This window comes from Mucilaginibacter gossypii (assembly GCF_017569325.2).
Lineage (GTDB): Bacteria > Bacteroidota > Bacteroidia > Sphingobacteriales > Sphingobacteriaceae > Mucilaginibacter > Mucilaginibacter gossypii.
In genome coordinates, this window is the sequence record NZ_CP071878.2 from 288,358 (window position 1) to 346,028 (window position 57,671).

At 42.7% G+C, this 57,671-nt stretch carries 47 protein-coding genes and 1 tRNA gene (1 of these 48 running past the window's edge); 23 read left to right on the forward strand and 25 right to left on the reverse strand.

All coding sequences use genetic code 11. From position 1 onward, the window contains the following. Window positions 1–53, reverse strand: partial view of a DUF1569 domain-containing protein gene (locus tag J3L18_RS01375; RefSeq protein ID WP_129571362.1) — the 5' end (the start) only. The gene continues 394 nt to the left of window position 1, outside the view; 53 of the gene's 447 nt are visible here — the first part of the coding sequence; the start codon lies at window positions 51–53; its stop codon lies beyond the left edge, outside the window. 161 nt (window positions 54–214) lie between these two features. After that, the gene (locus J3L18_RS01380; protein ID WP_189549441.1) at window positions 215–2,290 is read right to left on the reverse strand and encodes a M13 family metallopeptidase; all 2,076 of its coding nucleotides are present in this window, start codon (window positions 2,288–2,290) and stop codon (window positions 215–217) included. A 453-nt stretch (window positions 2,291–2,743) separates the two neighbouring features. On the opposite strand from J3L18_RS01380, the gene J3L18_RS01385 reads away from it, so the two are divergent. Continuing rightward, the gene (locus J3L18_RS01385) at window positions 2,744–5,398 is read left to right on the forward strand and encodes a valine--tRNA ligase (RefSeq protein WP_129571385.1); all 2,655 of its coding nucleotides are present in this window, start codon (window positions 2,744–2,746) and stop codon (window positions 5,396–5,398) included. A 99-nt stretch (window positions 5,399–5,497) separates the two neighbouring features. Then, entirely contained in the window at window positions 5,498–7,309 is a 1,812-nt protein-coding gene (locus J3L18_RS01390; RefSeq protein ID WP_129571361.1) for an ATP-binding protein, read from the forward strand. A gap of 201 nt (window positions 7,310–7,510) precedes the next feature. On the opposite strand, the gene J3L18_RS01395 is transcribed toward J3L18_RS01390, so the two are convergent. Both J3L18_RS01395 and J3L18_RS01400 read right to left on the reverse strand, forming a co-directional pair. Beyond that, window positions 7,511–9,322, reverse strand: a complete 1,812-nt coding sequence (locus tag J3L18_RS01395) for a glycoside hydrolase family 2 protein (protein ID WP_129571360.1) — start codon at window positions 9,320–9,322, stop codon at window positions 7,511–7,513. Between the two features lie 186 nt (window positions 9,323–9,508). Beyond that, window positions 9,509–9,961: a type I restriction enzyme HsdR N-terminal domain-containing protein gene (locus J3L18_RS01400; RefSeq protein ID WP_129571359.1), complete on the reverse strand. Its 453-nt coding sequence runs from the start codon at window positions 9,959–9,961 to the stop codon at window positions 9,509–9,511. A gap of 428 nt (window positions 9,962–10,389) precedes the next feature. Here J3L18_RS01400 and holA point away from each other — a divergent pair, with 428 nt between their 5' ends. Together holA and J3L18_RS01410 are read left to right on the forward strand one after the other, a co-directional pair. Further along, window positions 10,390–11,412 carry a DNA polymerase III subunit delta gene (gene holA, locus J3L18_RS01405; protein ID WP_129571358.1) on the forward strand — a complete coding sequence of 341 codons (1,023 nt, stop codon included), beginning with the start codon at window positions 10,390–10,392 and terminating at the stop codon, window positions 11,410–11,412. 22 nt (window positions 11,413–11,434) lie between these two features. Continuing rightward, window positions 11,435–11,812 (forward strand): hypothetical protein, encoded by a 378-nt coding sequence (locus J3L18_RS01410; protein WP_129571357.1) that lies wholly within the window; start codon window positions 11,435–11,437, stop codon window positions 11,810–11,812. 7 nt (window positions 11,813–11,819) lie between these two features. Here the strand turns inward: J3L18_RS01410 and J3L18_RS01415 are convergent, their stop codons facing one another. After that, window positions 11,820–12,464 carry a hypothetical protein gene (locus J3L18_RS01415; protein WP_129571356.1) on the reverse strand — a complete coding sequence of 215 codons (645 nt, stop codon included), beginning with the start codon at window positions 12,462–12,464 and terminating at the stop codon, window positions 11,820–11,822. 340 nt (window positions 12,465–12,804) lie between these two features. Between J3L18_RS01415 and cysC the strand changes: the two genes are divergently transcribed. From cysC to J3L18_RS01430, 3 genes are all read left to right on the forward strand, one after another. Beyond that, a complete protein-coding gene (gene cysC, locus J3L18_RS01420) occupies window positions 12,805–13,365 on the forward strand; it encodes an adenylyl-sulfate kinase (RefSeq protein WP_129571355.1) in 561 nt (186 codons plus the stop codon). A gap of 24 nt (window positions 13,366–13,389) precedes the next feature. Further along, entirely contained in the window at window positions 13,390–14,220 is an 831-nt protein-coding gene (locus J3L18_RS01425; protein WP_129571354.1) for a sulfotransferase, read from the forward strand. Between the two features lie 212 nt (window positions 14,221–14,432). Further along, window positions 14,433–15,020 carry a hypothetical protein gene (locus J3L18_RS01430; RefSeq protein ID WP_129571353.1) on the forward strand — a complete coding sequence of 196 codons (588 nt, stop codon included), beginning with the start codon at window positions 14,433–14,435 and terminating at the stop codon, window positions 15,018–15,020. A 106-nt stretch (window positions 15,021–15,126) separates the two neighbouring features. On the opposite strand, the gene J3L18_RS01435 is transcribed toward J3L18_RS01430, so the two are convergent. Continuing rightward, window positions 15,127–15,378, reverse strand: a complete 252-nt coding sequence (locus tag J3L18_RS01435) for a hypothetical protein (protein WP_129571352.1) — start codon at window positions 15,376–15,378, stop codon at window positions 15,127–15,129. Window positions 15,379–15,470: 92 nt separating this feature from the next. Then, window positions 15,471–15,788 (reverse strand): hypothetical protein, encoded by a 318-nt coding sequence (locus J3L18_RS01440; protein WP_129571351.1) that lies wholly within the window; start codon window positions 15,786–15,788, stop codon window positions 15,471–15,473. Between the two features lie 663 nt (window positions 15,789–16,451). On the opposite strand from J3L18_RS01440, the gene J3L18_RS01445 reads away from it, so the two are divergent. From J3L18_RS01445 to J3L18_RS01455, 3 genes are read left to right on the forward strand one after another with little or no spacing between them, the layout of a single operon-like run. Beyond that, window positions 16,452–16,859 carry an EVE domain-containing protein gene (locus tag J3L18_RS01445; RefSeq protein ID WP_090528071.1) on the forward strand — a complete coding sequence of 136 codons (408 nt, stop codon included), beginning with the start codon at window positions 16,452–16,454 and terminating at the stop codon, window positions 16,857–16,859. Further along, window positions 16,856–17,974, forward strand: a complete 1,119-nt coding sequence (locus J3L18_RS01450; protein ID WP_091175221.1) for a carbohydrate-binding family 9-like protein — start codon at window positions 16,856–16,858, stop codon at window positions 17,972–17,974. Before J3L18_RS01445 ends, J3L18_RS01450 begins: the two co-directional genes overlap by 4 nt. 13 nt (window positions 17,975–17,987) lie before the next feature. Beyond that, the gene (locus J3L18_RS01455; protein ID WP_091175218.1) at window positions 17,988–19,076 is read left to right on the forward strand and encodes a family 10 glycosylhydrolase; all 1,089 of its coding nucleotides are present in this window, start codon (window positions 17,988–17,990) and stop codon (window positions 19,074–19,076) included. 178 nt (window positions 19,077–19,254) lie between these two features. Here the strand turns inward: J3L18_RS01455 and J3L18_RS01460 are convergent, their stop codons facing one another. The 10 genes from J3L18_RS01460 to J3L18_RS01505 all read right to left on the reverse strand — a co-directional run bounded on the left by J3L18_RS01460 (window position 19,255) and on the right by J3L18_RS01505 (window position 27,426). Beyond that, window positions 19,255–19,704: a MarR family winged helix-turn-helix transcriptional regulator gene (locus J3L18_RS01460; RefSeq protein ID WP_091175216.1), complete on the reverse strand. Its 450-nt coding sequence runs from the start codon at window positions 19,702–19,704 to the stop codon at window positions 19,255–19,257. A 57-nt stretch (window positions 19,705–19,761) separates the two neighbouring features. Beyond that, complete coding sequence (locus tag J3L18_RS01465; RefSeq protein WP_175489998.1) at window positions 19,762–19,938, reverse strand: C1orf53 family protein; 177 nt, start codon at window positions 19,936–19,938, stop codon at window positions 19,762–19,764. Next, complete coding sequence (locus J3L18_RS01470; protein WP_129571350.1) at window positions 19,938–20,876, reverse strand: MBL fold metallo-hydrolase; 939 nt, start codon at window positions 20,874–20,876, stop codon at window positions 19,938–19,940. Before J3L18_RS01470 ends, J3L18_RS01465 begins: the two co-directional genes overlap by 1 nt. Next, window positions 20,876–21,472 carry a dephospho-CoA kinase gene (gene coaE / locus J3L18_RS01475; protein WP_129571349.1) on the reverse strand — a complete coding sequence of 199 codons (597 nt, stop codon included), beginning with the start codon at window positions 21,470–21,472 and terminating at the stop codon, window positions 20,876–20,878. Before coaE ends, J3L18_RS01470 begins: the two co-directional genes overlap by 1 nt. Continuing rightward, on the reverse strand, window positions 21,472–22,422 hold the full coding sequence (locus J3L18_RS01480) for a CdaR family protein (RefSeq protein WP_129571348.1): 951 nt from the start codon (window positions 22,420–22,422) through the stop codon (window positions 21,472–21,474). Before J3L18_RS01480 ends, coaE begins: the two co-directional genes overlap by 1 nt. Before the next feature lie 167 nt (window positions 22,423–22,589). Next, window positions 22,590–22,919, reverse strand: a complete 330-nt coding sequence (yajC, locus tag J3L18_RS01485; protein WP_112657676.1) for a preprotein translocase subunit YajC — start codon at window positions 22,917–22,919, stop codon at window positions 22,590–22,592. A 16-nt stretch (window positions 22,920–22,935) separates the two neighbouring features. Beyond that, window positions 22,936–23,376, reverse strand: coding sequence for a DUF1573 domain-containing protein (locus J3L18_RS01490; RefSeq protein WP_091175205.1), 441 nt, complete (start codon window positions 23,374–23,376; stop codon window positions 22,936–22,938). Between the two features lie 9 nt (window positions 23,377–23,385). Continuing rightward, window positions 23,386–24,333 (reverse strand): transcription antitermination factor NusB, encoded by a 948-nt coding sequence (nusB, locus tag J3L18_RS01495; protein WP_129571347.1) that lies wholly within the window; start codon window positions 24,331–24,333, stop codon window positions 23,386–23,388. Between the two features lie 57 nt (window positions 24,334–24,390). Further along, entirely contained in the window at window positions 24,391–25,476 is a 1,086-nt protein-coding gene (locus J3L18_RS01500) for a Glu/Leu/Phe/Val family dehydrogenase (protein ID WP_091175201.1), read from the reverse strand. Between the two features lie 270 nt (window positions 25,477–25,746). After that, window positions 25,747–27,426, reverse strand: coding sequence for a S8 family serine peptidase (locus tag J3L18_RS01505; RefSeq protein ID WP_129571346.1), 1,680 nt, complete (start codon window positions 27,424–27,426; stop codon window positions 25,747–25,749). A 619-nt stretch (window positions 27,427–28,045) separates the two neighbouring features. Between J3L18_RS01505 and J3L18_RS01510 the strand changes: the two genes are divergently transcribed. Beyond that, entirely contained in the window at window positions 28,046–29,833 is a 1,788-nt protein-coding gene (locus J3L18_RS01510) for an ABC transporter ATP-binding protein (protein ID WP_129571345.1), read from the forward strand. A gap of 224 nt (window positions 29,834–30,057) precedes the next feature. Next, complete coding sequence (locus tag J3L18_RS01515; protein WP_090528014.1) at window positions 30,058–30,390, forward strand: DUF3276 family protein; 333 nt, start codon at window positions 30,058–30,060, stop codon at window positions 30,388–30,390. A 93-nt stretch (window positions 30,391–30,483) separates the two neighbouring features. Here J3L18_RS01515 and mgtE read toward each other — a convergent pair whose 3' ends face one another. Next, on the reverse strand, window positions 30,484–31,854 hold the full coding sequence (gene mgtE / locus J3L18_RS01520; protein WP_090528011.1) for a magnesium transporter: 1,371 nt from the start codon (window positions 31,852–31,854) through the stop codon (window positions 30,484–30,486). Window positions 31,855–32,072: 218 nt separating this feature from the next. Here mgtE and ychF point away from each other — a divergent pair, with 218 nt between their 5' ends. Next, a complete protein-coding gene (ychF, locus tag J3L18_RS01525) occupies window positions 32,073–33,176 on the forward strand; it encodes a redox-regulated ATPase YchF (protein ID WP_129571344.1) in 1,104 nt (367 codons plus the stop codon). 235 nt (window positions 33,177–33,411) lie between these two features. Here ychF and J3L18_RS01530 read toward each other — a convergent pair whose 3' ends face one another. Next, window positions 33,412–34,218: a helix-turn-helix domain-containing protein gene (locus tag J3L18_RS01530; protein ID WP_129571343.1), complete on the reverse strand. Its 807-nt coding sequence runs from the start codon at window positions 34,216–34,218 to the stop codon at window positions 33,412–33,414. A gap of 97 nt (window positions 34,219–34,315) precedes the next feature. Next, window positions 34,316–35,200, reverse strand: a complete 885-nt coding sequence (locus J3L18_RS01535; protein WP_129571342.1) for an oxidoreductase — start codon at window positions 35,198–35,200, stop codon at window positions 34,316–34,318. Window positions 35,201–35,508: 308 nt separating this feature from the next. Here J3L18_RS01535 and J3L18_RS01540 point away from each other — a divergent pair, with 308 nt between their 5' ends. After that, window positions 35,509–36,897: a sulfatase family protein gene (locus J3L18_RS01540; RefSeq protein ID WP_129571341.1), complete on the forward strand. Its 1,389-nt coding sequence runs from the start codon at window positions 35,509–35,511 to the stop codon at window positions 36,895–36,897. A 299-nt stretch (window positions 36,898–37,196) separates the two neighbouring features. Here the strand turns inward: J3L18_RS01540 and J3L18_RS01545 are convergent, their stop codons facing one another. Together J3L18_RS01545 and J3L18_RS01550 are read right to left on the reverse strand one after the other, a co-directional pair. After that, window positions 37,197–38,144 (reverse strand): polysaccharide deacetylase family protein, encoded by a 948-nt coding sequence (locus J3L18_RS01545; protein ID WP_129571340.1) that lies wholly within the window; start codon window positions 38,142–38,144, stop codon window positions 37,197–37,199. A 4-nt stretch (window positions 38,145–38,148) separates the two neighbouring features. Next, complete coding sequence (locus J3L18_RS01550) at window positions 38,149–38,544, reverse strand: DoxX family protein (protein ID WP_129571339.1); 396 nt, start codon at window positions 38,542–38,544, stop codon at window positions 38,149–38,151. Window positions 38,545–38,630: 86 nt separating this feature from the next. Between J3L18_RS01550 and J3L18_RS01555 the strand changes: the two genes are divergently transcribed. Beyond that, entirely contained in the window at window positions 38,631–39,473 is an 843-nt protein-coding gene (locus tag J3L18_RS01555) for a helix-turn-helix domain-containing protein (protein ID WP_129571338.1), read from the forward strand. 36 nt (window positions 39,474–39,509) lie between these two features. On the opposite strand, the gene J3L18_RS01560 is transcribed toward J3L18_RS01555, so the two are convergent. Beyond that, window positions 39,510–39,581: transfer RNA gene (locus tag J3L18_RS01560), tRNA-Arg, on the reverse strand. Window positions 39,582–39,848: 267 nt separating this feature from the next. On the opposite strand from J3L18_RS01560, the gene J3L18_RS01565 reads away from it, so the two are divergent. The 6 genes from J3L18_RS01565 to J3L18_RS01590 all read left to right on the forward strand — a co-directional run bounded on the left by J3L18_RS01565 (window position 39,849) and on the right by J3L18_RS01590 (window position 50,192). Continuing rightward, complete coding sequence (locus tag J3L18_RS01565; RefSeq protein ID WP_129571337.1) at window positions 39,849–41,378, forward strand: glycoside hydrolase family 28 protein; 1,530 nt, start codon at window positions 39,849–39,851, stop codon at window positions 41,376–41,378. A gap of 291 nt (window positions 41,379–41,669) precedes the next feature. Then, on the forward strand, window positions 41,670–42,539 hold the full coding sequence (locus J3L18_RS01570; RefSeq protein ID WP_129571336.1) for an inositol oxygenase family protein: 870 nt from the start codon (window positions 41,670–41,672) through the stop codon (window positions 42,537–42,539). 250 nt (window positions 42,540–42,789) lie between these two features. After that, entirely contained in the window at window positions 42,790–43,386 is a 597-nt protein-coding gene (locus J3L18_RS01575; RefSeq protein ID WP_129571335.1) for an RNA polymerase sigma factor, read from the forward strand. Between the two features lie 648 nt (window positions 43,387–44,034). Further along, window positions 44,035–45,039: a FecR family protein gene (locus tag J3L18_RS01580; protein WP_129571334.1), complete on the forward strand. Its 1,005-nt coding sequence runs from the start codon at window positions 44,035–44,037 to the stop codon at window positions 45,037–45,039. Window positions 45,040–45,309: 270 nt separating this feature from the next. Then, window positions 45,310–48,579, forward strand: coding sequence for a SusC/RagA family TonB-linked outer membrane protein (locus J3L18_RS01585; protein ID WP_189549437.1), 3,270 nt, complete (start codon window positions 45,310–45,312; stop codon window positions 48,577–48,579). Window positions 48,580–48,599: 20 nt separating this feature from the next. Continuing rightward, on the forward strand, window positions 48,600–50,192 hold the full coding sequence (locus J3L18_RS01590; RefSeq protein ID WP_129571332.1) for a RagB/SusD family nutrient uptake outer membrane protein: 1,593 nt from the start codon (window positions 48,600–48,602) through the stop codon (window positions 50,190–50,192). Window positions 50,193–50,269: 77 nt separating this feature from the next. On the opposite strand, the gene J3L18_RS01595 is transcribed toward J3L18_RS01590, so the two are convergent. Then, the gene (locus tag J3L18_RS01595; protein WP_129571331.1) at window positions 50,270–51,157 is read right to left on the reverse strand and encodes an AraC family transcriptional regulator; all 888 of its coding nucleotides are present in this window, start codon (window positions 51,155–51,157) and stop codon (window positions 50,270–50,272) included. A 128-nt stretch (window positions 51,158–51,285) separates the two neighbouring features. Between J3L18_RS01595 and ppsA the strand changes: the two genes are divergently transcribed. Together ppsA and fbp are read left to right on the forward strand one after the other, a co-directional pair. Continuing rightward, the gene (gene ppsA, locus J3L18_RS01600; protein ID WP_129571330.1) at window positions 51,286–53,739 is read left to right on the forward strand and encodes a phosphoenolpyruvate synthase; all 2,454 of its coding nucleotides are present in this window, start codon (window positions 51,286–51,288) and stop codon (window positions 53,737–53,739) included. A 74-nt stretch (window positions 53,740–53,813) separates the two neighbouring features. Next, window positions 53,814–54,860: a class 1 fructose-bisphosphatase gene (gene fbp / locus J3L18_RS01605; protein ID WP_091174985.1), complete on the forward strand. Its 1,047-nt coding sequence runs from the start codon at window positions 53,814–53,816 to the stop codon at window positions 54,858–54,860. 298 nt (window positions 54,861–55,158) lie between these two features. Here fbp and katG read toward each other — a convergent pair whose 3' ends face one another. Then, complete coding sequence (gene katG / locus J3L18_RS01610) at window positions 55,159–57,435, reverse strand: catalase/peroxidase HPI (protein WP_129571329.1); 2,277 nt, start codon at window positions 57,433–57,435, stop codon at window positions 55,159–55,161. Between the last annotated feature and the right edge of the window lie 236 nt (window positions 57,436–57,671).

Genomic DNA, 57,671 nt, shown 5'->3' on the forward strand with positions numbered 1-57,671 from the left:
TTGATGCGGGTTATGAGGCCATCGCGGGTTTCTTTATCAAATATTGTTTTCATTGTTTTAAAAGGTTTACAAGATAAAGCTACTGCGAAATTACAAAACAAGCACAGGGGTTTTTGAGCCATAAACAGGGAGGATTTACGCCAGTAAAGTAACTTATAAACCAAACAGGCCCGGTTTCATAACCGGGCCTGTTATAAAAAAACAAAACTCTTGCTTACCAGATCTTTGTCCTGTCTTCAGGTTTTTTATACATTTTATCGCCGGGTTTCACATCAAATGCTTTGTACCAGGCGTTGATATTGGTTACAGGCGCATTGGTACGGAACTGCTCGGGCGAGTGCGGGTCGGTCAGTATCCTTTGCGCTGCCGACTCCGGAGTTTGTGATGAACGCCATACCTGTGCCCACGACAAAAAGAACCGCTGATCGGGTGTAAAGCCATCAATAGTATTAGCCGACTGGCCTTGTTTGGTTTTGCTGAATGCCTCATAAGCAATGTTCAAACCACCAAGGTCGGCAAGGTTTTCGCCAAGGGTAAGTTTGCCATTTACGTGCAGGGTATCAAGAACGGTAAAGGCATTGTATTGTTTCACCACCTGGTCGGCGCGCGATTTAAATTTATCGGCATCTTCTTTAGTCCACCAATCGCGCAGGGTGCCGTCGGCGTCATACTGGCGGCCCTGGTCGTCAAAGCCGTGGGTCATTTCATGGCCAATTACCGCTCCAATACCTCCGTAGTTAACGGCGTCATCAGCCTTAAAATCAAAGAACGGGAATTGAAGGATCCCGGCAGGGAACACAATTTCGTTATTAGTTGGGTTATAATAAGCGTTAACGGTTGGCGGTGTCATTCCCCATCGGGTTTTATCAACAGGTTTGCCTAAACGGCTAACGTTAAAATTATAGCGCCATTTTCCGAGAGCGCGCAAATTGCCGAAATAATCATCGCGATTAATCACTATGCCAGCGTACTTTTCCCAGTTATCAGGGTAGCCGATCTTTACCGTAAAGGCATTAAGTTTTTTAAGCGCGCGTTCTTTTGTTGCCGGGCTCATCCAGTCAAGACGTTTAATCCGATCTGCGAGGGTTTCCTTAAGATTATTCACCAAATCAACCATGTATTGTTTAGCGGCAGGTGTGAAGTATTTTTCAACAAAAAGTTGCCCAAGTAATTCGCCGAGGGTAGCATCAACAAGGGTACTCAAACGCTCGGTACGTGGTGTTTGCACTTTTTGACCACTCAGTGCACTGTTGAAAGCAAAACTGGCATTAACAAAGTCCGAGCTTAATGCATAGGCAGATCCCCTGAGCATATTCCAGCGCAAGTATACTTTCAACTTGGCAATCGGAGTAACCGCAAATAAGGAGTCGGTAGCTCTGAAAAACGACGGCTGACCAACAATGATACTGTCCTGGCCACCAGCATTAAGGGCCGGTAATATTTTCGACCATTTTAGGTGTGGAGTCTGTTTTTCAAAATCAGTGATCAGAAATTTGTTGTAAGTAACGTGCGGATCGCGCATAGCTACGCGGCTTAATTGTGCTTTTGCCCATGTATATTCCAGGTCGTAAACTATAGCGGCGTTTTTGGCTGCTTCATCGGCATTGCTGCCGCTAAGCATAAACAGCGTTGCAGCCAGTTTTTTCAAAGCCTCCTGTGCCTTTTTTGAACGCGGATCGTTTTTGAGGTAGTAATCCCTGTCGGGGAGGTTAGTGCCGCCCTGGCCAAGGGTTATTACATATTTGTTTACATTCTTTTCGTCCTGCTCAACCCCAAACCTGAAAATCAGCGCTCCAACTGCGTTAACGCGTTCATAAATGAGTTCATTAATAAAATCATCTAAGTTTTTTATCTGATCTATGCGTTGAAGCCCAGGTTTAATGGGATCATAGCCACGTTTTTCGATAGTGAGGCTATCCATACCACTGGCGTACAAATCTCCCACGAGTTGTTTCAGGCTGCCTTTGGGTTGCGACGCGGATGTCTGGCTTACTTCATTCAGCAGGCCAATGAGCCTATCTGTATTTTCCTGGCGCAAAATATGGAAACTACCCCAGCGGGTTTCTTTAGCAGGGATGCCGTTTTGTTTTAGCCAGCCGCCATTGGCATATTCAAAAAAATCATCGCCGGGCTTTACGCTCAGGTCCATGTTGGCGGGATCGATAAATTTTTTAGGAGGGGCGGAGGTTTTGTGCCTGGATTTTGAGGGTTTTGGGCCATCTGCAGCAAACACATTTACCGACATGCCAAGGCAGGCAGCCAGTAATAAACAGTTAAACTTTAATTTCATGTCAATACTTAAAAATTAAAGTTAATAAATAGCGGGTATTAAACACAAGTAGCCGGGGGCAGGCCTTTAGTGATTGAACCAGTTAATGATGGCCTCGAGTTTTGTTTTTTTCAAAATATCAAGCCAGAAACGGTGTAAGGGTATTGTTTTCATGACAATTTGAATGTTACATGTATAATAACTTGTTAATTGTAAAAATATTGTGGGAGTGGGGTTGTTCATGGTTGGTAGTGTTGGTTCATGGTTTATAGATGATTGATCATGATTGCATGTTGTAGTGATAATCATTTTACAAATGTACCGGTATCCGCTACCATCCCTAATGCTGCCTGCGCTCTTGACCGATCAAAAACTATCAGTTTAAAACCATCATCTATGAACCATGAACTATATTCCCAAAAAAATCCCTCAACCTTTGGCTATGAACCGTTAACTATCGTATTTTTGCGCGTTATGAGTATTGCTAAAACATATATCCCAAAGGAAACCGAAGAAAAATGGTACAGTTACTGGTTGCAGCACGGCTTTTTTAAGTCGGTGCCTGATGAGCGCGAGCCTTATACCATAGTGATTCCGCCGCCAAACGTTACCGGGGTTTTGCACATGGGCCACATGCTTAATAATACCATACAGGATGTGCTGATTCGCCGTGCCCGTATGAAAGGCAAAAATGCCTGCTGGGTTCCCGGTACCGACCACGCCAGTATTGCTACCGAGGCCAAAGTTGTTGCCATGCTTAAAGAGCGCGGTATCAGCAAAAAAGACCTTACCCGCGAAGAGTTTTTAACCTACGCCTGGGAGTGGAAGGAAAAATACGGCGGCATTATCCTGGAGCAGCTTAAAAAATTAGGTGCCTCCTGCGATTGGGACCGTACCAAATTTACCATGGACGAGAACCTTTCGGAAGCAGTTATTGATACGTTTATCCACCTGTATAAAAAAGGTTTGATCTATCGCGGTATCCGCATGATCAACTGGGACCCGCAAGGCAAAACCGCGGTAAGTGATGAGGAAGTAATCCGTAAAGAGGTTAATCAGAAGCTCTTTTATATTAAGTACAAAGTCGTAAATCCGAAGTCGGAAGTTGAAAATCAAGAGGCGACTTCAGACTTCCTAACCATTGCTACCACCCGGCCGGAAACCATTATGGCTGATGCAGCTATCTGTATCAATCCTAACGACGAGCGTTACCTGCACCTGCACGGTAAAAAGGTTTACATCCCGCTGATCAACCGTGAAATACCGGTGATTCTGGATGATTATGTGACTATGGATTTTGGTACCGGCTGTTTGAAGGTTACCCCTGCACACGATTTAAATGACTACGAACTGGGCCAGCGTCATAACCTGCCGGTTATTGATATCCTGAATGACGACGGCACTCTGAACGAAAAGGCGCAGATACTGGTTGGGGAAGACCGCTTTGCCGCCCGTAAAAAAATAGCTTTGCTGCTGGAAGAAGCTGGCGTGCTTGAAAAAGTTGAAGAATACAAATCGCAGGTTGGTTTCAGTGAACGTACCAACGCGGTGATTGAGCCAAAACTATCCATGCAATGGTTTTGCAAGATGGGCGAAATGGCCAAACCAGCTTTGGATTATGTATTGAACGGCGAGATAAAACTGATCCCCGAAAAATTTGTGAACACTTACCGCCATTGGATGGAGAATGTACGCGACTGGAACATCAGCCGCCAGCTGTGGTGGGGACAGCAAATCCCGGCTTGGTATTTACCTACAGGCGAATTTGTAATTGCCAAAAACGCTGAAGAAGCATTGAAGGAGGCGCAACTTAAAAATCCCGCACTTACCGCAGCCGATCTTACCCAGGACGAAGACGTAGTTGATACCTGGTTTTCATCATGGTTATGGCCCATCTCGGTATTTGACGGTTTTAAGGATCCGAACAATGCTGATATCAATTATTACTATCCAACCAATGATTTGGTTACCGCGCCGGAGATCCTGTTTTTCTGGGTTGCCAGGATGATCATGGCCGGCCATGAGTTTAGGGGCGAAGTACCATTCAGGAACGTATACCTTACCGGTATAGTAAGGGATAAGCAGGGGCGTAAAATGTCGAAATCATTAGGCAATTCACCCGATCCGCTCGACCTGATTGAAACATACGGCGCGGACGGGGTTCGGGTAGGCATGCTGCTATGCTCGCCTGCAGGTAACGATTTGATGTTTGACGAAAGCTACTGTAAACAAGGTAGCGGCTTTGCCAACAAAATATGGAACGCCTTTAAACTGGTAAAAGGCTGGGAAGTTGATGAAAGCCTTGCCAACCCTAACGGCGTAGCCATTGAATGGTTTGCCAACAGGTTTAACCAGGCGCTAACCGAAATTGAAGCTAACTTTGCCCAATACCGTTTATCAGAGGCCTTAATGGATACCTATAAATTGGTATGGGATGATTTTTGCGCGTGGTACCTGGAGATGATCAAGCCGGCTTATCAGCATCCTATTGATAAGGCTACTTATGCAGCTACTATTCAATTCTTCGAAAATATTTTGAAGGTATTGCACCCTTTTATGCCGTTCCTTACCGAAGAATTATGGCATGATGAGCTGTTTGGCGAACGCACCGAAACTGACTGCTGTATTGTAGCGCAATTGCCCGCTATTGGGGAAATTAATTCACGTCTATTAAATGAAACAGAGCTTGTTAAAGATGTGGTAACCAACATCAGAAACACCCGCAAAACAAAACAAATTTCTGACAAAGAGCCGCTTGAGTTATTTGTTAAATCAAATTCAGGGATCAATTACGGCCAGTACGAAGCTATCATTGCAAGGCTTGCCAACATCAGCAAGTTTGAATCGGTAGCTGATAAAGTTGAAGGGGCTATTAATTTCTTAGCCTCAACAGATGAGTTTTATATTCCGTTCAGCGAAGACATTGACCCGGTTGCCGAGTGTGCGAAACTGAAAAAAGAGCAGGAATACCTGTTAGGTTTCCTGAAATCGGTTAATGCAAAATTGGGTAACGAACGGTTTATGGCCAATGCAAAACCGGAGATTATTGAGGTGGAGCAAAAGAAAAAGGCCGATGCCGAAGCCAAATTAACCATCATTGAAGAAAACTTAGCAGCTTTGGCTTGCTAATTGCAGAACTTACCGGCTTTGCGTAACAAGCTACCGTACAGTATTTTGATTGCTGTACGGTGGCCTGCCCAATTGCAAGGCCAATGTTAAGTTCTGAATATGAGTAATAAAGTAAGTTTTTTTAACTTATCAATTTATAAGATTTTGTCGAAGGAGCAATCGTTCCTTGACCAGGCCCGGATTCGTTTATTGTATTATGGGTTCTTCCTTATTTTTGTTGCCCTTGGGGCACTTTACCTGAACGTTTATTTCCAAAACCAAAAAATGCTTGCTGATACCGCCCTGTTTTTGATGGGAGCGGTAGTGGTGTTATTTAAGTATTTAACCTGGCGGCCCGACTGGCGCAGCGCAGCACATGCCCTGCTTATTGTGGGTACACTTGTTAATACCAGCCTGGTTTATGCCTCTATGCAAACGGTAAATATCATTACCGTGCAGGTAATTATAATCGTGATCGTATTCAGCTATTATATGCTCGGCCAGCAATGGGGGCTCATGTACTCGTTGCTCAATACAGTACCGGTTTTGGTATTTATGATCATTGAATATAACAGCGGTTACATTATTAGTATAAAGCCTAACAAAGTTGATCAGTCTACCATTATCATCAGCCTGTTTGCCAATTTTATATTGCTTATTTTTATCCATAGCCATTTTTACACTGCTTTCTTAAAAAACATTAGGCACCTTAAAAATAGTAGCAGGGAGCAGGCCCGGCTTTACAGTAAGATGGAAACGGCCATTGAAAAGGCAGAGAAATCGGCCCAGGTCAAATCAGAGTTCCTGTCAACCATGTCGCATGAAATCCGTACGCCGTTAAATGCGGTGATCGGGATGAGTAATTTGCTGATGATGAGCAATCCGCGGCCCGACCAGCGGGAGAACATCGAAATTCTTAAGTTTTCGGCCAATAACCTGTTAGCCATTGTTAATGACGTGCTTGATTTCAGCAAGATTGAATCGGGGAAGGTAGTATTTGAAAATATCCGCTTCAACCTTGTTGAGCTGATGAACAATATCTGCGGCGGGCAAATACTGAAGGCCGAAGAGAAAGGCCTGCTTTTTAAGCTTGATGTTGATAGCTCATTGAGGGATAAGGTGCTTTTTGGCGATCCTACCCGCATAACCCAGATCATTTTTAACCTGGTTAGCAACGCTATAAAATTTACGCCGCAGGGAAACATATGGGTAAGGGTTACTTGTGTGGAAGACCGGCATAACACCGTTACCGTTAACTTTTCGGTAAGGGACACCGGCATCGGTATCGAAAAAGAAAACCTTGAAACTATATTTGAACCGTTTACGCAGGAATCATTAGCTACTACCCGCGAGTATGGCGGCACAGGGCTTGGCCTGGCCATAGTTAAGCGTTTGCTTGAGCTGCAGGAACTGCAAATGACCGTTAACAGTACAATGGGGCGCGGATCAGAGTTTTCTTTTCATATGGAATTTCCTGTATCTACAGAGGTATTGCCGGTTGCAGTGGCCACCGCCCCTGAAGCTAAACAATTTTCAGAAAACCCACTGGCCTGTTTACGCGTGCTTATTGCCGAAGATAATATGGTTAATGTGATGCTGATGAAGAAACTGCTGAGCAAGTGGAGCATCAACCCAACCATTGCCGAAAACGGCGAACGGGCAGTTGAGTTTATGCAGTACGGCAATTTTGATATTATATTAATGGACCTCCAGATGCCGGTGATGAACGGTTTTGATGCAGCTAAAGAGATCCGTAAAATGGCCGATCCTAAAAAATCAAGCATACCGATCATCGCGCTTACTGCTTCTGCACTTTTTGATATCAAAGAACAGGTATACGAAGCCGGCATGAATGATTATGTATCCAAGCCATTTAAACCGGATGAACTGCTGGAAAAACTTAATAATTATACATTGAACAAGGTGGGTTGAGCCCCACCCAAACCCTCCCCGGAAGGGAGGGCTTTAAAAACTATGCCATTGTTGGTGTTGTCACCAACAATTCCTAATGCTCTTTTAATCACGTTATTTCATATTGCCAGTTAAGCTCCCGGTTGCTTATTTAATGCTATAACTGCGTGGAGTAGAGTTGTTGGTGACAACACCAACAACGGCCAGCGCTCACCTAATGGCCTATCTATTCAACTTATCCCCCTCCTTAATCACCGCCTGGTTCACTTCCCTTACTCTTTCAATATCCATTTTTTCAACGGCCCTGTCGTAGGTTAAAACGCCGTTTACTTCGTGTTCAACGTCGGTGGTTTGGGTATATATGGCAACGCTCAATCCTTTATATTTCATTAATTGCTCTACCTCATCAAGCAAAAAAACATAACGGTCGGTAAGCCTGGCTTTGGTTGGTTCATAATCATAGGCATCGTTATGCACCGGCCACATATGACCGCGAACAAACAGGCCAACGCCGCCAAATTCGCCCAGCGAGGCCGCCCGGCGGCTATCAGGAACAGAAGCACCGTAAGGGCCAACATAAATATGTGTGTCCACGTAATCGCCATTACCCGGATCGCCGTAAGGTTTTTGATAGCTGGGATTATTGTTAAAGCCCGAATTGCCATTAACTAATCGCGACGGATCATATTGTTTAACCCAATTGGTTATGTTTTTTACATCAAAAGCACCCCAGTTTTCATTGAAAGGCACCCATGTAATAATGGAGGGCGAGTTATAATGATCGTCGATGATGGCTTTTAATTCTTTCCGGTAAACCGTCCTGTTTTTGGTGGTGTCTTCATTCTGATACCATATAGCGGGCATGTCCTGCCAAACCAATAAGCCCATTTTATCGGCCCAATAATAAAAACGCTGCGGCTCGGTCTTCATGTGCTTACGGATCAGGTTATAGCCCGCTTTTTTGGTGTATTCTATATCAAATTTAAGGGCTTCTTCCGTAGGTGCGGTTAAAACACCGTCGGGCCAGTACCCCTGGTCAAGCAAGCCAAGCTGCATGATGAATTTACCGTTAATAAGCGGACGGATCACGCCGTTAAGCTTACCCAATTTAATATCACGCATGCCAAAATAGCTTTTAACCTCGTCGGCTTCGCTGCCATCAGTATTGTATAGGGTAAGCTTCAGATCATACAAAAACGGAAAATTTGGTGTCCATAAAACCGGGTTATCTATCGGCAGGTAAAAATATGCTCCTCCGGTTGCATCAACCTGTGAAACCTCTTTGCCATTGTTTAAGGCAACTGCTTTGAGTTTACCTGCACCTATAGTATTAACAAACACTTTTAAACGTTTACCTTCCACATCTGGCAGCAGGCGGATGTTTTTAATATATGATTCATTTACAGGCTCCAGCCAAACGGTTTGCCAGATGCCCGAGGAAAAAGTATAATCGCCGCGCGGGCCGTTTTTACCCGATGGTGTTTTGCCATCATTGGGATCATGGGCGGCAACAACAATGGTATTGCTGCCTTTGGCGAGATATGGAGTAATATTAAAACTAAATGAATCGTACCCACCCGAATGTGAGCCTGCTTTCTTTCCGTTTATAAAAACAGTAGCGTCATGATCAACAGCGCCAAAGTGAACAATAACCTGTTTGTTTTGCCATTTTGACGGGACCTCAAAACTTCGGCGGTACCACATATTAATCTCCTGTTTACGCTGCACACCAGAGATCACCGATTCAGGGCAATAAGGCACCAGTATTTTATCCGGCTTGTCATTAAATGAAGCTGGCGTTTGAGGGTTCAGGGTATTAGGCGCGTTTTTACCACCCTGGTAATCCCATTTACCATTTAAGCACAGCCAGTCATTACGCTGTAGCTGGGGACGGGGATATTCTGATAATGGCACTTTGGCCTGCATGGCGGCATTGGTCCACTGAGTAGAGAGTTTGGCTTCCTGTGCAAAGGCGGCGCATCCGTATAATACAGCGGCCAAAAGCAGGGCTTTTGCTTTGAGATAGGCGTTCATAAGGTAATGTTATAATTGATGAGGTTATGAATGCCAAAATAGGGAATTGATAACTGTTATCATAACATTTTATTGGGAAATAGGATGTTGTCTGAACCCGAATTTATTGAATTTAGGGAACGAGCAGAAAATGCTATACACATTCCATAAATTCTTCAAATTCGTTTAATTCGAGTTCAGACAGCTTCAGCCCTTCACATACCCCGGCAACTCTTCAATAAACTGGTAAGTACAGTTTTCATGATTAATAGTACAATAATAGTGTTGCAGGCCATTGCTTACTGCAAGTAATGACACCTTATGCACCATGTTGTACCGGGCAATCTGATCGAAGGTCTTTTGGTCGATAGTTACTGATGGTGCTTTGCATTCAACCATTAAAATTCGCTGTCCGGACGGGTTAAATACCACGATGTCGGTACGCTTTTGAAGCGTGTTGAGCTTAAGGCCGCCTTCCAGCTTAATTAATGAGCGGGGGTAGTTTTTTTGTTTGATAAGGTATTGTACAAAATGCTGGCGTACCCATTCTTCAGGTGTAATAATGATGGTTTTCTTGCGGATCTCGTCAAAAAGCGTTAATGTTCCGTTATCGTCGCTTATTTTAAAAGGGTAGGGTGGCAGATTAAGCGGTTGGAGCATTTTTGAAATCGGTAGTAAACAATAAGTAGTTTGTAAGCAAAGAACACTGGCCCGCTCAATTGCCGCGGGGGCTGTTACTTTTGTCTTGATACAAAAGTAACCAAAAACCGAGTGAAACGAACTCATGAGTACCTATTAAAACATAATACTTAACGAATAAATCAAGTCAGCACAGAGGTTTCTTTGCCGCACAAAGCCTATGCTGCAAAACATGCAGAACCACGGCTGCTGAATTTTGCCCACCCACGCAATCCTTTGTAGCAAAATTCGCTAATGCCCTTGCCTCACACATGGCTATCATTGTTCTGCAAGTTTTCGCCCGAAACTTTTCTGCTGACGGAAATTTAAGATGCATCTATGTCTTATCGCCCTAAATAAAAATACATTCCACTTTTTGCCTTTTGACTTAGTACTTTTGAATCTGAAATATGACTGCTGCCGAGATATTAAAGGACCTTAAGAACCGTAAGTTTAAACCGCTGTACCTGCTGCATGGGGAGGAACCTTATTTTATCGATCTGGTAAGCAATTACGTTGAGCACAATCTGCTGCCAGAACACGAACGCGGCTTTAACCAAACCGTAGTGTATGGCAAGGATACTGATATCATGACTGTGCTCAATGCCGCCAAGCGTTACCCCATGATGGCCGATTACCAGGTGGTACTGGTAAAAGAAGCCCAGGACATGAAATGGGGCAAGGACGATGACAATAAAAAAAGCATCGACCCGGTATTGAGCTATCTCGAAAACCCGCTGCCCAGTACTATTCTTGTTTTTTGCTATAAATACGGCAAATTTGATAAGCGTAAAAAAACCTACAAGGCCATTGAAAAGAATGGGCTTATTTTTGAATCGGCTACTTTATATGATAATAAGGTGCCGGCCTGGGTTGAAGGGTATGTAAGCGAGAAGGGCTACAAAATGAACCAGCAGGGATCGGCCATGATTGCCGAGTACCTGGGTAACGACCTGGCTAAAATTGCCAACGAACTCGAAAAACTGATGCTGAATGTTAGTGCCGGGCAGGAGATTACCCTGAAGCATATCCAGGATAATATTGGTATTAGTAAGGAGTACAATGTATTTGAGCTGCAAACGGCCCTCACCAAAAAAGATGCTTACAAGGTAAACCAGATCATCAATTACTTTGAAGCTAATCCCAAATCAAACCCTATTGTGCTGGTGCTGGGTAACCTGAATAACTTTTTCAGCAAGGTGCTGGTGTACCATTACGTAAAAGATAAAACCCCGCAAAACCTTGCCCGCGAAATGGGCGTTAACCCATACTTTATTAAAGATTATGAGCAGGCCGCCCGTAACTACCCACTTGGTAAAATTTTCCAGGTGATCAGCTACCTGCGCGAATATGATTTGAAAAGCAAAGGCGTTGAATCAAACGCGCCGCACGGTGAGTTGATGAAGGAACTGATGTTTAAGATCCTGCATTGATGCCGATTTCGATTTAACAGTTATGACCCTATCCTCGCAATCAAAAGTTAATATGGCATCCGGCATGATCCGCGTATCGGCGGTTTTGTACCTGGTTTATTATTATTTGAACGGCGGAAGGTCGGCTTCTTTTCAAATCGCTTTAGCAACGTGCATAGCGCTGGGTATTTTACTTTTACTGGCTTTCTTTATCAGGCGGGGTTATAAATGGGCAAAATGGCTGCTATTAGGCTTATTAATCTTAACTATAACGCCTGACGCTATAAATCTGCCCGCAACTTTTAAGGCAAACTTTTATGCAGGCTGCATCGCTGTTGTAATTGACCTGTTACAAATAGGGGCGCTTGTTTTACTTTTTATGCCGGATAAAGAAGAGCCTTTTGCAGACGATGTTGAATAACTTATGATTATTTAATAATAGCCTTACTACTTATGACGGTAACCATAATGCCGCTTATCAGGGTCAAAAGCAGTATAAAATATAAGGATCTTTTCATATCATTTATTTGCCTGTCCTCTTTCAGCACTAATGTTTGAAAAGGGGCAGAAAAGAGTGTTAGTGCAGCCATCAGGAAAAGAAACAAGATTGAGAAGCGTGAATAACTGAAGGTACGGCTAACATCCCGCTGCACTAAGCCTGCAATAAATGGAATATTCCAGCCTGCTAAAAACGCAGCTATCGCAGCTGTTTTAAATGGTAATTTGCCTTGTTCCTGCATTTTCTTAACCTGGTAATATTGTATCTGGTTATTGGCGGTTTTATTAAAGAATCCCGTTGCTTTTATGTTTTCAATGATATCATTGTAAGGCATGTTTGCTGTAAACATAACTTTTTTAGGGTATGACGATACGTTGTGTATTATCTTGATGCCGCTGCCGGCAATTGAGGATGCATATTCGATTTGAACAATATCATCGGCGTTAAAAAATAACTGACCTAACAAACCAAGGTTAATCTTGAGTACAGAAGTATCAGCTTTCAAAGCTGCAAAAGGTTTGGAGACTTTGGTATTGCCAACATAGGCACCCCCGTTAAGTAAAAATTCGTTCATGTTTATTGTGATAGGTTCTTCAGCCCGGCAGTAAAGGTATCATAAAAACGGTTCCTCAAATAATCTCCAAAATCATTTCTGATAAATTAAATAACGTAACATTTTTGTTAAGTGTAGCGTTGGTTAGTGTTTGACCGTATACATCCATTTATTCATTAAATCTTCATTTTTAGCCGGTATTGGTTACTTTTTTCTCCTGACTTTCCGTTGTTCAGTGTTGCATGTAATTGATTATTTACAATGTAACAAAATTCATCAGCCAATTAATTTCCTAAGTTCACTTATCCTAAGCAATATGTTAAGCTGATCAATAAGGCATATTAAATAAAAAAATTAAGGCATGATACTTTTATTTTGCGGATTATCAGGTGCGGGAAAAACTACTTTGGCAAAAAGTGTGGCCGCCGAATTAACAAGCCTGGGTATTAAAATTGAAATTATTGACGGTGATGAATACCGCGCGGCACTTTGTCGTGATCTGGGCTTTAGTAAGGAAGACCGGAACGAGAACATCCGCCGCCTGGGCTTTGTAGCCAGTCGTTTCAGCGCTCAGGGTATTGTTACCATCGTGAGCGCTATAAATCCATATGATGATATCAGGCAGGAGCTTGCCGAAAAATATGATCATGTAAGCGTTATCCACGTGGATTGCCCGGTGAACAAGTTGATAAGCCGCGATACCAAAGGCCTGTACAAAAGGGCGCTGCTGCCGGATGGGCATCCTGATAAACTACCCAACCTGACAGGTATTAACGATTGGTTTGATGTACCTGTTAAGCCCGACCTGTATATTGATACCTGCAATTATACCATACAACAAAGTACCTCTTCACTGCTCTATTATATTATAAATAACCTGCATCCTGTTAAGCAGACCAATAAGATACCAAGCTACTCCTGATAAAAGGACGCTCATAACAGATTTATGCAAAAAAGAGTACTGATCATTACCGGGATGCACCGTTCCGGAACCTCGCTTATTACCCAATGGTTGAGCAAATGCGGCCTGCAAACAGGCGAAAAACTGGTACCCGGCGGCCATGGCAATGTGGAAGGGCATTTTGAAGATATTGAATTTTTAAAAATGCACGAAGAAATCCTGGCCGGCCATAACCTGCCCAAAACCGGGCTTACGGTTGAGCATGTGGCCCAGTTTACCTTGTACGAAAGGGAAAAGCTTAAAAGCATTATTAAAGTTAAACAACAGTTATACGACCAATGGGGCTGGAAAGACCCGCGGACCTGCCTGTTTCTGGATGTATATAAAGAACTGCTGCCCGATGCCTGTTACCTGGTTATTATGCGTGATTATCAGTCGGTAGTTAGTTCACTTTTGCGGCGTGAATTTAAGTGGTTGGAAAACAGGTACATGGGTCGTAAATATTTTTCAAGACTGGTATGGACAAAATTTCGCCGCGGCCGCCGCATGGTGCAGTTTTATAATGATCATGCTACCGAATACCTGAAAGTTTGGATAGCCTACAACCAGGATATTTTAAAATGTATTGAAACACTGCCCCGGGATGCTTTTGTAGTTGTTAATTATTCGATGCTGAAAGACGCGGATGAACAGGTTTTTGAGTATCTGAAAGACAAGTGGAACCTGGCATTAAAGTACTCCAGATTTAAGGACATTTTTAAGGAAAACCTGATCGGCCCCGATATTGCTTTTGAGCAATACATCAACGATAAAACCCTCATTACGCAGGCCATAAAACTACAGGCCGAGCTTAAAGAATATATGCTGACTGATTAGTATCAAAAGTTTTTTGCGGTTTATTATACATTGTTGCGAAAGAAGTAAACAAGTATCTGTGCAATAAAGTGTAAAGGTAGCTCAATTTGTGATACAATCGTTATTACGTTTTGATAATCAGTTGATTATTTCTCCAAATTCGTTTTACTCAATGGCTTAAGTACCCCTTGTTACGGTGCTGATTTAGCCGTTGTAAAACGAAGGAGGAGGATATGAAAGCTAAGCTTTTTTGCTACTTGCCCTACAGAGTAGTTATGGGGCTTTTGATCATCATGTGTTTACATTCGCCGGGTTTTTCACAGGCAGGGAAAATTGGGTCGCTGGCATATTTAAGGGCACGCAACGGAATTGGCGGGTTTAACCTGGGCGGCTTATTAACCGGCGAGCAGGAGCAGGCTTTAACTTACATTGATGGTGAAGGCAGCAAGCCTGATGCTGATAGCTGTGTTACCTATGAATATCATCCGGATAAGCAGCTGGAACTGGAAGACGGGCTAACCGCAACTCATATTTGTGTACGTACATGGCAAAATAAAATAGTAAATATTTATGTTTTCTTTAACCGTAACCAGGGCTATAAAATGCTCAGTAAATTTTTGCACTGGTACGGTACCTTCACCGCAAAGCCAAATGATTACCAGGACGTTTATCTGTGGGATTCGCGCACGGTAAAACTATTGTTGAGCTATCACCCCGATGATGACCAGGGCATTGCTGTTTATACTTCTGTTCCTTTAACAAACACTATCAATGCGCAAAATGCTAAAAGGCTAACCCAGTTGTTAACGAGTAATGAATAATGATGAGGGGTATAATTAAACTTGAAAACTATCGCAGATTCATTTAGCTACTTGTTCTTGTCGCATATATACATATATCCATATGCGGGTAATTTAAAGATCCGTTTTATTGGTATTGGCGTAATATGAAATGTTCTATCTCCTTTTTAATTGGTCGTTTCCATTCATTAAATCGTACCCAATGACTTTCAGGATATAAGCTATTGGCAAGTTTCAAACTAATTAAATCTTTGTCATTAGGGATATTATTTGCTTGAAAGGTGCCTTTTGCAATGACTGAAAATTCGTCGTTAAAGATTTGAAAGGTGCCAAATAATTCGTCTGCGTTTGACTTAAAGCTTATTTTTATTGTATTCATAACTTTTATAATTGTGGGACTTTATATATTCCCTTCAATAAATAATAGTCATAATTTGTTAAGGGTAAAAATTTTAGTTGTTTTTGTTAGGATTATATAGCTATAAGGTTTTTCAAAACATTCATTATACAGCCGCCTGGATTTAAGTTGAAATTGTCTTGATACCATTGATAAGTAACATCAGCCGGGGATAGCATAGATGCTTGATAAATTGCCTCGATGCTAATAGCTTTGGTATTTGTTTTAAAAGTGAAGTAGAGGTTTTTCGTTGTGATCTTTTTTAATGTTCTATTTACTCCTTTAGGAGTAGTGTAAAGAATATCGCCCTTTGAAAGCGATTTTAATTGTTTGTTGATTTGATCTTTTGACATATTCGGAATATAAGTACCAACCATTTTGGTTTTGGTCATCTTGATGTCAAACCACTAATCAGAATCTTATTTTACTTTTTCTGTAGAGGGGCAGTTATATCAACAACTCCATTCTGTAGGAAATAAAGAGCCTCATTTAAGGATTTCGAAATTCCAGCTCTGAAATTGCCATCTCCAAAATTGATTAAAATATTGTCGACATTTAAGTATCGTTTATTTTCTTGGATGGTTATCCGAAACGGAAAGTAGGCCAGTTTCCCATTGGCAATATATGTTATTTCAATTGTCCTTTGCTTTCATCTTCAAACAAAAACTCAAATTCAAAATGTTCGTTTTCTGACATAAATGGTTTATCCAATAATTCCTGTATTTCTTCTAAACTCAGAATTTATTTTTTCCTCGAAAATAACGAAACGCTTTCAATCAAAAAAGTCCAGTAAACCAATCAATCACACTCCTTTTTCTCTTACATATAGCTATTACCTGAATAGAAATATAAAGGGAGAAAACCATCAACGCGCAAAATGCTAAGAGGCTAACCCTGTTGTTAACGAGTAATGAATAAGTAAATAGTTTATTAGCCACTACATCACCACTCCACCCCGTAATTTCATTGTAACAATACCCTGTATTGCCTGTAGCGCATTTTAGTTTACGCTCCCTTTTTTACATTTTTACGTTACAAAAAATTATACCGTACAAATGCAACATTGGTTAGTAAAAAGTGAGCCCTTTAAATATAGCTGGGAAAAATTCAATAAGGATGGTCGTACCTTTTGGGATGGTGTGCGCAATTACCAGGCACGCAATAACCTGAGGGAAATGAAGGAGGGCGACCTGGTGTTATTTTACCACAGCAACGAAGGAAAAGAGATTGTAGGCATAGCCAAAGTTGTTAAGGAAGCTTACCAGGACCCCACAACCGATGATACCAATTGGGTAGTGGTTGACCTTGCCCCAGTTGAAGCCCTGAAAACCCCGGTAACCCTTGAGCAGATCAAAGCCGACCCTAAATTACAGGACATTGGCCTGGTAAGACAGGGGCGTTTATCGGTAATGGGGGTAAAGCGCGAAGAGTTTGATTACATCTTAGCGCTGGGCAGTAAATGAAACTGAGCAACATCTTTGACAATTGTTTTATTAAGCCGGGCCTTACAGCCGCTTTATTTATACTCCCGGGATTTGTAAAAGCACAGGACGCTTTTAAAGAATTCCCTGATCTGTTTACCACCCCTTACGGCTATGTTGCGAAACACGTAAAGCAAGCGCCGGTAATTGACGGCGATGTGGAAGATGCTGTATGGCAGCAGGCCAAATGGACCCGGGACTTCCAGGATATTGAGGGTCGCCTTAAACCGCAGCCTCCGCTGCAAACCAACGTTAAAATGCTTTGGGACGATAGCTGCCTGTATGTAGCAGCCCGGATCAGAGATTCCCATGTTTGGGCTACGCTTAGCCATCATGATGATATTGTTTACAAGGATAATGATTTTGAGCTGTTTATCGATCCCACAAACAGCACACATAAATATTTTGAAATTGAGGTGAATGCCCTCAATACCATTTTCGATTTGTTTTTGACCAGGCCTTACCGAAATGACGGCGCCGCGGTAACCGGTTGGGATACGCATGGCCTGCGCTCGGCGGTAAAAGTTGAGGGTACGCTGAATGATCCTACGGATACTGATAAAGGCTGGACGGTTGAAATGGCTATCCCATTTAAAGCCATAGCCGGTGGCTTTAACCGCGCTGTGATAAAGGATGGTACTTTATGGCGCATCAATTTTTCGCGGGTGCAGTACGATATTAAAGTGCAGAATGGCAAATATGTAAAGCTGCAGGATAATGCCGGGCATAATTTGCCCGAGCATAACTGGGTTTGGAGCAACCAGGGACTTATCAATATGCATTACCCCGAACGCTGGGGCTACCTCCTTTTCAGCGATCATGAGGCTGATGACGCGACGTTTAAAATGCCTTGCGCCGAAGAGCAAAAGAAATACCTGTGGCTGGTTTATTACAAGCAAAAGCAGTGGTTTAAAGATCATCACGAATACTGCACCTCATTAAACAACCTGGGTGTTGAAAATAAGGTAACCGTAACGGGCCATGCTAACGAACTTAAGCTGGAAGCAACTGCCCATCAGTTTATAGCTTATATTATCGATAGCAAAAACCAAACAACCTATACCATTGACCAGGATGGCCTGGTACAGCACAGATAATCCCTAAAACTCCATGAATAAGCGCGAATTTTTAAAGGCCGGTTTATTGGCCGGCGTGGCTGCCCAGTTGCCCTTAGCAAGCAATGCCGCTGTTGAAGCTGCCAAAAGCAGCAAGAAAAAAGCCATGAAAAACTGGGTATGGATCAACCCTAACCCCAAAGATACAGATGATGAGCTGGCCACCCGCTACGCTTCCTACAAAGCATCGGGGATAACGGGTATATTTTTCGAGAACGACAGTGAGCGCCATTTCCGTGCCGCTAAAGCTAAAGGCCTGGAGGCCCACCGCTGGATCTGGACTTTTAACCGTGCCGAACTGGTAACCGAAAAGCCCGAATGGTACAGCAAAAACCGCAAAGGCGAATCATGTGCAGATCATCCGCCTTATGTGCAGTATTATCGCTGGCTGTGCCCGTCGCGCCCCGAAGTGCAGGAGTATTTAACCAAAACTGTCGATGATATTTTGGCTAAAGATTATATCGATGGTATCCACCTGGATTATGTGCGTTATTGCGATGTGATATTGCCTGTAAACCTTTGGGACCATTACAAGATCGATCAAACCAAAGAGCTGCCCGAATATGATTTTTGCTACTGCGATGTTTGCAAAGCCAAATTCAAGGAAGAATACAACCAAGATCTCGATCAGATCCAATATCCTGAAGCAAGCCTTTCATGGCGCTTGTTCAGGTATAATAACATAACCCGCGTAGTAAACGGTATTTCGACTGTAGCCCACCAGCATAAAAAACAGATAACAGCGGCCGTATTCCCAACACCCGAAGTTGCCCGCCGCAACGTAAGGCAGGACTGGACAAACTGGAACATGGATGGCATTTGCCCCATGATTTACCACGGTTTTTACAAAGAAGGCGTGAGCTGGATAGGTAACGCAGTAGCGGAAGGTGTGCATTTTTTGGCCGGAAGGTTTCCGCTATATGCAGGTCTGTATCTTTCAGATTTTAAGAGTGATGATGAGATCCGCACCGGTATTAAGGTGGCGCTTAAAAACGGCGCAATGGGCGTTTCTTTCTTTGGTAACGTAGGGCCGGAAGTGCTTGCTATACTGAAGGATGAAGTGGCTGTATTTAAGGCTTCGTAACCAATTAAAGTTTATACATGATATGTCATTGCGAGGAGGAACGACGAAGCAATCTCGTAGCCGATGCAGATCGTACATGCGTTGGCTACGAGATTGCCGCGCTACGCTCGCAATGACATGTTTTTATTTTGAATTTAAAGGCAATAAACCTTTCGCCTTTTCCCTTTCACCTAAAAAATCATCCCCGCATTTTGTCCAATAGATCGCTTAGGGTCGCGGCTTCATCTTCGGTGAGGTTATTGCTTAGGATTTCTTTGGTTTTAAACTCGGCGTCCATTTTTGAAAGAGTTGCAAGGCCTTCTTCGCTGATGCGGATATCTACAGCGCGCCTGTCTTTATTATTGGTGCAGCGTGATACCAGTCCTTTTTGAACAAGGCGGTCAACAATCCGCGATGCATCCGACATTTTATCGATCATCCTTTCCTTCAATAAATTTATGGTAGCCGGTTTGGGGTATTGGCCGCGCAGGATTCGCAGTATATTGAACTGCTGCTGGGTAATATTATGTTTTTCAAAATGACAACGAAAATAGTTAGCCAGCCAACCTTGCGTGTATGCCACGTTAATGGCCACTTTGTGGTAGTTGTCTTCAAAATTGGTACTTTGTATTTCGTCTTCTATTCGCATAGTAATAGTAATGAATTGGATGCAAATATGTTTAATTATTTTTAATTTAACATTGATTTATTTATCGCTACCGTCTGATTCAGTGTCATTTCCAAATAATTTTACCTTGCCATAACCCCAGGGGCAGTGCAGGCACTTGTTTTTACAGCAATAGCCCCGCTTTAAATGGTAGGCTTCGGTAAAAACAAAATTGCCATCTTCGTTGATATAATAATCAATGCCTTCCTGCAACATCAGTTCAGAATTTTTACAAAGATATCATCTTTAAAATAAGCTTTCAGGTGCTCGCCTTTACCGTGAAGTGTCCACACCTGTTTGGGTTTGGTGTTGGCGATGGTTTGCAGGATATCGTTCCAGTCCACATGGTCGGATATAAAGAGGGTATCCTGGTTATTAACCTGCAGGTTTTTCCATCCCGATGCAAAAAGGCGTTTTACTCCCGTGGCCCTGATGTAACTGTCGAAAGTAAAGGGCGGTACAATGTAAACAAACTCATCCTGCACCTTCATCAGTTTGCGGCCGTAAATTTGGTACTTACCGGGATGGAAGCCCATCTTTTCATAAATGGCATTGATGGGCATTATTTTATGATGTACCAGGATCTTTTTTTGCGGGGAATGTTCGGTAATGAGGTTGATCAACCGCTGGCTTTTACCCAGCGCATACGCACCAAGTAAAATATTGCTTTTAATATCGTTGATCTTACGGATCTCAGTCACCGGATTGGGATGGATAACAGCCGGATTGGCAAAAGTACTTTCGGTGATCAGCACGTCGGTGGTAACCCATTCAATAGGTTCGCAGGTAGCATCGGGCTGTAGCTTATAGTCGCCGGTGTATAAATATCTTGCGCCATCATACTCCATCAGTATTTGTGCCGAACCAAGCATATGCCCCGCCGGGATCAGTGTTACCGTAACCCTGCCTACTTCAAACGACTGGTTAAATGCAGCTATGTTAAAAACTTTGGCGGCGGTACGGTCATACCTAAGCTGCATAATGCTTGCTGTGGCACGTGTGCAGTAAACGTTGTTGTTACCACTTATGGCATGATCGGCATGGGCATGGGATATTACAGCCGTTTTTACCGGCAGTTGCGGATCGATATAAAAGTCGCCGTATTTGCAGTACAGCCCTTTTTCGTCAAAAGAAACAAAATCGTCAAGTATCATTAATGCTGAGCGAGCGATAAATAAAGTTCATGCAGGGCTATTACCTGCGGTATAACCAATTGTTTACCATCGTTAATAATTACATCATTGGCCAGTTTCAGCTTTTCCTCCTGCGATAGCTGGCGGGCCTCGCGGCTTTCAACATCGGCCCGGCTAATGCCGTCGCGTTCCATAACACGGGCAATGCGGGTTTCAAGCGGAGCGGTGATCATGATGGCCCTGTCGCACATCTTGTATGAGCCGCTTTCAAACAAAATGGCCGCTTCCCGGATCACGTAGGGAGCATCCTTGTGCAGTTGGTCAAAACTATCAAAAGCCCTGAACACGGCAGGATGTACCAGGGCGTTAAGCTTTTCAAGTTCGGCTTTATTGTTAAAAACTATCCCCGATATATATTTGCGGTTAAGGCTGCCATCATCAAAATAAGCCTGCGGACCAAAAGTTTGTTTAATACCTTCAATAAGAAGCCGGTCGGCAACCATTACTTTTTTGGCTTCGTCATCGGCATAAAAAACAGGGATGCCAAGCAATTCAAATACCTGGGCTACGGTAGTTTTGCCGCTGCCTATGTTACCGGTTAAACCTATTTTAAGCATTATTTTTTTATGTAGAAGTCAATATTGGCAGGGGCAATCTTTACTATTTTACAAAAGGGAGGCATATGGATAAGCTTTACAGGCAGGGCCGTATAACCCTTATCGCGCCAAAGATTAAGATCGGCAACAGCCTCAAACAGGTCTTCATCAATATCGGCATATCGGTTTAAAGACGTAGTAAAAGTTACTTTAATTTTTTGCGGAAATACTTTTACGGTGTAATAGTTATTGTTATTGATCAACTTCACGGGGATCTCCAGTGTTTTTTCGGTAAATTCATCAACCGGGACGATGGCCTGTACCGAGCGCGGATAAACATTCAGGTTGCCTTCATCGCTGGGCTTTAAGTTAACCCGGGTATTAATGGTTTCATTAACATTACTGAATTTAAGCGAGTCTGTTTTCCACGACGTGATTTGCTTCAGGCGTTCAATAGGGCCGCTCACGGTAACATAAGCAGGCCTCACCGTTATGTTACCTGATACGGCAAATTGCTTTTGATAGCTAACGCCCATGGTAAGCTGAACGGGGACCTTTTTGATAAGGCGGTTACTGAAATCAAAATAAAGCGTATCCGGGTCAATAGATGAAACGCGGTTGGCCGGATCTTTCCCCATATTCATCTGCTTAAGCTGCGTGCTGTCGATAACCACATAATTGCGGGTTTCGAGCGAGCGGAGGTCAACAGTTAGTGGCTTATTATCGCTGTTGAGCCTGGAGAACAGCATTTGCCAGCCGGTACCCTGTATGGTAGCATCAACAGTATCGGGCTGCAGCGAATGAAAAGCCCGCCTTTGCGGCGCGTTTTTAAAAGTTAAAACCTTTTTTACCTTATACGGAAGCGGATCGGAAAGGGTAGTAAAAATCCAGGCAATGATAGCCAGCGACAAACAGGTAAAAAATACCGAGAGCCGCCTGCGTTCTGTTGCCGATAATTTTACTATTGCCATATCTAAGGTTAAAGGCGAAAGGTTAAAGGTGAAAGGTCATGCACTTTCGTGGATTCCTTTTCCTTTAACCTTTCATCTTGTTTATTTTATTGGAGTGAAGTTTTCTGGTTTTAAAGCGATTTGCTTCTGCCTTTCGCCTTTAACCTTTTTCCTTTCGCCTTAAAAAACTAAGCTTTCTTCTCAACCGCCGGTGTATTCAATGCTTTTGATGCATCAAGCGATATGGCCGATTTATCAAAACGGATCTTGCCGTTTTCAACCTCAACCAAAAATGTGGTTTCGTTTAAATCAACGATACGGCCGTGGATGCCGGCTGTAGTTATAACCCTGTCGCCTTTTTTAAGTTCTTCAACGTATTTTTTTTGATCTTTTTGCTTTTTAACCTGCGGGCGGATCATAAAGAAGTAAAACACCACGATAATCAGTACCATTGGTACTAATGAACCGTAGCTGCCTAAGCCGCCGCTTGAAGCCTGTAATAAAATAGTAGCTATCATTTGTTTAAATTAATTGTTATTTTTTTAAAACCTCGCCAATTAAATGTACCATGGTTTCGGCGGGCTGGGTGTTTGCTGTAACGGTTATTTGTTTATCCTGTAAACCGCTTTTACCGGCACTGTTAAAAGTAACGCTGATCACGCCGCTTTCGCCGGGTTTAACTGGCGCTTTTGGCCAGGTAGGGGTAGTACAGCCGCAGGTAGCACGCGCGTTGGTAATAATTAACGGCGATTTACCGGTATTGGTGAACTTGAAATCGTACGATACTTTGTCGCCTTCTTTGATCTTGCCGAAATCGTGGCTTTCCTTTTCAAATTTAGCTACCGGCGCGTTAGCCGCGGTTGCGGCGCTATCGGCATTAGCTTTTGAAGCGTTATCGGCTGTGTTGCCGTTGCTGCTGTTGCAGGCCGATAATAACATGCCTGCTGCTACTAAGCTTAAAAATAGTTTTTTCATTTTTTAATATTATTCTATTAAGCCACGGCCTATCTTTTTGATTTTGTTTTCGGCTTTAAGCTCTATTAAAATCTTGTCCAAGATACCGTTTATAAATGAATTACTCTTAGGCGTGCTAAACTCTTTTGATATTTCAAGATACTCGTTTATAGTAACCTTAACAGGGATAGAATTAAAGTTAATAAACTCAGTTATAGCCATTTTCATTAACAGGGTATCCATCATAGCAATACGCTCGGGCTCCCAGTTTTGGGTTTTAGCGGCTATTAGCTCGTGATAGGCATCATTGTACCTGATGCTTTGCTGAAATAGGTTTACCACAAACTCACGGTCCTCAACCCAGTTGCCGGTAATTTCGGCAAGCTGGTTAAGCTTGTAATCATCATGCGAAAAGTTTTTGAACGTTTTGGCAATCAGCGCCTGGAGCACGTCTTTATCAACAGGCCAAAAAATAAACCTGTCTTCAAAAACCTGCTCGGCTAATGATGATTTAAGGATAACCTTTTTGAAAATGAATTTGATGATATCCTTGTCTGTTTGCAGTGTATCGTCTGTTTTGGCAAGATACTCGGCATACTCGGGCGAGTTTTTAAGGATAATGAAAAGTGATTTTGCAAGTTCGGGCTCAAAGGTCCAGTCAACTTTGTACTTTTTCCAGGCTGTAATGTATTCCTTATTATCGTTCAGGCTCAGGATAAACCTGTTGGTGAGGATCTTTAGGTTTGCATTTAAGTCATCGGCGGTAGGGAGGTGTTTGTTGGCGCGTTCCTGTGCGTCATTCGCGGCAAAACTTACTACTTCATTAATTAATGATAGCATCCAGATATACATTTCGTAAACCTGGTCAATGCTGCTCAGCAAGTTTTTCTCGAATAGCTTAACATCTTTCGTGTCTGATTGATGATACGCGTACAGTGCCTGTAATACCTTTACCCGGAGGTGCCTTCTGTTTAACATTTTTGTAAGAACGATTTGGTTTGCTTATGCAAACGGTTTATATAAAAATTAATTGTTTTAATAGGATGATTTTACTTTTCTGATGTCTTCAATGCGTTTTTCGGCTATTTTATTGGCCGCGCTAATGGTTGGAATGTTTTCGGCCTTTGACAGCTTTAACACATTGCGCGTAGCTTCATAAATATTTTCTGTAAGCTGTAAGGTACGCTTTTTATTGAAATTCATCAACTCCGAGTAACCGGTAATAATACCGCCCGCGTTGATCACATAATCGGGCGCAAACAGCACACCTTTATCAAGCAGCATTTGTCCGTGTACGCTCTCGTCAAGCAGTTGGTTATTGGCCGAACCTGCTATAATGCCGCATTTTAATTTAGCAATGGTTTGATCATTTACTGTACCGCCCATAGCGCAGGGGGCGTAAATATCGGCATCTATATCAAAAATATTATTATTTGATACCGGCTGCGCGCCATATTTTTTAGAGATCTGGCTTACGCGTTCCTCGTTGATATCACTGGCGTAAACTTTTACATTTTCGTCCCTTAGCAGGCGTACCAGGTTTTCGCCCACATGGCCAATGCCCTGTACAATAACCGATTTGCCTGTTAAGCTGTCGCTGCCGTACATTTCCCTTACACAAGCCTTAATACCCATCAAAACGCCCAGCGCTGTTATTGGCGAAGGGTCACCGCTGCCGCCGATGTTTTCAGGAGCGCCGGTAACATGGTTGGTTTCCATTTTAATGTACTCCATATCGCGCGGACTGGTGCCTACGTCTTCGGCAGCGATAAATTCGCCGTTAAGGTTTTTAATGAACCGGCCAAATTTACGCAGTAAAGCTTCGTTCTTGTCCTGGCGCGAATCGCCGATGATCACCGAATAACCGCCGCCAAGGTTAAGGCCGGCTATCGCTGCTTTATAGGTCATGCTTTTTGCTAATCGCAATACATCATTAAGGGCATCACCTTCGGTTTTATAGGCCCACATACGTACGCCGCCAAATGCAGGGCCAAGCGTTGTATTGTGGATTGCAATAATAGCTTTCAGATGGGTATCAGGATCGGTGCAAAAAACAACTTTCTTATGCCCGAAAGCGTCAAGCTGGTTAAATATGGATTCCGGTGGATGTTGTTCAGGCATTAGTACTATAAGTAAATGTCTTTAAGCGCACAAAAGTAGAGGTTTTTTTTAATACTGGCAAAGATATTAAGTTGCAGTATGTATGAAAACGCCATTAAATATGTATCAACAACCTTTAGTTCGATATTAAAGGCTTGATGATTATAATTGGATTATGAAAACAAATTTGATTTTGAGGTAATTTTCGGGTTTAAATTTGTGGCTTATTATAAATGAGCGCATTTACCGCAAAGTATGGCCTTGCAGTAACGGACATATATCATATTCATATTATTTAGCATCAGATATAGTTTTAGCAAAATCCATAGCTTTTTGCATATCGGCAAGGCCATAACCGTAAGGCATAACCGGGTTATTATATTTGTTAGCTGATTTTCTGAGCACCACAAGCAGATCTCTATTAGTTAGTTTGGGATAAGCCTGCCATAAGCAGGCAGCCAGGCCGCACATAATAGGGCTGGAATAGGATGTGCCCATTCGTTCTTCCGAAACCCCCATCGGGTTAATCACACCGGCTCCTATGCCCACCGCTACAATATCGGGTTTAACACGGCCATCAACTGTTATTCCAAACGACGAGATAGGGACAATAATACCTGTATAATTAACTGCACCTACCGTTAGCGCATCAGGCGAATCGGCAGGAGTACCTACCCATTGCTGTTCGTTACCTGCACAGCATACAATAAAAATGCCTTTGTTAAACGCAACATTGGCTGCCCTCGTGGCCATTGCCGTTTTTCCGTCCATATCCTCAAATTTATACCGGGCCTCGGTCAGGTAATAACCATTTGTATAAGTAAGCGACGAATTAACGATATCTACCCCAACGCTATCGGCGTACTCAATGGCGTTAACCCAGTAATCTTCTTCAATAGGGTACTCTGTTAATGCATCCTCAGTATGGAGTAACCAGTAATTTGCTTCGGGGGCTGTGCCTACATAGGTTCCGGGTTTATTCACCGCCATGCATGATGTAACCCATACGCCGTGGTTATCAATAGCATATGGATCGGGACTTTCATAAACAAATGATTTTGCGCCCTTGATGCTGACGTTGTTAAAAGCCGGGTTAGTTTTCAGGTTGATAAAGCCCTCGTCAATAACGGCAATATCAATCCCGGCGCCTTTAAAGCCCTTGTTGTGCAGGGCCTGCCCATTGGATGTGCTGATATTTGCTGTCGCCGCGCCGTAATCAAGTGGCGTATTGGCGGTTTGGTTTGAACCTGGCTGCGGTATGTCAGTGTATTTAGCTGGTGTTGTGCTAAGTCTTGGTCCTTCCCATACCAATACCACATCTTTTACAAACGGTAATGCTTTGTATTTATCTACCAAAAACTGATCAGATGTGTTTACGCTAACCGTATTAAGCCATTTGCTTTGTGCTACTATCACACCGCCTACCTGTTTTATCGCTTTAATATAATCGGGAGAGATCGGGAGGTCTGTTCCATCAATTGGGATATTACGTTTCCGGCGGCGCTTAATTGCTCGCGCCGATAAAAATTCGGATGGTTTATTTATCGAATAAGCAGATGTGCCCTTGTCTTTAAGTATGAGCCTATATTTGTAATCGTTTTCGTCGGTAATGGTCACTTTACATTTAGCAAAGGTTTTTCCATCTGTAAGGGTAGCAACAATATTGGTTTGCCCTGCCGCTAAGCACGAAACCAAGCCATTGGCAGTAACTGTTGCTATCCTGGTGTTTTCGGAGCTCCAGGTTATTTGCTCAGATCCCGAGCCATTGCTAACCGTTGCTTCTAACCGGTAAGAATAGATCGGGTTTTTAACTACATTTAACGATGAAGGATTAATAGCTATTGTTGTAGTTGGCTTTGGTGGACTGTCGGTCTTTTTACATCCGGTTGCAAAGAAACATATCAATAATAAGTATAAAGGGAGTGTACGTAATTTGGCAGTCATCAGGAGCGGGAGAGATATTTTGGTCAAAGGTTAAGTTTAATTATAAATTATAGAAGCAGATCAATATTACCCGCTTCCGTTTTGTAAACGCGGCGAAGGTACTGTTATTGCAGGAAACACCGGCCATTGTGTTTGATTTTACGGAGCCTGGTATTTAAAACAGTAATATTAAAAGCCTGTTAGCTTAAAATTTATTGACAAGCCTCATGCGGCCTGGCGCTCCGCTTGTTAAAAATTGATGACGTGTAGCCCCTTACTTTTGATAAACGATTAATTAACAAAGCGCAATCATACTGGCATGATCCTGTCAGTGTTCAACTTTTAAAAAACGGGTGTTCAACTTTTTACTTCTTGATTTTGTAACTGATTGATTATTAGGATGTGTGTGTTCAATTGGACTTTTAAGGGCGTTTGTGTTGTTTGTAATGTATTGATTATCAATGGTGTTTATTTTAGAAAAATATGCAAGTGTTCACACTTTTAAAAATTGAACACTTCCAGGATTATTACGAGTGTATCAATGTAACATTCTTACATCCTCCCGACTTTTCCATCCAATCACTCTCCTCAAATTTTAATACTTTTGATTATTATGTCAGGACTTTCCGACTTTCGGACATTCCCGACTTCCGGACTATAATAATAAATGAAAGACCTCGCATACCTTAATAAGTTTTTTTACAAATACCGCTGGCGGCTTATCCCGGGTGTGTTGTTTGTAATTATATCCAATGTTTTTGGTGTGCTGCCGGCACAGGTTATCCGCGTAGCTTTTGACCTGGTTACCGAAAACATCGGAGCCTACCAGCTTTTCTCGGGTTTCGACAGGCAGAGTTTTATTTACGATATTTTCGGTACCAGCTTATTCCTGTTTGGTACACTGGTATTGGTGCTGGCCTTGCTGCGGGGCCTGTTCCTGTTTTTTATGAGGCAAACCATCATCCTCATGTCGCGCCATATCGAGTACGATTTAAAAAACGAGATCTACAACCACTACCAGGAACTTTCACTGGCCTTTTATCGCCGCCACAACACCGGAGATTTAATGAACCGGGTAACCGAGGATGTTAGCCGTGTGCGCATGTACCTTGGGCCGGGTATTATGTACTCCATCAATACCGTAGTATTGTTTGTTATGGTGATATATGCCATGCTCACAGTAAACGTACAACTGGCCATTTTTTCGGTATTGCCATTGCCTATTTTGGCTGGTGTTATTTACTATGTAAACAATATTATCAATCACCGCAGCGAGATGATCCAGGAGCGCCTGTCTGGTTTATCCAGCTTTGTGCAGGAAAACTTTTCGGGCATCAGGGTGATCAAGTCATACGTGCGCGAAGGCTTTGTGCGCGAAAACTTTGCAAAGGAGAGCGAAGACTATAAAGTGCACTCTATGGAACTGGCTAAAGTACAAGCCCTGTTTTTCCCGATCATGTTATTACTGGTAGGCCTCAGTAACGTAATAACCATGTACGTTGGCGGGGTGGAAGTAATAAAAGGTAACATTACCCCGGGCAATATTGCCGAGTTTATTGTGTACCTCAATATGCTGTCGTTCCCGGTTATTTCGCTGGGCTGGGTAACCTCACTGGTGCAACGCGCCGCCGCCTCGCAAAAACGCATTAACGAATTTTTGCATGAAAAGCCCGAGATCATTTCGCCGCTTGCAGACAAACACCATGTTGAGGGATTGATTAAGTTTGATGATGTGTCATTCATTTATCCTGATACCGGCATCCAGGCCTTAAAGAATGTTTCGTTTACCGTAGAGCCGGGACAGATGCTGGCAATTATAGGTCGGACAGGTTCGGGTAAATCAACCATTGCCAACCTGGTAATGCGTATGTATGATACTACAGGCGGGGAGATCACCATTGACGGTCGGCCGATAAAATCACTTGGCCTCGAAAACTATCGCTCGCAAATAGGTTTTGTACCGCAGGAGGTTTTCCTGTTTTCGGATACCATAGCCAATAACATTGCTTTTAGCGCCGATGTACTAAATATGCCGGTTGTTGAGCAGGCCGCCAAAGATGCTGCGGTGTACAATAATATTATTGAACTGGAAGAAGGTTTTACAACACTCATCGGCGAACGCGGCGTTACCTTATCGGGCGGGCAAAAGCAACGCGTATCCATTGCACGCGCCATATTTAAGCATCCGCAGGTTTTGATCTTTGACGATTGTCTTTCGGCAGTTGATACCCGCACGGAAGAGGAGATCTTGAATAACCTTGGCCGGGTAATGCAGGATAAAACAAGCATCATCATAGCCCACCGCATTTCCACCATAAAAAATGCCGACAAGATCCTGGTAATGGATAACGGCGAAATTGTTGAGCAGGGTAACCACGCGTACCTCATGCAGCTTAAAGGCACCTACTTTGAGCTTTACGAAAAACAATTACTGGAAGAAGAGGAAAATGCATAACGAATAGGCTCAAGTGAGCATTCCCGCAACCTCCGCACAACACTTGTGCCAGTAGGGAGATGAACTGGTATGCGCTCTCTTTTCACAGCTCACCTGTAATTGGTCATCCACACAAAAAAATGACACTTTTGTTTCAAAAAACTCAATAATAACGAATAAAATACTTGCACTTTGAAAATTTATTTATATTTATGCCAACCAAAACTAATTACAGGTAAATATATATGGGAGATTTTGACAATAGAGAGCGTGAAGAGGTTTATTCGAAGAAGGTGAGAGCCGGGAAGCGGACCTATTTTTTTGATGTAAAAGCAACCCGTTCAAACGATTATTATGTTACTATTACTGAAAGCAAAAAACGTTTGGAAGATGGGGTGTTTGTAAAACACAAGATCTTTTTATATAAAGAAGACTTTGAAAAATTTGCCGAAGGTTTGAAAGATACCATCGACTACATCAAATCAAACCAGGAGGTAGTTGAGAAACGCTATGAGTACAGCGAAAACCCTGAAATTGCCAGGGCATCTGCCGATGAAGATTTTTCGTTTGAGATCTAATTACTACAGAACAACACTAAACTAAAATAATTAAAGCCCTGCTTCTTATTAAGAAACAGGGCTTTTTTCGTGTGTTATATTTGAAAACGAGGATTACAATAATATACCCCGCATAAATATTACGGCTATAGTAAAGTAAATAATCAAACCGGTAACATCTACCAGGGTGGCTACAAACGGAGCCGACGAGGTAGCAGGGTCGGCACCAAGTTTCTTCAACAAGAGCGGTAGCATCGAACCTGACAAAGACCCCCATAAAACAATGCCGATAAGGGATGCGCCTACTGTAAAACCTACCAGCATCCAGTGCGGGCCGTAAATATTGCTGAACATGCTCCAGGCCGCTATACGTAAAAAGCCTATCAAACCTAAACAAACACCAAGCATTAAACCCGAAAGGATTTCCCGGCGCATTACCCGCCACCAGTCGGCAACGGTAACTTCACCAAGGGCCATGGCCTGGATAATGAGGGTTGAAGCCTGCGAACCACTGTTACCACCGCTCGAAATAATTAATGGAATAAAATAAGCCAGTACAACTACTTTGGAGATCTCATCGCCAAAATAACCCATAGCGGTAGCGGTAAGCATCTCACCTAAAAATAAAATGATGAGCCAGCCTACGCGTTTTTTTACAAGTTTAAAAAGGTTGATATCAAGATATGGTTCATCCAGCGCTTCCGTACCACCTATTTTTTGGATATCTTCGGTATATTCTTCGTTAGCTATCCAAAGGATGTCGTCAACTGTTACAATGCCAAGCAATACGTCATTATTATCAACAACAGGTAGGGCGGTGCGGTTATTCATCCTGAAAACGTTGATTGCTTCTTCCTGCGGATCACTGGCACTAAGCGAAATCAAACGACCATCCATTAGCTCACTCACCTTGGTTTCGGGCTTTACCAATAAGATCTCACGGATCCGGATGTCATCAAGTAAAACACCGTGCTCATCAATTACATAAATAACATCGATGGTCTCTGAGTTTTTACCATACCGGCGAATGTGCGAAAGCACACGGCTTACGTCCCAGGTGCGTTTAACGGCAATATAGTCGGGTGTCATTAAGCGGCCAACGCTTTCTTCTTCGTAACCTAAAAGTTTTAAAGCCTCCTCGCGGTTTTCGCGTGAAAGTTTTTGGATAAGTTTTTGAACGGCGTCACCATGCAATTCGCTGAAAAGTGACGTACGGTCGTCAGGAGGGAGTTCGTTGATCAGGTCTTCAAGCTTTTGACCCGAAAGTTTTTTGATGATCCGCTCTTGCACAGGGAATTCAAGGATGCGGAACACGTTAACCGCGCGGTTAAGCGAAAGAGTTTCGATAAATTTGGGGCCATGTTCAGGAAGTTCGCCAATCAGTTCTTCAACATCCGATATGTTAAGGTTGTTCAAATATTCCTGTAATTGGGTATCGTCTTGTTTTTCCAGTAACAATTCTACTTGCTCAACCATTTCTTCCATATATAGGCCCTCCTTTTTTACATCGGTGTATTAATATTTTGCTTCTTTTTTCCGAGCGCAAAAGTCGTTTATTTTTTCAAATTATAAGGCAAAATTTTCTGTTATCTTTGCGCTTTTTAAAGTGAGTGGTTTATTAGGTTAAATGGTTGATTAGTTTACCAAAATCAAAACTTAATCAACCCAATCAACCATTCACTCAATCAACTAAAAACACAAAAATGGGTTTACAATGTGGTATAGTAGGTTTGCCGAATGTAGGCAAATCGACACTTTTTAATTGCTTATCAAACGCTAAGGCACAGGCGGCTAATTTTCCGTTTTGTACCATCGAGCCAAACGTGGGTGTAATTACAGTGCCGGATGAGCGCTTAACAAAGCTTACCGAAATAGTACAGCCAAAATCAATTGCACCAAACGTTATAGAGATAGTTGATATTGCCGGCCTGGTTAAAGGGGCCAGCAAAGGCGAAGGTTTAGGTAACCAGTTTTTGGCGAATATTCGCGCTACCAATGCTATCATCCACGTATTACGTTGCTTTGATAACGATAATGTGATCCATGTTGATGGCTCGGTTGATCCAATCCGCGACAAAGAGATCATTGATACTGAACTACAGCTAAAGGACCTTGAATCTATAGAGAAAAAGATTCAGAAGGTTGAAAAGATGGCTAAAACCGGTGGCGACAAAGAGGCTAAAAAAACCTTCGATGTTTTAACCGTTTATAAAAATCACCTGCTGGAAGGTAAGTCGGCCCGTACTGCACCTGTTGAGGAAGAAGATAAAGAATATGTAGCCGACCTTTGGCTGCTTACCGCCAAACCGGTATTATATGTTTGTAATGTTGATGAAGGTTCGGTAAGTACCGGTAATGCTTACGTTGAAAAAGTAAAAGCAGCCGTTAAAGATGAAAACGCCGAAGTGCTGATCATCTCAGCCCAAATTGAATCTGAAATTTCACAACTGGAAACCTATGAAGAACGCCAGATGTTTTTGGATGACCTTGGTCTTACCGAATCGGGTGTTAACAAACTGATCAAAGCTGCATACAGGTTATTAAACCTGGCTACCTACTTTACGGCAGGTGTACAGGAAGTACGCGCATGGACTATTACCCAGGGTTTCACTGCGCCACAAGCTGCAGGTGTAATCCATACCGATTTTGAAAAAGGCTTTATCCGTGCCGAAGTAATTAAATACGAAGATTTTGTGAAATTCAACGGCTCTGAAGCTGTCATCAAAGAGAACGGCAAGCTGGGCGTTGAAGGTAAAACCTACATTGTGCAGGATGGAGACATTATGCACTTCAGGTTTAACGTTTAGGGAATAGACCCAAGACGGCAAGAGTCAGGAATTAAGAATTTAGAGTCAAGACAAAATTTAGAGTCAAGACAATAAGATACAAGAGCCAGGAAATGAGATCTAATCCATTCCTGGCTTTTGTATGTCTTAGCTCTTGACTCATGATTTATTGACTCTTTTTCTCGTCCTGATTCTTAAGTCTTGACTTCTTGCTTCTTGTTTCCTGATTCTTGATTTCTTGACTCTACCTCAGCGGTTACACCGCCGACGGCGCTACCCCATAAGCTTTTTTAAAGGCGAAGGAAAAGTGGGAGAGATCTTTAAAGCCCACATTGATATAAACATCAGATACCTTGTGCTTCTTTTCTTTGATCAGGAAATAAGCGTCCTTCAATCGTTGCTGTTGGATCCACCGGTTGGGTGATATATTAAAGATCCGTTCAAAATCACGCTTAAAAGTAGCCAGGCTGCGGCCGGTTAAGTAAGCAAAGCGGTTCAAGTCTACATTAAAACGATAGTTTTGAGTCATGAAAGCCTCCAGGTCTATTTTGCCGGGTTCGCTGAAATCAAACAGGATATTCCTGAGTTCGGGGTTTGTTTCCAGCAAAATCATTACAGCTTCCTTAACCTTGTGCAGGGTAAGGGCAGGATTGATCTCATCGCTGCTTTTATCCACATAGGGGCTTAACGATTTAATGTAATTGCTGAACAAGTCGTTTGGCCTTAAAAATAAGGCGCTTTCACCTGTATACGAGCCATCTGCGTGCAAATCAAGTTCGGCGCTCATACTTTGCAGGGTAGCCTGATCCATACCAATGGTGATGGTTTTAAATTCGCCGCCTGGGGGTGGATGCTTTACAAATTTTGCCAGTTCGTTCCGTTTCAAAAAGCGGTAATCGCCCTGTTTAAAATAATAGTTTTTACCGTTGACATAAAGCTCCGAATCGCCGGAGAGGATATAGCCGAATACATGGTCGGCAATAAATTGCTCGCCGGCCCTGCTCACTTGCGAGTAGCAAGAATAAAGTATCCGCGGCGACGTTTTTGTATTTGACACAGGCATGTTGTTCAAATTTAATAATAAAGAAAGACTTACGAAGTTTTGAAAGTTTCGTAAGTCTGGTATATCCCCGGGGACAGTCCCCACAACCGAAATTATATTATGCTTTTTGAGCTGTTATTGATTTCCCAAATTCTGTATTCAGAAAATCCTCTGCTTCGGCATGATCAGTTGAAGTTGTAATTGGAAGCCATTTTTCAAATTCGGCTTTGCGTACTTCATCGGCAGCTTTTAATAAGCCGGCGGCTTCGCTGCCCAATATAAGGTGTACAGGAGGCTCCGGATGTTCAACCAGATCAACCATTGCTTTCGCTGCTTTTTTGGGGTCGCCTACAGGAATAAATTTGCCGCTCGATAAATAATCGGCACGCGCGTCAACAGTTTGTTCATAGCCTTCAACCTTTGGTGCATAGCTCATCGAGTCGCCGGCCCAATCGGTACGGAAGCCTCCAGGCTCAACGCTGGTAACCAGTATGCCAAGTGGCTTTACTTCTTTAGCTAAAGCTTCGGTGAAGCCGCTCAAACCAAACTTAGCTGCCTGGTACATGCTTAAACCTGCATTACCAACGCGACCACCAACCGAGCTGATCTGTAAAATACGGCCCGAACGTTGCTTGCGCATATAAGGCAAAACCGCGCGGGTGATCTCGATAGGAGCATAAAGATTTGTTTCCAGCTGACTGCGTACCTGCTCATCAGTGAACGCTTCGGCGGCGCCAACGATACCGAAACCGGCGTTATTTACCAATACATCAATTTTGCCAAAGTGGGCTACCGCATCGGCAACGGCTTTATGTACTGCCGGGTAATCGGTAACATCTAATTTTATCGGATATACCTGGCCGGGATATTTATCAGCCAGATCTTTTAATTGCTCTGGGTTACGTGCTGTAGCGGCAACATTATCACCTGTTGCTAAAACTGCTTCTGTAAGGCTGCGGCCTAATCCGCGGGCGCTGCCTGTTATAAACCATACTTTTTTCATAGTGTTATCTTTATTTTGATAACACAAAGTTAAGCTGGCAGGTGGCGCGGCGTTTTGTTGAAAAGCTCAAGTTGCTTTGTTGAAAAGCTTAACCTTGATGCGCTTGATTAGAGGACTTCATGATAGATTGATCTAATTATCAGGGAATCCTTAAACTCTTAACCTCGATTTTCTCGATTGAATGATTTCCTGATGTCTGATTTTAAGTATCAAGGAAATTCTTTAATCCTATAAATCAAGGTTCCCCATTGTAAAAGTTAAGTTATCTTTAACAACCATCCGCTATAAAAAACTATTTTCACCGGGTAATGAAACGTCTCACCAAATTAACCTGCAAAGGCCTTTTCCTTTTGGCTTTCATATTTTTAATTGTACCTGCTTCGGCACAAAAAAAGCAATTACCTAATATCATTTTTGTTTTGGCCGATGATATGGGGTACTCCGATTTAAGTTGCTATGGTAACCCGGTGATCCGTACGCCATTTTTAGATAAGATGGCGCAAAAAGGTGTGAGGGCAACTAATTACGTGGTAAGCAGCCCAACCTGTACACCATCAAGGGCTTCATTACTAACCGGGCGTTATGCATCAAGGATGAATTTGCCTTACCCTATAGGGCCCGGTTCATCGCTTGGGATTCCTGATCAGGAAGTTACCATTGCCGAAATGCTGAAACAAATTGGCTATAAAACAGCCATGATAGGCAAATGGCATCTTGGCGATCATGCAGCTTACAACCATCCCATGGCGCAGGGTTTTGATTCATACTATGGTTTGCTGTACAGTCATGACTACCGTTCGCCTTATGTTAAAACAGATACAACTATTAAAGTATTCCGCAATCATAAGCCCGAAGTTCTAAGACCTGTCGATTCATCATTGATTGAGTTATACAAGCGCGAAGCTATCCGCTTTATTAAGGAGCAGAAAAAGGGTGATAAGCCGTTTTTCTTATATCTCGCTCACAATATGCCGCATTTACCAGTGGCTTTTGCGTCATCGGCAAAAAATAAAAACCACAGCGAGGGCGGTCACCTGGGTGATGTGGTTGAGCAGCTTGATGAAAGCCTTGGCCAAGTTTGGGCGGAGCTTGAAAAACGGGGACTGGCTGATAATACAATATTCATGTTTTCGAGCGATAATGGTCCGTGGATAGATTTCCCTGACCGGATGCTGGGCGATAATGCTACCAAACATTGGGATGCAGGCACAGCCGGTGTATTTCGCGGCAGCAAGGGATTATCCTACGAGGGCGGTGTGCGCGAGCCGTTCATCGTTTACTGGAAAAACCATACCCCGGTTGGCGCAAGCATCACCAGCATGATGAGTAACCTCGACGTGTTACCAACCCTGGCTAAATGGACAGGTGCCCCGCTACCCAAAGGCCGCACCCTGGATGGACAATCGATAGCTGATGTATTAACCGGAAAGGCGCCTAAACATCCCGATCACAGGCCTATTTACTATTACAATAACAGCGTTTGCGAAGCCGTACGCCTTGGCGACTGGAAGTATCGCGAAGTAAAGGCAAATAACAACGTTGGTGGCGTAGCAGGTTCACCGCTACCTGCAAAAACCGAACTGTTTAACCTGGCTTATGACCCCAGCGAGCGTACTAACGTAATAAAAGAATACCCTGAAATGACCCAAAAGTTAAAAGCTCTTTTTGACCAGTATCCGGGTATGAAGGAGAATTAGGAATGAAAATAAAATTAAAAGTCATGCTGAGTGTTTAAATCCGTGGACTCTGAAGGTGAAATGACATTAACTCTTATTGTCATCCTGAGGCACGAAGGATCTTCTTCACCCTGCTTAGCGGCTCTGTATATTACAGAAGATTCTTCGCTACACTCAGAATGACAGGCGTTTTTTAAACTTGTCATGGGTAACTTGCTTCAGCATCCCACTCGCTAAGCAACCGTGCTAAGCAAATCGGCTACCTGTTATGTGGGGTGCTGAAACAAGTTCAGCATGACCTATTTATAAATCTGGGATATTCAACTCTCCCTTATCGTCGTTTTATCCTCCAAAGCCATTTTAGCGATCTCATCTTTGCGTTTAAAGCTTACGCCTTTGTGCTGTTGTATGTATTTGATCAACTCATTGGAGGCCTTAACCATTTGCGGGGTACCGCCAATACGGTCGTGGAAACTGATTGACATTTGGCGGCGTTTAAACTCAGCCTCGGCATAAAGCTGGTCGAATTCCATTTTTACCTGTGTGAGAAATTGGTCTGCCGAGAAATTTTTGCCTTCAATCAGCACGATATCGTTGTTACGGATGGTATAAGGCACCACCACGAAGTCTTTTTGATTTACCGGGATGATGAAAGGCTCATCGCGGCTCAAATCGTCAATATGGTATACGAAACCAAGTTCCTGTAATATTTTCAGCGTGTTTTCGCCGCGGCGCAGCCAGTTGGCATTGTAGCCTACGGGAGTAAAGCCGGTTACTTTTTTAATGGCATCGGCGCCATCTTTTATAAACTGCTTTTCCTGTTCATAAGGCATGGTGTACTGCGTTGCCCAGTTCATACCATGCGCTGCTGCCTCGTGCCCACGGTCAACAATTTCTTTGGCTAATCCCGGGTTCTTGAGCACAGCCGAACCAACCATGTGCGATGTTACTTTTATGCCCAGCTTGTCCCAGTTATCCAGCATGCGGGGGATCCCTTCTTTATAACCATATTGAAACCAGGTTGCGCCGGGCAAATCAATAAAACCTTTTTGCATGTTTTGCGGAAACGGGCTTTCTGCATTATCCGGCTGGCCGCCGGCCTCAAACTGCATGGATACTGAAACCACCAGCTTTGAACCATCGGCCCATTTTGAGGTGTTAAAGTTATTTACCGGTGTGTTTTGTTTAGCTGATGCTAAATTACTGCCCACAAGGCCGGCCAACCCTAAAAGCCCGCCTTGTTTTACGAAATCTCTTCTGGAGCTCATGATATTATTTATTGAAGAAAAGGTTATCTAATGAATAGCTATTGTTGGCTGCAAACTGAAGCAGTACAGCAAAGAAAGCAGCATGGATCAGCTGTGAAGGAAGGATCTCCCAATTCTCGATCAAACAGCTGCCTAATATTAATATGATCATTACCAGGCCACCACCAATTAAAGCGGGTTTGGTAAACAGGCCTGATAAGAGCAGTATACCTGTGGTAAATTCGGCAATTGGTAACAGGTAACTAAAAGGTGTTACCATAGCTTTAGGCAGCATTGATTTTTCAAATGTGCCAACCATCCACTGGCTAAAACCACTAAGTTTAGGTAAGCGAACCAATCCGTGACCAAACATGCTGGCCCCGATAGCCAGTCTTAAAAGCAAAAAAGATGTAGTGTTCATTTCGTTTTGTTTTGATAAGTCAAAGTTCTGTATAATCGGTACCTGCGCCTTGTACATTCAGGGGGATGATCTGTAACTTTACGGGTATGGAAACCAAGAACCTGTACAGGCCTTATGAACTGGAGTTGCTTGAAACAAGCCAGTACACAGCTAAACCGCACCGCAATACTTTTTTTGAAATGGTATTTACGCTGGAAGGCAAGGGGATCCAGATCATTAACGGGCATGAACTGCCTTATGCTTCTGATAAATTCTTTTTGATTTTTCCGGAAGATCACCACGGCTTTGAGGTGCACGAGCTAACCCGCTTTTACTTCATCCGCTTTACTGATAGCTACCTGAAAACACAAAGCGAAAAGTGGGTTAAAAAAATGGAATACATTTTTCATAACCATAACCATTTGCCCGGTTGCATCCTTAAAACAGTTACCGATAAGCCGCTGGTAAGGGCTCTGATAGAAGCACTACAACGGGAAACTTCAAATGATTTTCCACAGCATAATGAGGTAGTTGAGCAATTGATGAATACTATTATAACTATTGCCGCCCGCAATATCACGCTACAGCAGCATGCCAATGTTTTAAAACAACCTTCAACAACTACGTTGCCGCTGCTTAACTATATCCACGAATACATTTACCAGCCCGACCGCCTGAAAGCTGAGTGCATCGCTTCATCATTTAATTTTTCGCCCAACTACATCAGCGAATATTTTAAGAAAACCACCGGCGAAAGCTTGCAGCAGTATATCACAAGCTATAAACTGAAACTGATTGAAACCCGCCTGCAATACACCGATAAACGCATGAGCGAAATAGCCTATGAGTTTGGTTTTACTGATGAAAGTCACCTGAACCGGATCTTTAAAAAGTATAAAGGGGAGAATCCGACGGCGTTTAGGAAGAGGTATGCGGAAGTGAATAGATGAAACAAAAAAGGACTTACGAATTGCAAGTCCCTTTTGTGCTCCCGACGAGATTCGAACTCATATCGATGGTACCGGAAACCATAATTCTATCCATTGAACTACGGGAGCAGACAGGGGCAAAGATATAAAATTGATTTAAACCAAAAGCATTGTTTGAGATATTAACGTGTAGTAATAAAGCGTAAGTTTAGTAAGGGTTATTGTCAATATTACTGCTTTTACGTAAACGTTTACGTAAATAAAAGTACACCGCCACCGTTAATTAAATTGAAAGTTTAATAGTTTAGGTGTTTAATGTACAATTAAACGCTTCATTGTTCGTAAACTCAATAAGCGATAAACCTGCTTGAATTTTTCTTTTAATTATAACTAATAATGAAAATCCTTCATTTTTTAACGCTGCTTATAACACCATTTGCCGGTTATGCGCAACAAAAAGTATTTAATATTACCGATTACGGTGCTAAAGCTGATGGTATTACCAACAATACAATCAGTATTCAAAAAGCTATTGATAACGCAAGCGCACAGGGTGGCGGAACAGTTTATATACCAGCCGGAAAGTTTTTAACGGCTGCTATCAGCCTAAAATCAAATGTTACCCTTAACCTTGCCAAAAATGCTGTATTGCTGGGCAGCGCAAAAAGGATTGATTATGGTGAAGGCCATGCAGCGCCATTGATAGCCGCCAACAACCTGCAGCATATTGCCATAACAGGTAAAGGTACCATTGATGGAAACGGAGAAGAATTGCTGAAAGACCTTTTTGCGATGCTGAAAGCGGGTAAATTAAGGGATTCGTTATGGCAAAAGCAAAACCCATGGGGCCAAACTCAGCCCGAGGAACCTAATCGCCCTAAACTGATCCATTTTTCCAATTGCACCGATGTGCAGATAAAAGGTGTAACCATGAAAAACGGCCTGGTGTGGGTACAGGATTATACCAAATGCCGCGACCTGGTTATTGACAGCATCAAAGTAGAAAGCAATACTTATTGGAATAACGACGGTATTGATTTGGTTGATTGCCAAAACGTAAAGCTTACCAATAGTTTTTTTAATGCCGATGATGATGGCATCTGCCTAAAATCGAGCGACAGGAATAGTAGCTGTGAAAATATCTATGTGGCAAACTGTACCACCAGGTCAAGTGCCAGCGGCATCAAATTTGGCACGGCTTCGCGTGGCGGTTTTAAAAAGATAACGATAAAGAATGTGAAAATTTACGATACCTACCGGTCGGCCATTGCTTTGGAGTGTGTTGATGGTGGCGTGATGGAAGATATTGATATCAGTAATATCAATGCGGTAAATACTGGCAATGCCATTTTTATCCGTCTTGGTCATCGTAATAAAGACACTGTAGTAAGCCGCATCAATGGTATCCGCATCAGTAATGTAACTGTAGATGTACCGAAAGGTAAACCCGATAAAGGTTATCCTATGGAAGGGCCTTTAGTTAAAGGAAACCATAATACCTTTCCTTCGTCAATTGCGGGCTTGCCGGGACATCCTGTTAAAAATGTAACACTTGAAAATATTAAGATAGTGTACCACGGCGATGCCAGCAAAGTTGTGGCAAATGTTAGCCTCGATTCATTAACCAGGATCCCGGAAAATCCGCATGATTATCCCGAATTTTCAATGTTTGGCGAACTGCCGGCCTGGGGTTTTTACGCACGCCATGCAGAAGGGGTAACGTTTAAAAATGTAACCCTTAGCTGCTTAGGGAATGATTTCAGGGCTGCCGGCGTGTTTGATGATGTGGATGGTTTAATCATTAACGGCCTCAAAATACCGCAGGTTAAATCACTGCCGGTAGTTGTGTTAAACGGGGTAACCAAATCTTCGGTTAAAGGGATTCAGATTCCCGGAACAAGTAAAAATAAGATCCTTAAGAGGTAATTCCATTTCACAGTAGGAATCAGCCTTGCTAATCAATTTAAGGGCTTTTAACGTTGTGCGTGCAGCTTTTAACGTTAGTGTAACTTAATCGTTTACGTAAATAAATATTGCAGTTAATATAAAAGGACCGTTTTTTTTATCAAAATTTAATCATTATAAAACTAAACGGAGCATTGAATTGCAGCTCCAGTAAAACTTAAAGCCGCAATAATTAATTGGATTTTCTGTGGTATTTGGTTTGGGAGCGCAATAAATATCAAGGTGCTTAATATTTAATAAAAGGTTTACAATATGGAAAAGTTAACTGAAAAAGAGATATCGCCATTGCCGAGTCTTGACGTATGGGAAGATGATGTATTGAGCAGGTACCCGGAACCGGGTGCAGAGAAAGCCAAAGAGGAGTTCAGGGTTTATAACGACGATGAAAATAACCCGGTGCGGGAATTTTACAGGCTTAACCATACTTATCAAACCTATGGCAACGTATTAGCTAAAAAGGCAAACTTTTTACAGTTTGATAAAAAAGAAATGCCATGGTGGTCGGCAATGGAATACCTGAACACCCTGGTTGATGAATCGGATCCGGATATTTCGCTTGATCAGCTGCAGCATTTACTGCAAACATCTGAGGCTATCCGCGCCGATGGACACCCGGATTGGTTTGTATTAACAGGCTTTATACATGATTTAGGCAAGGTACTTTGCCTTTTTGGCGAACCGCAATGGAATGTAGTGGGCGACACATTCCCGGTGGGCTGTAAATTTTCGGATAAGATAGTTTACCCGGAATTTTTTGCCGCAAATCCTGATAGCTACGATGAGCGTTACAATACCAAGTATGGCGTTTATACTCATCAATGTGGGCTCGAAAATGTGCATATGTCATGGGGACATGATGAGTACCTGTACCATATCACCAAAGATTACCTGCCCGAAGAAGCTTTGTACATGATCCGCTATCACTCATTTTACTCACAGCACCGCGAAAAAGCGTATGACCATTTGTTGAATGCGCATGACCAGGAGATGTTTAAATGGGTTGATAAATTTAATCCGTACGATCTGTATTCTAAAAGCCCGAAACCGCCGGTAGTATCCGAGTTAAAACCTTATTATGAGGATCTGATTGCCAAATATCTGCCGGCAACAGTTAAATTGTAATTTAATGGGCGGTAGTTTAAGCCCGTTTTTATATATTGGTCATTCCAGTTACCTGTTTAGCCCAGGCTATAAAAAATAAGTTTATAGTCTGGGTCAAACTTTACAAAAGGCCATAAACCTCCTGCCTGTTACTAAATAAATAATTAATGGCGCTGCCATGGCGTGGCTTCGTTGATTGAAAAATAGTTGTATTTTTAACAATAATTCCTGCCTGTTGATTAAAGAATAAATAAATAATTATCAGTTTTTTATGGATTCAAATGGAGATAAAGATTTAGTGTTTCGCTTACACGATGATGACATCGGTGCATTTGATATGCTTTATCAAAAGTATCATCAGGCTATTTATCGTAACATATTCAAACTCACTAAAGACGATGATATCGCCCGGGATATTTTGCAGGATATTTTTGTTGCCCTATGGGAAAAACGGGCTGATATTAACCCCGATCAATCGGTAAGCGGCTGGTTATTTGTATTGAGCTTCAATAAATCCATCTCCTATCTCCGCAAAAAAGTACGCGAAACGGCTATTGTTAACACCATGCCTTTTGCCGAAATGGAAACCGATAACGGCGACGTACAGTTAATGGATGAACAATATTATTTATTACAACAGGCTATTAACCAATTATCGCCGCAGCGAAAAAAGGTATTTACCCTTTGCAAATTGGAAGGGAAAACCTATGAAGAGGCTGCCGAGAAATTGAACCTTTCTAAACATACTGTTAAGGAATACCTCGGACATGCAGTTGTAGCCGTTAAAAACCACATCAAAGAGCATCAAGCCGAATGGAAAACCGCAGGCGTTATGTTGGTTTGTTATTGGATAGGAGGAAATCAATAAGAGATTATTTACTTTTAAATACTTGTTAAGCGATAAATGGACATTTATCGCTTTTTTGTTTTATGTACCCCAGGGATTTTAACGATGATTAGCCAAATTATCAGATCCAATACAAAATCATGTCATACGCGTAACCATCAGGATGCCTTGAAAAAAAAGTGATGACATGTAAAATATATTTTCAAAAACATACTTAATAATCAATGACTTACCATCTTGTCATTATATGCATAGCGCGGCAATCGCACGAAGGCACGGCCACCTCATATATATGAATTGTCCTTAATTACGTATACAACGGCACAAGTCAACCCTACAGCGACCCGGTGCTCAAGACTTGCGCCAAAATTGGAATATTAAAAACTATGTCATTGCGAGGAGCGGCATGGGGTAAAGTGGGGGCGACGCGGCAATCTCGTAGCCAATGCGTAGCGGCGCTGCATATCCGATAGAATAGCTACGAGATTCCCACGCTACGCTTACAGCAATGACATGGTTTTTATTCGAAAATAAAGTATTTTTCATCTTCAGGATATTTGCCTCGTTAACATCAACCACAAGAAAAAATTATTTGTGATTTTTTTAAAAATAATTACAAACCCATCCCCCCGTTTTAAAGCTCCCGGCGTATTTATATAAAAATAGCTTGTGGAAACTATAGTCAAACGCTTAGAAAGGCTTTATAATACCGAGAATTTAACTCCTGAGGACAGGCGCTGGCTTGCCGAATACCTGCAAGGAGATGTTTCAGAATTATACCTTGTAGCGCTTGAAGGTTTCAGTAAGGATGCACTGGAAAAGAAGATCTCTCTGAGTGGAGAAGCATCTGATCAGATACTTAACAATATCCATCAGCGTATAATTAAGCCTCCGCCCAGAAAGGCGTTTCCTCTTTGGCGTTTGCTGGTAAAGCTGGCCGTTGCCGCCTCTGTAACCGCTATTTTTTGTGCCGGCTATATCTTCAGAAAACAGTTGGACAACTGGCTGAACCCGGTTCACTACCAGGAAACGGTAGCACTGAATGGCGAAATCAAACTGATTACTTTGCCCGATGGAACGAGCATTTGCCTTAATGCCGGCAGTAGTTTAAAGTACCCGGATAAGTTTAAAGAGAAGATGCGCGAGGTTACACTTACAGGCGAGGCTTTCTTTAAAGTAGCGCACGATAGCAGCAAACCGTTTGTCATTCACTCGGGTAAAATTAAAACCACTGTTTTAGGTACCAGCTTTAATGTTAAAGCTTATACCGAAGATAAATCGGTTAAGATCACCGTGGTAAGCGGAAAAGTAGGAGTTGTTCCAACGGCCTCAAAACATCCTGCTGTATTACTCACAGCGAATATGCAAATGGTTTATAACAAAACCAGCCAAACAGTGCTTACCGAAAAAATAAATGATGCCTCGTCGGTGGTCAGCTGGCAGCAGGGTAAGCTGCAATACCATAATACCCCCCTGTTTGATGTTTTGGCCGATGTGCAGCGAAAATATAATGTAACAATCAGGGCCGACAAAAATTTATTGAACTGTACGTTATACGCCGATTTTAACAATATGCCATTAGAAAAAGTATTGAAGCTGACCGAAGCCCTTATAAATGCCCATTTTAAAAAGGCAGGCGATGCTTATACGTTAAAGGGCAAAGGCTGTAATTAATGTACCTGAGATACCAATTATAAAAACAAATAAATGTTTGACAACCTAAAAAAATGAAATTGCTATGAGTTGAACCAAGGAAAAAGAGAAATGATCCTCCAAAATGGCCGGGCCAGTTTTGGAGGAATAAAATGTAAAGATTTTTTAATGGACCATGCACAGGGCCTCTCACAACCGCAGCACGTTCCAGCTTGACCTATAACACTTTAATATAGCAAAAATATGAAAATAAACATACCCGAAAGAGTCTTTCGAGCCATAACATATGTTATGAAAATTAATGCGATCATTTTATTAGTAGTCTGTTCCCTGTCAACCATTGCCATGGCTGATAACTCATACGGACAAAGCGTGCTGGAAAAGCCAGTTACCGTTAAATTGAAAAATACCCCTCTTGCTGATGCACTGGAGCGGATTTCGGCCAGTACCGGCGTACGGATCATGTACACCGGGAATAACATTGAAAGCGATGTTAAAGTAACCCTTACAGCTCATAATGAAAAGCTGCAAGCTGTTTTGAAAAAAGTTTTATTAGATAATCAGTTTATCTATACCGAGGTTGAAGGAAGTTTGCTGGTTAAACCCGCGCCAAAGCCACCGGTAGAGAAGAAGATCGAGCTCCCGCCGCCAGTTATTGTTACCGGATCCGTTGTTGATGATAAAGGGCAGCCCTTAATAGGTGTTTCTGTTAAAATAGAAGGCCTTGCAACAGGTGCGGTAACCGATATAGATGGTAAATTCAGGGTGCAGGTTGCCAACGAAAAAGCTGTGCTGGTGTTTTCTTACATAGGCTTTGAAACTCAAAAAATAGCCGTAGGCAAACAAATATCTATAAAAGTAATTTTACTGCCTTCGGCAAACTCGTTATCTACCGTTGTAGTAATTGGTTATGGTACTACTACCAAAAAGGAATTGACCAGCGCTATTGCAACTGTAAAAGCCGAGCAATTTAATGCCGGTGTTGTTGCAACTCCTGCTGATCTGTTAGAAGGTAAAGTAGCCGGTTTAAATATCACCAACGATGGTAACCCTAATGGTAAAGCTTCGGTAACACTGCGCGGTCCATCTTCAATAAGGGCTGGCGCGGCGTCTGTGCCTTTTTATGTAATTGACGGCGTGCCCGGCGCCGATTTTAACCTATTGGCCCCATCAGATATTGCTTCGATAGATGTGTTGAAGGATGCTTCGGCAGCGGCAATTTACGGAACCAGGGCTACCAATGGTGTAATTATCGTTACTACTAAAAGGGTAAAAGCAGGCCAGTTGAGGATGACTTATAACGGATACGGATCATTTGAAAAAGTATCTAACCAGTTTAAAGTTGCCAGCGCCGACCAGTTAAGGGCCTATGTAAAAGCTAACGGACAAAGTTTTACCCCTGCGAATGACAACGGTGGAAATACCGACTGGCAAAAAGCCGTTGAACGCAGCACCGGATTTTCCCAAAATCATAACCTTTCTTTTGGCGGTGGCACCGATAAAACTACTTATAACGGAAGCATAAACTACCTGCAAAACCAGGGTATAGTTAAAAGCAGCGATATGAAGCGTGTTATAGGCAAGCTTAATATCACCCAAAAAGCGTTGAATGATAAACTGAAACTGGACTTTTCATTAAGCAATTCGGTAACTAACGCCAATTTGTTAGTTAATGATATCCCGCTGTCATCTGCAAACGGACAAAGCCCAGGCTTGTTTAAATCAATAGTTCAATATTTACCAACACGTACTATTTATAATCCTGATGGTACTTTTTACAACGATCCTACTTTAAAATTAGGTTATAACCCGGTAGGGCTTATTACTAACGATAGCTACAAACAAAAAGTTAACTTGTTGCTGGGTAATATACGCGGTGAGTTGATACTGCCTGCAGGCCTGCTTTACAATTTTAACTTAGCTTACCAGGAAACAAATACCGACAATAATACCTATTACAACTCTGCATCAGAGCTGGCACCTGGCCTCAACGGCAAAGCCATCCGTTCAACTTATGAGGATAACAAAAAGTTGTTTGAAAACTATTTGACCTATGCTCATAAATGGGGCGATAAACATGATTTTAAAGCCCTGTTTGGCTATTCAATAGATCAAACTACCACCGGGAATGGCTTTCAATCAACCAATCAAGGATTTATTTCGGATGCTACGGGTTCAGACAATCTTAGTTTAGGTACGCCTTCCGGGAACTACCGGGTTGATTATGGTAACGTTAACGTCGAAACTTTACGTTTGATATCCTTTTACTCTCGTCTTAATTATAGCTACAGGGGTAAATACCTTTTACAGGCATCTTTACGACGTGACGGTTCAAACGCCTTTGGTACTAATAAACGCTGGGGGTATTTCCCGGCTGCTTCGGCCGCATGGCGGGTTATCGACGAGGGCTTTATGAAATCTCAATCCTTATTTGATGATTTGAAATTGCGCGTTGGCTATGGTAAAACCGGTAACTCATTAGGCTTCTCGCCTTATACGCCCCTCACGCTTTATGGCACTACCGGTAGCTTTTATTACAATAACGCTTATATTGGTGCAATTGGTGTAACTCAAAACCCAAACCCTGATTTGAAATGGGAAAGTACGGCTACGTTAAACGGCGGCGTTGATTTTTCCTTATTTAAAGGACGTTTGGGCGGCTCGGTTGATATCTACAATAAAAAAACAACCGATATGATCACCACGGTACCGGTGTCGCTTATTAACAACTTTGTAAATACAAAAGTTGAAAACGTAGGTAGTATGACCAATAAAGGTGTTGAGATAGCCCTTAACGGAACGCCAATAAAAACAAAAGATTTTACCTGGAGCAGCTATGGCAATATCTCATTTAATAAAAATAAGATCACTGCACTGGCGCCAAACCTTTCAAAAATATATGCAGGCGATCCGGAAGGTCCAGGACAAAGCGGTATCAAAACATCAATCATTGAGGCCGGTTATCCGCTTGGCGAATTTTACACCCTGAAATACCTTGGTCGCACCAATGGTGTATCTACCTTCATGGGTGCTAATGGCCAGCCAACAACAACACCTCAAAGTACCGATCAAACTTATGCAGGCAATGCCCAGCCTACATACACATTTGGTTTTGGTAATGATCTTACCTATAAAAACTTCAGCCTTAACTTCTTTTTCAGGGGACAGGGTGGGAACAAGATCATGAATGCATCATTAGCCAGCTTTAACCAGCCTACCCAGGCTTCGGTACATGGGGTACCTGCTTTAACATTAAGCGAGCCGGGTACCGATGTTAATGCCTATTATTATTCAACACGTTATCTCGAAAGCGGTGCATTTATCAGGTTAAGTAATGCTACACTGGCTTATAAAATAAATGTTGCGGGTAATTATGTACATGGCATCCGGTTGTATGTTACCGGTACCAATTTATTCATCATCACCAAATACAAAGGCGTGGACCCTGAATTGAACTTAAACATCGATAACCAGGTAAGCGGCCAGTTTATCGGGGTAGACAGCAATAATTTTTATCCAAAAACAAGGAGCTTCCTTGCCGGCGTACAAGTTGATTTATAATAAATTTTAACCTAACTGACATGAATAATTTAAAAAGATATATAAAACCTGGCCTCATTGCCATGTTTATAGGAGCAATTTACCTTTCAGGTTGTACTAAATTGGATATTACGCCAAAATCGGCGCTTACAACGGCTAACTTTCCTACTACACCAGCGCAGTATGTAGCTGCTACCGGACCTATCTATACCTCGTTTCGCGGGGCACCGGGCAGGCAATACTGGTTGTTGCAAAATTTAAGTACCGATGAATGCGTACTTGTTGCACGTGGTGGTAACTGGCTTGACGGCGGTACCTATTCAACCGTGAACCTGCACACTGTTACGCCTGATAACGGCATGACCGAAACCTGCTGGTCGGGAGGTTACGGGACCATCAGTTTATGTAACCAGGTATTGTCGTTATTGGCACCTACGCCCGAAAGCGATTCAAAAAAGCAAACCATTGCCGAAATTAAAACCATGCGTGCCCTGTCATATTTTTACCTGATGGACCTGTTTGGTAACGTGCCTATCAGCAAAACCTTTGGCGATACCACCAACCTGGGCACCCAGCCAAGGGCGGCAGTGTTTGCATTTATTGAAAGTGAATTGCTTGCCCAGATTCCTGATCTGAGCGGTACAGCCGGGATAGCTACCTACGGCAGGCCAACCAAAGGTTTGGCTTATGCCATACTTGCCAAAATGTACCTTAACGCGCAATATTATATTGGCACTGCGAGGTACCAGGACGCGGTTACCATGTGCGATAACGTGATAAAAAGCGGTCAATATGGTTTAGATGCAGATTATTTAGGCATGTTTAAACCTAATAATGGCCCTGGTGTTAAGGATTTTATTTTTGCTATACCTTATGATGGTATACTGGCGCAGGGACAGTATTATGCCCGCTGGACACTGAACCCTAACCTGAAAAGTAAGTATAAAATGCCGTACACGCCAGATGGGCCGGTGTACACTTACAAAGAATACTATGCCTTGTTCAATGACGCGAACGATATCCGTAAAAAACAATTTTTAGTTGGTAAGCAATATAATAATGATGGCTCACCGATAAATATTACAACTACCAACATCGGGCTTGATGCAAGTTATTCCGGCCCTAAGCCAAATGATATAGTGATCCACCAGCTGGAGTTCACACCTGATATTGTGTGGAAAAACCCCGCAACTTTTGACATCGGTAATGATGAGCTTGCTAACGAAGAAGGTTACAGGAACAATAAGTTTTATCCGGATAGCTTAAGTAATGACCGTAACCAAGGCAATGATGTGCCTATGTTCAGGTATGCTGATATTTTGCTTGAAAAAGCCGAAGCTATTTTACGCGGCGCATCAGCAACCAATGGCGATTCACCTTTATCATTGGTTAACCAGGTGAGAGCGCGTGCAAAAGCTTCGCCTTTAACTTCGGTAACACTGTCTGATATTTTAGATGAACGCGGCCGCGAATTTTCTATGGAAACGTGGCGTCGTAATGACCTGATCCGCTTTGGTCAGTTTGAGAAAAAATGGGGTATAAAAACAGATGCCGATCCTAATAAACGTATTTTCCCGATCCCAAGACCGGAAATGCAGTTGAACCCGAAACTGGTACAAAATCCGGGTTATTAATTTAGTTCTATTATTTATTTAACAAACGCAGGCCCTAAAAAGCCTGCATTTGTTTTTTTAGAAGGGCTTTAATGATCTTAAAACTCCCTGAATTTTCTCCGGTATTCCATGGGCGTGCTCCCGGTAGCTAATTTAAAATACCTGTTAAAGTTTGAAAGGTTGTTAAACCCCGAATCGCGGCTGATTGAATTTATATTTTCATTGGTCTCCCTGATCAGTTTACACGAGTTTTCTATTCTTACGGTCAGTAAAAAATCAAAATAGGTTTGGCCGGTACGCAATTTAAAATAATGGCAAAATGCTTTCGGTACCATGTGTATGATGTTTGCTATTTCCTTAAGCTTAATGTCTTTGTAAAAATTGTCCATAGTATACAGATAGATCTTCGTTAGGCGCACTTCATCTATCCTGTTAAAGATCTTCTTCTCCGTTTCACCGGCAAGGTTTGAGACCTGTTCCCCCTCGGCAATTTTATTTAACAGTTGCAGTAATAATGGAAGCTGTTCATACCTGGCCGAATTTTCTATTCGGTGGATAAAGTCGACCGCAACAGCTTTAGAATTTTCATTGATCAGTAATCCATTCTTGGCGCCATTTAAAAGATTGTTTATCAGGTTGTTTTCTGGCAGCGTCATGAAAGTACTTCCCAATTTATTGGGATCAAAATGAAGGGTAAGCAACTGTAGTGGCTTGGGTATTTTACCACTTTTCATGGAGTAATCATAATAACGGTTGGTTTCAAACTTAAACATATGGGGCACGTTACAGCCTATGATGATCATGGTATCCCCTGAAATTCTTTTTGAAGTATTTCCTATCGAAAAAGTGCCTTCACCACTTATAATATAAATCAGTTCCAGCTCCGGATGGTTGTGGAAGTTATTGATAGCATGGTAGGTTTTTGCTTCGGCTATTGTAAAAGCTGAATTGTCGACTTTCAGGACCTGCTCGAAGAAATCTTTCATTTTTATACTATAGTGATATAAAAAGTTAAAAATAGGTAATATGTTATGAATATAGTATTACTTGTTGTGAATATTTAAGCATTGGGCAGTTTGTTAAGCGGCTAACTTCGTTTTATAAAATTTAAGCCATGAAGGAAAAGAAGTTTACTATGAAACTTATTGAAGCTTCGATAAGTGACATTGAGTTAGTAGGAGGTAAAAATGCATCGCTTGGAGAAATGATGCAGAACATCTCTCAATTTGGAATTGATATTCCTGACGGGTTTATCATAACAAGTAAGGCCTACTACCAGTTCATTGCAGATAATCAGCTTGATAAAATGATCAGGGATATCCTTGAGGATAAAGACCTGTCCAACTTGCAGGTTCTGTTATCCTGTGGCAGTAAAATACGAAAGCTTATACAAAACGGCCGGTTTTCTGCTGTTATGCAGAATGAGATTCTTGAAGCTTATAAGGATCTGCTGATCCAATATGCAGATAACGCAGCCGACGTTGCAGTCCGCTCATCGGCTACTGCTGAAGACCTGCCCGATGCCTCATTTGCAGGCCAGCAGGATACCTATTTAAATATAAGCGGAGAAGCAAGTTTGTTAACAGCCATTAAAAATTGCTTCGCTTCATTATTTACCGACAGGGCAATCAGCTACCGGGAATCATTTAATTATGATCACTTTAATGTCGGCCTTTCTGTTTGTGTTCAAAAAATGGTCCGTTCGGATAAAGGTGTTTCAGGAGTTGCATTTTCATTAGATACTGAAAGCGGTTTTAAAGATGCTGTAATCATTAACGGATCGTACGGCTTAGGCGAAATGCTGGTACAGGGATCGGTTAATCCCGACGAATTTATCGTTTATAAGCCATTGCTTAAAAGTGGATTCAGGCCAATCCTGGAAAAAAAATTGGGTAAAAAACATAAAAAGATGATCTACGGAAACCCAGGGGAGGCCGCCGTAACAATCATTGACACCCCTGTTGATGAAAGCTCAAGATTTTGCCTGTCGGATGATCAGATCATCCAATTGAGTAACTGGGTAATGATTATTGAGGCCTATTACACCAAATTAAAAGGCAAATGGTGTCCGATGGATATTGAATGGGCGGTTGACGGGATCACCGGTCGGCTATTTATAGTGCAGGCAAGGCCCGAAACTATCCACTCCCGCAAGCAGGTAAACCTGCTTACCGAATTTCGCATCAATGATCCGCACAGAGCAGACAGGATCCTGCTGAAAGGTATTGCTGTTGGCGATAAAATAGCGACTGGCAAAGTGCATAATCTCACAGGTATCGGGAAGCAAAATATCCACGAAATCAACTTTTTACCTGGCGATATCATGGTAACCGACATGACCGACCCTGACTGGGAACCGGTAATGAAAAAAGCATCAGCTATCATCACCAATAAAGGAGGGCGAACTTGCCATGCTGCCATTGTTGCCCGGGAGTTAGGCGTTCCGGCTATAGTTGGCTGCGAATGTGCGACTGCCATTCTGAAAACCGGCGATGAAATAACCGCTTCATGTGCAGAGGGAGATGCCGGAATTATATACAGCGGCATAGTGGCATTTACCAAGCGGGAACATGATTTGAATGATCTGCCTGAAATTGAGACCCCATTGATGATGAACATCGGATCGCCCGAAATAGCATTTAATTATGCGCATTATCCCGGAAAGGGCGTGGGCCTTGCCAGGGAGGAGTTTATCATTAACAATTATATAAAAATTCACCCGCTGGCCCTGCTCGAACACCGAAACCTTAATGATGCTTCGTTGACCGCCCATATTGAGGAGGCTATGCTGGGTTATGAGAGTGAAGAAGCTTATTTTATTGAAAAGTTATCCTACGGAATAGCCAAGATAGCCGCTGCATTTTATCCCAATAAAGTAATTGTACGTTTCTCGGATTTTAAAACCAATGAATACTATAATATGCCCGGCGGCAAGTATTTCGAACCGAATGAGGAAAATCCAATGATCGGTTGGAGGGGAGCGTCCAGGTATTATTCAAAAGTATATAAAGATGCTTTTGGGATGGAATGTAAAGCTATTAAGAAGGTACGCGAAATGATGGGCCTTGATAATGTGGTGGTGATGATCCCTTTTTGCCGCACAGTGAATGAACTTTCATTGGTATACGAAACCATGAACGAGTATGGCCTTAAACGCGGGGAAAACGGGCTTGAAGTTTATCTGATGGCCGAAGTTCCGTCGAACGTGATCCTGGCCGAGCAATTTGCTAATCATGTAGATGGTTTTTCAATCGGATCCAATGACCTTACCCAGCTTGTTTTGGGTCTCGACCGTGATTCATCCTTGGTGGCTGGTTTGTACAACGAACGAAATGATGCGGTAAAGTTCATGATCTCATCGTTAATAAAAACTGCAAAGAAAAGAGGCGTGAAGGTGGGGATCTGCGGGCAGGGGCCATCAGATTACCCTGATTTTGCCCAATTTCTGGTAGAAGAGGGGATTGACAGCATCTCTGTTACGCCCGATTCGTTTTTTAAAACCGTAATAGCTATCAAGAAGATAGAAGATGAAATTGAAGAGGCGAAACGGCTGTGCCTATCTGCCTGATACGAACGATTTATTAACTAACGCTAAGCCGCTACTCAATCCGGGTAGCGGTACTAATTTTAAAACTTTATTATATGAAAGCGGTAAAAACTTTAGGCCAGTTTATCATTGAAAAACAAGCAGAATTTCCATACGCCAAAGGCGAACTTTCCAGGCTGCTGAGAGATATAGGTATTGCGGCAAAGATTGTTAACAGGGAAGTTAACAGGGCTGGATTAGCTGACCTGACCCATGATAACGGTTCGGTAAATATACAGGGAGAAAGCCAGAAAAAGCTGGATGTTTTTGCCAATGAACAGTTTATTTCGGCCCTACAGCACGGCGGTGAATGTTGTGTGGTAGTATCCGAAGAAAGTGATGAATATATTGATATCGACAGTGAGATCTCAAAAAATGCTAAATATATTGTTGCGATAGATCCCCTGGATGGCTCGTCTAACATTGATGTAAATGTGAGCGTAGGCACTATTTTTTCCATTTACCGCAGAAAAACAGCAGACGGGCGGGCGTCGATTAAGGATATTTTACAAAGGGGCTCGGAGCAGGTGGCAGCGGGGTACGTAATCTATGGTTCATCAACCATGTTGGTTTACACTACCGGGAAAGGGGTGAATGGTTTCACCTTAGACCCCTCACTCGGTGAATTTTGCCTCTCGCATCCCAAAATGCAAATCCCTGATGATGGGGTAATTTACTCTATAAATGAAGGCTATTATTCTCATTTCCCTGACGGAGTAAAAAAGTATATCAAATACTGCCAGGTAGAGGATGTAACAACAAACAGGCCGTTTAAGGCAAGGTATATCGGATCGATGGTGGCCGATCTGCACCGGAATATGATAAAAGGCGGGATTTTTATTTACCCGGCAAATGCAAGCGATCCAAAAGGGAAACTGCGTTTAATTTATGAGTGCAACCCTATGGCTTTCATCATTGAACAAGCTGGGGGAAAAGCCAGTAACGGGTATCAACGCATTTTAGATCTTGATGTTACCGAGCTGCATCAGCGTACAGGCATCTTCATCGGCTCAAAAAATATGGTGACTAAAGCAGAAGAGATGATGAGACGCTTTTCGCCAATTACAACCAATGTTGACTATAGTTATATGGAATTAATATAATGAAGCTCAAAGCAGAAAGCACAACGCTAAAAGCGATAAATTGATTTAAAGACAAACCGGGGGCGCTATTTAAGTTTACCCGGATTTTTAATTAAAAAACTGTGGGCTATTATTTACATGTATTACATGTGAATAATAGCCCAACAGTGTATTCATAAATGACATTAGGTGTAGAGGGACTGCCATCCTGAGCTTGTCGAAGGACGTGCGCAGAGGCCCTACCCGCCATGCTTCGACTGGCTACCCATCACACCCATTTTTTTCTGACACTGTATTTGTTTACAGTATCACTTTAATATTAAGCCAGATCAAACCTGTCAAGGTTCATCACCTTGGTCCAGGCAGCTACAAAATCTTTTACAAATTTGTCTTGTCCGTCGGCACTTCCGTATACTTCGGCAATAGCTCTTAATTCAGCGTTGGAGCCCAGCACCAGATCGGCACGGGTTGCTGTCCATTTTACTGTACCGGTAGTACGGTCGCTGCCTTCGTAAAGTTCTCTATCGGCAGCCGTAGCTTTCCATGCAGTGCCCATATCAAGCAGGTTTACAAAGAAATCGTTGCTAAGCACGCCTTCGCGCGCGGTGAATACGCCATGTTTCGATCCGTCAAAATTAATGTTCAATACACGCAGGCCACCTAACAATACGGTTAACTCAGGAGCGGTCAGGGTGAGTAGGTGCGCTTTATCAATCAGCAATTCTTCGGTTGATACGGCAAATTTTGACCTGCGGTAGTTGCGGAAGCCATCGGCTGCCGGTTCAAGATAGCCAAATGATTCTACATCGGTTTCTTCCTGCGAAGCATCGGTTCGGCCCGGAGTGAACGGAACGGTGATATTATGACCCCCATCTTTCGCTGCTTTTTCAACGGCAGCACTTCCTGCCAGCGCAATCAGATCGGCCAGTGAGACTTTCTTACCATCGGTTTGAGCACCGTTAAACTCTTTTTGGATGCCTTCAAGCACGCTCAATACTTTTTGCAACTGGGTAGGGTTGTTTACCTGCCAGTACCTTTGCGGGGCCAGCCGAATGCGGCCACCGTTTATACCACCGCGTTTATCAGTACCGCGGAAGGTAGAAGCAGAAGCCCATGCTGTTGAAACCAACTCAGGTACACTTAAGCCTGATGCCAAGATCTTTCCCTTTAAAGCAACAACGTCACTTTCAACTATCGGGGCATAATCAGCAGCTGGGATAGGGTCTTGCCAAAGCAGTACCTCTTCAGGCACATCGGCACCAAGGTAACGCGCTCTTGGGCCCATATCGCGGTGTGTTAATTTATACCATGCGCGTGCAAAAGCATCAGCAAACTGATCGGGGTTTTCCAGGAATCGCCTTGATATCTTTTCATATGCAGGATCAAATCTTAAAGAAAGATCGGTGGTGAGCATGGTTGGTAAATGCTTTTTCGAAGCATCATAAGCATCGGGGATGATAGCTTCTGCGTTTTTAGCTACCCATTGGTGAGCACCTGCAGGGCTTTTAGTTAGTTCCCACTCAAAGCCAAACAGGTTTTCGAAAAAGTTATTGCTCCATTTGGTAGGGGTTGTGGTCCAGATTACTTCCAGGCCACTGGTAATAGTATCTGCTCCTTTCCCAGAGCCGTAACGATTCTGCCAGCCAAAGCCCTGCGATTCAATGTCAGAAGCTTCAGGCTCTTTACCTACGTTATCTGCAGATGCAGCACCATGGGTTTTGCCAAAAGTGTGGCCGCCTGCAATTAGCGCAACGGTTTCTTCGTCATTCATCGCCATCCGGCCGAAGGTATCCCGGATATCTTTAGCTGCCATGATAGGATCGGGATTGCCATCGGGGCCTTCGGGGTTTACATAAATTAGGCCCATTTGCACGGCTGCAAGCGGTTTTTCGAGGTTCCGTGTATGAACATCGCCATCAGCATCATCGTCTGATACCAGTACACCATCACCTTCCTTCACACCCGGTGAGCCATGTGCATAACGCACATCGCCGCCAAGCCAGGTAGTTTCTGAACCCCAGTATACAGATTCATCTGCTTCCCAGGCATCTTCACGGCCACCGGCAAAGCCAAAAGTTTTAAACCCCATTGATTCAAGCGCTATATTTCCGGCAAGGATCATCAGATCGGCCCACGAAATTTTGCGGCCATATTTTTGTTTAATGGGCCAAAGCAGCCTGCGGGCTTTATCAAGGCTCACATTATCGGGCCAGCTGTTGAGCGGGGCAAAACGTTGTAAACCTGCTCCGGCACCTCCGCGGCCATCACCTACGCGATAGGTGCCGGCACTGTGCCAGGCCATGCGGATAAACAAGCCGCCATAATGGCCAAAATCTGCCGGCCACCAATCCTGCGAATCGGTCATAAGCGCGTGTAGGTCTTTTTTTACAGCTTCAAGGTCGAGGCTTTTAAAGGCTTCAGCATAATTGAAATCTTCATCCATAGGGTTTGATAATGAAGAATTCTGCCGAAGGATATTAAGCTTTAACTGATTAGGCCACCAATTTTGGTTGCGTGTACCGCCGCCGCCAACGTTGTGCTTCATTGTACCGTTGTGAAACGGGCATTTACTGATGTCATTTGATCCGTTTTCCATAATTATAGTTATAAATTGAATAGACTGCTTAAACCGTCGTTGGGTATTAAGTTTTATAAAAGTAGGATGTTAATAGCAACAATCACAATCAATTAATTCTATAAGCGGATAGCTAAAAGCTATAACACGGTTAATGATGGCCGGGCTTTTAAAGAGGTAAAAAGATGCGGTTATATCCGCCAAATTGCATGTGCCGGTAACTGTAATTTATAACCTTTATATTAATTAATAGGTAA

Bases quoted from the DNA above. Each gene is read 5' to 3' on its own strand.
- J3L18_RS01545 (WP_129571340.1), bottom strand. From the start codon at position 38,144: ATGAGCTCCAGAAGAGATTTCGTAAAACAAGGCGGGCTTTTAGGGTTG.
- nusB (WP_129571347.1), bottom strand. From the start codon at position 24,333: ATGTTAAACAGAAGGCACCTCCGGGTAAAGGTATTACAGGCACTGTAC.
- J3L18_RS01385 (WP_129571385.1), top strand. From the start codon at position 2,744: ATGAGTATTGCTAAAACATATATCCCAAAGGAAACCGAAGAAAAATGG.
- J3L18_RS01460 (WP_091175216.1), bottom strand. From the start codon at position 19,704: ATGCGAATAGAAGACGAAATACAAAGTACCAATTTTGAAGACAACTAC.
- yajC (WP_112657676.1), bottom strand. From the start codon at position 22,919: ATGATAGCTACTATTTTATTACAGGCTTCAAGCGGCGGCTTAGGCAGC.
- J3L18_RS01540 (WP_129571341.1), top strand. From the start codon at position 35,509: ATGAAACGTCTCACCAAATTAACCTGCAAAGGCCTTTTCCTTTTGGCT.
- ychF (WP_129571344.1), top strand. From the start codon at position 32,073: ATGGGTTTACAATGTGGTATAGTAGGTTTGCCGAATGTAGGCAAATCG.
- J3L18_RS01445 (WP_090528071.1), top strand. From the start codon at position 16,452: ATGCAACATTGGTTAGTAAAAAGTGAGCCCTTTAAATATAGCTGGGAA.
- mgtE (WP_090528011.1), bottom strand. From the start codon at position 31,854: ATGGAAGAAATGGTTGAGCAAGTAGAATTGTTACTGGAAAAACAAGAC.
- J3L18_RS01565 (WP_129571337.1), top strand. From the start codon at position 39,849: ATGAAAATCCTTCATTTTTTAACGCTGCTTATAACACCATTTGCCGGT.
- J3L18_RS01395 (WP_129571360.1), bottom strand. From the start codon at position 9,322: ATGAACGCCTATCTCAAAGCAAAAGCCCTGCTTTTGGCCGCTGTATTA.
- katG (WP_129571329.1), bottom strand. From the start codon at position 57,435: ATGGAAAACGGATCAAATGACATCAGTAAATGCCCGTTTCACAACGGT.
- cysC (WP_129571355.1), top strand. From the start codon at position 12,805: ATGATACTTTTATTTTGCGGATTATCAGGTGCGGGAAAAACTACTTTG.
- J3L18_RS01570 (WP_129571336.1), top strand. From the start codon at position 41,670: ATGGAAAAGTTAACTGAAAAAGAGATATCGCCATTGCCGAGTCTTGAC.
- J3L18_RS01435 (WP_129571352.1), bottom strand. From the start codon at position 15,378: ATGAATACAATAAAAATAAGCTTTAAGTCAAACGCAGACGAATTATTT.
- J3L18_RS01450 (WP_091175221.1), top strand. From the start codon at position 16,856: ATGAAACTGAGCAACATCTTTGACAATTGTTTTATTAAGCCGGGCCTT.
- J3L18_RS01510 (WP_129571345.1), top strand. From the start codon at position 28,046: ATGAAAGACCTCGCATACCTTAATAAGTTTTTTTACAAATACCGCTGG.
- J3L18_RS01590 (WP_129571332.1), top strand. From the start codon at position 48,600: ATGAATAATTTAAAAAGATATATAAAACCTGGCCTCATTGCCATGTTT.
- holA (WP_129571358.1), top strand. From the start codon at position 10,390: ATGACTGCTGCCGAGATATTAAAGGACCTTAAGAACCGTAAGTTTAAA.
- J3L18_RS01585 (WP_189549437.1), top strand. From the start codon at position 45,310: ATGAAAATTAATGCGATCATTTTATTAGTAGTCTGTTCCCTGTCAACC.
- fbp (WP_091174985.1), top strand. From the start codon at position 53,814: ATGAAAGCGGTAAAAACTTTAGGCCAGTTTATCATTGAAAAACAAGCA.
- J3L18_RS01470 (WP_129571350.1), bottom strand. From the start codon at position 20,876: ATGATACTTGACGATTTTGTTTCTTTTGACGAAAAAGGGCTGTACTGC.
- J3L18_RS01410 (WP_129571357.1), top strand. From the start codon at position 11,435: ATGACCCTATCCTCGCAATCAAAAGTTAATATGGCATCCGGCATGATC.
- J3L18_RS01455 (WP_091175218.1), top strand. From the start codon at position 17,988: ATGAATAAGCGCGAATTTTTAAAGGCCGGTTTATTGGCCGGCGTGGCT.
- J3L18_RS01595 (WP_129571331.1), bottom strand. From the start codon at position 51,157: ATGAAAGATTTCTTCGAGCAGGTCCTGAAAGTCGACAATTCAGCTTTT.
- J3L18_RS01400 (WP_129571359.1), bottom strand. From the start codon at position 9,961: ATGCTCCAACCGCTTAATCTGCCACCCTACCCTTTTAAAATAAGCGAC.
- ppsA (WP_129571330.1), top strand. From the start codon at position 51,286: ATGAAGGAAAAGAAGTTTACTATGAAACTTATTGAAGCTTCGATAAGT.
- J3L18_RS01390 (WP_129571361.1), top strand. From the start codon at position 5,498: ATGAGTAATAAAGTAAGTTTTTTTAACTTATCAATTTATAAGATTTTG.
- J3L18_RS01550 (WP_129571339.1), bottom strand. From the start codon at position 38,544: ATGAACACTACATCTTTTTTGCTTTTAAGACTGGCTATCGGGGCCAGC.
- J3L18_RS01490 (WP_091175205.1), bottom strand. From the start codon at position 23,376: ATGAAAAAACTATTTTTAAGCTTAGTAGCAGCAGGCATGTTATTATCG.
- J3L18_RS01425 (WP_129571354.1), top strand. From the start codon at position 13,390: ATGCAAAAAAGAGTACTGATCATTACCGGGATGCACCGTTCCGGAACC.
- J3L18_RS01530 (WP_129571343.1), bottom strand. From the start codon at position 34,218: ATGCCTGTGTCAAATACAAAAACGTCGCCGCGGATACTTTATTCTTGC.
- J3L18_RS01440 (WP_129571351.1), bottom strand. From the start codon at position 15,788: ATGACCAAAACCAAAATGGTTGGTACTTATATTCCGAATATGTCAAAA.
- J3L18_RS01575 (WP_129571335.1), top strand. From the start codon at position 42,790: ATGGATTCAAATGGAGATAAAGATTTAGTGTTTCGCTTACACGATGAT.
- J3L18_RS01480 (WP_129571348.1), bottom strand. From the start codon at position 22,422: ATGGCAATAGTAAAATTATCGGCAACAGAACGCAGGCGGCTCTCGGTA.
- J3L18_RS01415 (WP_129571356.1), bottom strand. From the start codon at position 12,464: ATGAACGAATTTTTACTTAACGGGGGTGCCTATGTTGGCAATACCAAA.
- J3L18_RS01555 (WP_129571338.1), top strand. From the start codon at position 38,631: ATGGAAACCAAGAACCTGTACAGGCCTTATGAACTGGAGTTGCTTGAA.
- coaE (WP_129571349.1), bottom strand. From the start codon at position 21,472: ATGCTTAAAATAGGTTTAACCGGTAACATAGGCAGCGGCAAAACTACC.
- J3L18_RS01515 (WP_090528014.1), top strand. From the start codon at position 30,058: ATGGGAGATTTTGACAATAGAGAGCGTGAAGAGGTTTATTCGAAGAAG.
- J3L18_RS01380 (WP_189549441.1), bottom strand. From the start codon at position 2,290: ATGAAATTAAAGTTTAACTGTTTATTACTGGCTGCCTGCCTTGGCATG.
- J3L18_RS01500 (WP_091175201.1), bottom strand. From the start codon at position 25,476: ATGCCTGAACAACATCCACCGGAATCCATATTTAACCAGCTTGACGCT.
- J3L18_RS01535 (WP_129571342.1), bottom strand. From the start codon at position 35,200: ATGAAAAAAGTATGGTTTATAACAGGCAGCGCCCGCGGATTAGGCCGC.
- J3L18_RS01430 (WP_129571353.1), top strand. From the start codon at position 14,433: ATGAAAGCTAAGCTTTTTTGCTACTTGCCCTACAGAGTAGTTATGGGG.
- J3L18_RS01465 (WP_175489998.1), bottom strand. From the start codon at position 19,938: ATGTTGCAGGAAGGCATTGATTATTATATCAACGAAGATGGCAATTTT.